40 protein-coding genes are annotated in these 40,687 nt (G+C 72.6%); 16 read left to right on the top strand and 24 right to left on the bottom strand.

What is annotated here, in order from left to right; all coding sequences use genetic code 11:
* The 4 genes from GA0115233_RS30525 to GA0115233_RS30510 form a co-directional block, all read right to left on the bottom strand.
* Positions 1 to 1,381: ATP-binding protein (locus tag GA0115233_RS30525; RefSeq protein ID WP_176711997.1), on the bottom strand; the 1,381-nt coding region annotated here is incomplete at its 3' end.
* A 38-nt stretch (positions 1,382 to 1,419) separates the two neighbouring features.
* Positions 1,420 to 1,770, bottom strand: coding sequence for a UBP-type zinc finger domain-containing protein (locus GA0115233_RS30520; RefSeq protein ID WP_093723550.1), 351 nt, complete (start codon positions 1,768 to 1,770; stop codon positions 1,420 to 1,422).
* The gene (locus GA0115233_RS30515; protein WP_176711998.1) at positions 1,767 to 3,209 is read right to left on the bottom strand and encodes an ATP-binding protein; all 1,443 of its coding nucleotides are present in this window, start codon (positions 3,207 to 3,209) and stop codon (positions 1,767 to 1,769) included. The genes GA0115233_RS30520 and GA0115233_RS30515 overlap by 4 nt, the downstream gene beginning before the upstream one ends.
* Positions 3,210 to 3,243: 34 nt before the next feature.
* Entirely contained in the window at positions 3,244 to 4,920 is a 1,677-nt protein-coding gene (locus GA0115233_RS30510; RefSeq protein WP_093723548.1) for an FAD-dependent oxidoreductase, read from the bottom strand.
* A gap of 238 nt (positions 4,921 to 5,158) precedes the next feature.
* On the opposite strand from GA0115233_RS30510, the gene GA0115233_RS30505 reads away from it, so the two are divergent.
* On the top strand, positions 5,159 to 5,896 hold the full coding sequence (locus GA0115233_RS30505) for an SDR family oxidoreductase (protein ID WP_093723547.1): 738 nt from the start codon (positions 5,159 to 5,161) through the stop codon (positions 5,894 to 5,896).
* 70 nt (positions 5,897 to 5,966) lie between these two features.
* Here the strand turns inward: GA0115233_RS30505 and GA0115233_RS30500 are convergent, their stop codons facing one another.
* Together GA0115233_RS30500 and GA0115233_RS30495 are read right to left on the bottom strand one after the other, a co-directional pair.
* Positions 5,967 to 6,848, bottom strand: a complete 882-nt coding sequence (locus GA0115233_RS30500; RefSeq protein ID WP_093723546.1) for a sigma-70 family RNA polymerase sigma factor — start codon at positions 6,846 to 6,848, stop codon at positions 5,967 to 5,969.
* Between the two features lies 1 nt (position 6,849).
* Entirely contained in the window at positions 6,850 to 7,203 is a 354-nt protein-coding gene (locus GA0115233_RS30495; RefSeq protein WP_093723545.1) for a VOC family protein, read from the bottom strand.
* A gap of 60 nt (positions 7,204 to 7,263) precedes the next feature.
* Between GA0115233_RS30495 and GA0115233_RS30490 the strand changes: the two genes are divergently transcribed.
* Positions 7,264 to 8,139, top strand: coding sequence for a universal stress protein (locus GA0115233_RS30490; RefSeq protein WP_093723544.1), 876 nt, complete (start codon positions 7,264 to 7,266; stop codon positions 8,137 to 8,139).
* Between the two features lie 2 nt (positions 8,140 to 8,141).
* On the opposite strand, the gene GA0115233_RS30485 is transcribed toward GA0115233_RS30490, so the two are convergent.
* Genes GA0115233_RS30485 through GA0115233_RS30475 form a run of 3 tightly spaced genes read right to left on the bottom strand, consistent with a single transcriptional unit; the run spans position 8,142 to position 10,841 of the window.
* Positions 8,142 to 9,383 (bottom strand): DUF4032 domain-containing protein, encoded by a 1,242-nt coding sequence (locus tag GA0115233_RS30485; protein WP_093723543.1) that lies wholly within the window; start codon positions 9,381 to 9,383, stop codon positions 8,142 to 8,144.
* A 47-nt stretch (positions 9,384 to 9,430) separates the two neighbouring features.
* The gene (locus tag GA0115233_RS30480; protein WP_093723542.1) at positions 9,431 to 10,177 is read right to left on the bottom strand and encodes an MBL fold metallo-hydrolase; all 747 of its coding nucleotides are present in this window, start codon (positions 10,175 to 10,177) and stop codon (positions 9,431 to 9,433) included.
* A gap of 37 nt (positions 10,178 to 10,214) precedes the next feature.
* The gene (locus GA0115233_RS30475; RefSeq protein ID WP_093723554.1) at positions 10,215 to 10,841 is read right to left on the bottom strand and encodes an alpha-ketoglutarate-dependent dioxygenase AlkB; all 627 of its coding nucleotides are present in this window, start codon (positions 10,839 to 10,841) and stop codon (positions 10,215 to 10,217) included.
* 115 nt (positions 10,842 to 10,956) lie between these two features.
* Between GA0115233_RS30475 and GA0115233_RS30470 the strand changes: the two genes are divergently transcribed.
* A complete protein-coding gene (locus GA0115233_RS30470; RefSeq protein ID WP_093723541.1) occupies positions 10,957 to 11,583 on the top strand; it encodes a TetR/AcrR family transcriptional regulator in 627 nt (208 codons plus the stop codon).
* A 17-nt stretch (positions 11,584 to 11,600) separates the two neighbouring features.
* The gene (locus GA0115233_RS30465) at positions 11,601 to 13,274 is read left to right on the top strand and encodes an FAD-binding dehydrogenase (protein WP_093723540.1); all 1,674 of its coding nucleotides are present in this window, start codon (positions 11,601 to 11,603) and stop codon (positions 13,272 to 13,274) included.
* An 82-nt stretch (positions 13,275 to 13,356) separates the two neighbouring features.
* On the opposite strand, the gene GA0115233_RS30460 is transcribed toward GA0115233_RS30465, so the two are convergent.
* Entirely contained in the window at positions 13,357 to 13,704 is a 348-nt protein-coding gene (locus tag GA0115233_RS30460) for a DUF488 domain-containing protein (protein WP_093723539.1), read from the bottom strand.
* 59 nt (positions 13,705 to 13,763) lie between these two features.
* Between GA0115233_RS30460 and GA0115233_RS30455 the strand changes: the two genes are divergently transcribed.
* Genes GA0115233_RS30455 through GA0115233_RS30445 form a run of 3 tightly spaced genes read left to right on the top strand, consistent with a single transcriptional unit; the run spans position 13,764 to position 17,052 of the window.
* A complete protein-coding gene (locus GA0115233_RS30455) occupies positions 13,764 to 14,519 on the top strand; it encodes a L,D-transpeptidase family protein (protein ID WP_093723538.1) in 756 nt (251 codons plus the stop codon).
* 17 nt (positions 14,520 to 14,536) lie between these two features.
* Positions 14,537 to 15,232, top strand: a complete 696-nt coding sequence (locus tag GA0115233_RS30450; RefSeq protein ID WP_093723537.1) for a response regulator transcription factor — start codon at positions 14,537 to 14,539, stop codon at positions 15,230 to 15,232.
* Positions 15,229 to 17,052 (top strand): sensor histidine kinase, encoded by a 1,824-nt coding sequence (locus GA0115233_RS30445; RefSeq protein WP_093723536.1) that lies wholly within the window; start codon positions 15,229 to 15,231, stop codon positions 17,050 to 17,052. The genes GA0115233_RS30450 and GA0115233_RS30445 overlap by 4 nt, the downstream gene beginning before the upstream one ends.
* On the opposite strand, the gene GA0115233_RS30440 is transcribed toward GA0115233_RS30445, so the two are convergent.
* Together GA0115233_RS30440 and GA0115233_RS30435 are read right to left on the bottom strand one after the other, a co-directional pair.
* Entirely contained in the window at positions 17,009 to 17,287 is a 279-nt protein-coding gene (locus GA0115233_RS30440; RefSeq protein ID WP_093723535.1) for a WhiB family transcriptional regulator, read from the bottom strand. The genes GA0115233_RS30445 and GA0115233_RS30440 overlap by 44 nt on opposite strands.
* Positions 17,288 to 17,421: 134 nt before the next feature.
* Complete coding sequence (locus GA0115233_RS30435) at positions 17,422 to 18,636, bottom strand: saccharopine dehydrogenase family protein (RefSeq protein ID WP_093723534.1); 1,215 nt, start codon at positions 18,634 to 18,636, stop codon at positions 17,422 to 17,424.
* A gap of 119 nt (positions 18,637 to 18,755) precedes the next feature.
* Between GA0115233_RS30435 and GA0115233_RS30430 the strand changes: the two genes are divergently transcribed.
* Both GA0115233_RS30430 and GA0115233_RS30425 read left to right on the top strand, forming a co-directional pair.
* Positions 18,756 to 19,463, top strand: coding sequence for a TetR/AcrR family transcriptional regulator (locus tag GA0115233_RS30430; protein ID WP_093723533.1), 708 nt, complete (start codon positions 18,756 to 18,758; stop codon positions 19,461 to 19,463).
* Between the two features lie 70 nt (positions 19,464 to 19,533).
* Positions 19,534 to 20,325 (top strand): N-acyl homoserine lactonase family protein, encoded by a 792-nt coding sequence (locus GA0115233_RS30425; RefSeq protein WP_176711996.1) that lies wholly within the window; start codon positions 19,534 to 19,536, stop codon positions 20,323 to 20,325.
* Positions 20,326 to 20,334: 9 nt separating this feature from the next.
* On the opposite strand, the gene GA0115233_RS30420 is transcribed toward GA0115233_RS30425, so the two are convergent.
* Positions 20,335 to 21,231: a LysR family transcriptional regulator ArgP gene (locus tag GA0115233_RS30420; protein WP_093723531.1), complete on the bottom strand. Its 897-nt coding sequence runs from the start codon at positions 21,229 to 21,231 to the stop codon at positions 20,335 to 20,337.
* Between the two features lie 69 nt (positions 21,232 to 21,300).
* Here GA0115233_RS30420 and GA0115233_RS30415 point away from each other — a divergent pair, with 69 nt between their 5' ends.
* Both GA0115233_RS30415 and GA0115233_RS30410 read left to right on the top strand, forming a co-directional pair.
* Positions 21,301 to 21,915, top strand: coding sequence for a LysE/ArgO family amino acid transporter (locus GA0115233_RS30415; protein ID WP_093723530.1), 615 nt, complete (start codon positions 21,301 to 21,303; stop codon positions 21,913 to 21,915).
* Positions 21,916 to 22,012: 97 nt separating this feature from the next.
* Positions 22,013 to 23,284: an MFS transporter gene (locus GA0115233_RS30410; protein WP_093723529.1), complete on the top strand. Its 1,272-nt coding sequence runs from the start codon at positions 22,013 to 22,015 to the stop codon at positions 23,282 to 23,284.
* Between the two features lie 10 nt (positions 23,285 to 23,294).
* On the opposite strand, the gene GA0115233_RS30405 is transcribed toward GA0115233_RS30410, so the two are convergent.
* The 3 genes from GA0115233_RS30405 to GA0115233_RS30395 all read right to left on the bottom strand — a co-directional run bounded on the left by GA0115233_RS30405 (position 23,295) and on the right by GA0115233_RS30395 (position 25,769).
* Entirely contained in the window at positions 23,295 to 23,747 is a 453-nt protein-coding gene (locus GA0115233_RS30405) for a cyclic nucleotide-binding domain-containing protein (RefSeq protein ID WP_093723528.1), read from the bottom strand.
* 266 nt (positions 23,748 to 24,013) lie between these two features.
* Positions 24,014 to 25,501, bottom strand: coding sequence for an aminotransferase class I/II-fold pyridoxal phosphate-dependent enzyme (locus GA0115233_RS30400; protein WP_093723527.1), 1,488 nt, complete (start codon positions 25,499 to 25,501; stop codon positions 24,014 to 24,016).
* A 46-nt stretch (positions 25,502 to 25,547) separates the two neighbouring features.
* Positions 25,548 to 25,769, bottom strand: coding sequence for a hypothetical protein (locus GA0115233_RS30395; RefSeq protein ID WP_093723526.1), 222 nt, complete (start codon positions 25,767 to 25,769; stop codon positions 25,548 to 25,550).
* A gap of 146 nt (positions 25,770 to 25,915) precedes the next feature.
* Between GA0115233_RS30395 and GA0115233_RS30390 the strand changes: the two genes are divergently transcribed.
* From GA0115233_RS30390 to GA0115233_RS30375, 4 genes are all read left to right on the top strand, one after another.
* Positions 25,916 to 26,317, top strand: coding sequence for an ATP-binding protein (locus GA0115233_RS30390; protein WP_093723553.1), 402 nt, complete (start codon positions 25,916 to 25,918; stop codon positions 26,315 to 26,317).
* Between the two features lie 67 nt (positions 26,318 to 26,384).
* Positions 26,385 to 27,221: an ANTAR domain-containing protein gene (locus tag GA0115233_RS30385; RefSeq protein WP_093723525.1), complete on the top strand. Its 837-nt coding sequence runs from the start codon at positions 26,385 to 26,387 to the stop codon at positions 27,219 to 27,221.
* Positions 27,222 to 27,308: 87 nt separating this feature from the next.
* Positions 27,309 to 28,127: a DUF1206 domain-containing protein gene (locus GA0115233_RS30380; protein ID WP_255310409.1), complete on the top strand. Its 819-nt coding sequence runs from the start codon at positions 27,309 to 27,311 to the stop codon at positions 28,125 to 28,127.
* A 28-nt stretch (positions 28,128 to 28,155) separates the two neighbouring features.
* Positions 28,156 to 28,587 (top strand): hypothetical protein, encoded by a 432-nt coding sequence (locus tag GA0115233_RS30375; protein ID WP_093723523.1) that lies wholly within the window; start codon positions 28,156 to 28,158, stop codon positions 28,585 to 28,587.
* A 42-nt stretch (positions 28,588 to 28,629) separates the two neighbouring features.
* Here the strand turns inward: GA0115233_RS30375 and GA0115233_RS30370 are convergent, their stop codons facing one another.
* The 4 genes from GA0115233_RS30370 to GA0115233_RS30355 form a co-directional block, all read right to left on the bottom strand.
* Positions 28,630 to 30,840: an FUSC family protein gene (locus GA0115233_RS30370; protein ID WP_093723552.1), complete on the bottom strand. Its 2,211-nt coding sequence runs from the start codon at positions 30,838 to 30,840 to the stop codon at positions 28,630 to 28,632.
* 39 nt (positions 30,841 to 30,879) lie between these two features.
* A complete protein-coding gene (locus GA0115233_RS30365; RefSeq protein WP_093723522.1) occupies positions 30,880 to 32,253 on the bottom strand; it encodes an NAD(P)/FAD-dependent oxidoreductase in 1,374 nt (457 codons plus the stop codon).
* 212 nt (positions 32,254 to 32,465) lie between these two features.
* A complete protein-coding gene (locus tag GA0115233_RS30360; RefSeq protein WP_255310408.1) occupies positions 32,466 to 32,897 on the bottom strand; it encodes an ATP-binding protein in 432 nt (143 codons plus the stop codon).
* 46 nt (positions 32,898 to 32,943) lie between these two features.
* Positions 32,944 to 34,854 carry an AMP-dependent synthetase/ligase gene (locus tag GA0115233_RS30355; protein ID WP_093723520.1) on the bottom strand — a complete coding sequence of 637 codons (1,911 nt, stop codon included), beginning with the start codon at positions 34,852 to 34,854 and terminating at the stop codon, positions 32,944 to 32,946.
* Positions 34,855 to 35,005: 151 nt separating this feature from the next.
* Here GA0115233_RS30355 and GA0115233_RS30350 point away from each other — a divergent pair, with 151 nt between their 5' ends.
* Complete coding sequence (locus GA0115233_RS30350) at positions 35,006 to 35,239, top strand: DUF6480 family protein (protein ID WP_093723551.1); 234 nt, start codon at positions 35,006 to 35,008, stop codon at positions 35,237 to 35,239.
* Positions 35,240 to 35,272: 33 nt separating this feature from the next.
* On the opposite strand, the gene GA0115233_RS30345 is transcribed toward GA0115233_RS30350, so the two are convergent.
* From GA0115233_RS30345 to GA0115233_RS30330, 4 genes are all read right to left on the bottom strand, one after another.
* Positions 35,273 to 36,364: a glutamate--cysteine ligase 2 gene (locus GA0115233_RS30345; RefSeq protein ID WP_093723519.1), complete on the bottom strand. Its 1,092-nt coding sequence runs from the start codon at positions 36,362 to 36,364 to the stop codon at positions 35,273 to 35,275.
* A gap of 106 nt (positions 36,365 to 36,470) precedes the next feature.
* Positions 36,471 to 38,681 carry a 1,4-alpha-glucan branching enzyme gene (glgB, locus tag GA0115233_RS30340; RefSeq protein ID WP_093723518.1) on the bottom strand — a complete coding sequence of 737 codons (2,211 nt, stop codon included), beginning with the start codon at positions 38,679 to 38,681 and terminating at the stop codon, positions 36,471 to 36,473.
* A gap of 6 nt (positions 38,682 to 38,687) precedes the next feature.
* A complete protein-coding gene (locus tag GA0115233_RS30335) occupies positions 38,688 to 40,055 on the bottom strand; it encodes a maltokinase N-terminal cap-like domain-containing protein (RefSeq protein WP_093723517.1) in 1,368 nt (455 codons plus the stop codon).
* 57 nt (positions 40,056 to 40,112) lie between these two features.
* On the bottom strand, positions 40,113 to 40,687 hold a 575-nt coding region (locus GA0115233_RS30330), incomplete at its 5' end, for an alpha-glucosidase C-terminal domain-containing protein (protein WP_176711995.1).

Here is a 40,687-nt window from a genome sequence, read left to right as displayed (position 1 = left end):
ACCGGGTCAGGGCGACCGCCCGGTGCGCCGCCCCGGCGTGCGCCGCCGCCGAGGAGGCGCGCAGGGTCAGCGCCACCCGGTCCACGCCCTCGCCCGACGGGCGTGCGGACGGATCCACCGACGGCCACAGGTCCAGGGCGGTCTCCAGGTGCCGCAGCTCCTCGGCGGGGGCGCCGACCCGGGCGGCGTGGTCGGCGGCCTCCAGGGAGGCGGCGAGCGCCTCGGCCGGGTCGTGGCTCTCGCGGTAGTGGTGGGCGCGCTCGGCGGCGGTCTCGGCGCGCCGGGGCCGGGCGGCGAGCAGCCGGGCGAACGCGCCGTGCAGCCGGGACCGTTCGCCGGGCAGCAGATCGGCGTAGACCGCCTCGCGGGCCAGGGCGTGCCGGAAGGCGTAGGTGTCTCCGTCGCCGGGGACCAGCAGTTGGCGGCCCACCGCCTCGCGCAGCGCCGACTCCAGCTCGTCCGCGGGGATGCCGACCGTCTCCCGCAGCAGGTCGTGCTCGACCCGGCGTCCGGCGACCGCGGCGGTGCGCAGCACCTGCTGGGCGGTGTCGGACAGTTGCTCGAAGCGGATCAGCAGGACGTCGGCGAGCCCGCTGGGCACCCCGCCGGCCTCGGCGTCGGTGGCGGCGAGGAGTTCCTCGGCGTAGAAGGCGTTGCCCTCGGCGCGCTCGACGATCCGCCGGACCGTGGTGTCCGGCAGCGGCCGTTCCTCCAGGGCCCGTACGAGCTGGGCGACCTCGGCGTCGGCCAGCGGCCGCAGCTCCAGGCGCTCCACGGCGGGCAGCCGGACCAGTTCCGCCAGCAGAGGGCGCAGGGGGTGGCGGCGGTGCAGGTCGTCGGCGCGGTAGGAGGCCAGGACCGCGACCCCGCCGGACGGCCGGTGCAGCACGCCCCGGCTGAGCAGGAACCGCAGCAGGTCCCGGGAGGACTGGTCGGCCCAGTGCAGGTCCTCCAGGACCAGCAGCAGCGGGGCCGCGTCCGCGAGGTCCGTCAGCAGCGCGGCCATGCCCTCGAACAGCCGCAGCCGGGAGTCGCGGGCGGTGTCCGCGGCGCCGCCCAGCATCCGCTCGACCACCGGATGTGCCGCCAGTACCGGCGCGAACCGCGGGTCACCGGCCAGCACCCCGAGCACCTCGGTGAACGGCAGGTACGGCAGACCGACGTCGCCCAGGTCGACACAGTGCCCGGTGAGCACGGTCATCCCGTCGCGTGCGGCCCGCGCGGAGACCTCGTCCAGCATCCGGGTCTTGCCGACACCGGCGTCCCCCGCGACCAGTACGGCCCGTGCCTCACCGGCCCTCGCCCGCTCCAGCACGCCCAGGAGCCGGTCGAGTTCCTGCGTGCGGCCGATGAGCGGGGCGGAGGTCACGTTCTGTGTCACTGGCCAATCCTGCCAGACGAGCCGGAGCGGTCACGCGGTCAGGCGCCCCGCAGCACCTGCGCCCAGTTGCCGGGCACCCGGCCCGCGGGCCCCGGGGAGGGCTGCTCGGCCGGATGGCTGGCCGGGGGCGTCAGTTCCGGTCCCGACTCGTAGAGGTCGGAGGCGCTGTAGTCCCAGAACCAGCCCTCGCCGGGCTCGAAGCTCTGCACGATCGGATGCCCGGTGGCCCGGAAGTGCGCGGTGGCGTGCTTGCCGGGCGAGGAGTCGCAGCAGCCGATGTGCCCGCACTGGGCGCACCGCCGCAGATGGAACCACCAGCCGCCGGCCTCGTCGCACTCCACGCAGCCGGTGCCGCTCGGCGGGACGCTCGGGTCGATGCCGTCGGTCATGGGCTCTCCTCGGGGTTCTCGTGGTCCGCGGCGGTGAGCGGGAGCAGCACCTGGAAGCGGGTGTCGCCCGGCTCGGACTCGACCTGGAGCGCGCCGTGGTGCTTGTTGACCACGATGCGCCAGGAGATGTCCAGACCGAGCCCGGTGCCCTCGCCCACCGGCTTGGTGGTGAAGAACGGGTCGAAGATCCGGCCGCGGATCTCCGGCGGGATACCGGTGCCCGTGTCCCGGAACTCCACCAGCAGCCGGTCGTGGTCGGCCGCCGTCCGCACGGTCAACGTCCCTTCCCCGCCCGCGCTGTTGACGGCGGCGACCGCGTTGTCGACGAGGTTCGTCCACACCTGGTTGAGCTCCGCCGGGTAGGCGGGGATCTCCGGGAGCGTACGGTCGTAGTCCTTGACGACCTTGATCCGCGGGCCGATCTTCCCGGCGAGCATCATCAGGGTGCTGTCGAGGAGTTCGTGGACGTCGACGGTGCGGAAGGGGGCGCGGTCGAGCTGGGAGTACTGCTTGGCCGCGTCGACCAGGTTCGACACCCGGGTGGTGGAGTCCTCGATCTCGCTCATCAACAGCTCGGTCTCCACCGTGTAGTTGAGCCAGCCGACGGCGCCCGGCAGGACCTCCTCGGGCACGGTCGCCGCGACCTGCTCCAGCCAGTCGATGTCGAGCCCGGCCTGCACGAAGGTCGGGGCGAGCCGCCAGCCGTCGGGGATGCCGTGGTCGTCCAGCCAGTCGGTGAGCGTGTCCTCCCGGTCGGACGCCTCCAGCGGGCTGAGCGCGGGTGCCTTGCCGACGAGTTCGGCGGTGCGCTCCTGGATCTCGATCAGCCCGGCCAGTTGCTCCCGCGGATACGGGGCGGAGGCGATCAACGCCAGCTTGTGCCGCATCTTCGCCACCCGTTCCCGCAGCGTGGCGGTCGCCCGGACGGCCGCGGCGGCGGGGTTGTTGAGCTCATGGGTGAGCCCCGCGGACAACGAGCCGAGCGCCAGCAGCCGTTCGCGCTGCCCGATGACCTGCTGGGTGTTCTTGGCACCGAAGAACAGGCCCTCCAGCAGATGCACGGCCATCGGGAACCACTCCTGCATGACGGCCGCGAAGGTGTCGGCGGGCAGCACGAAGAACCGGGTCGGTTCCGTCACCCGCATGGAGTTGTTGTAGACCTGGCGCGCCCGGTCGCCGAGGTAGGCCTGCATCGCCCCCGAGTACACCCCGCGCTGGGAGCTGCGGATCACCTCGACGTCGTCCCCGCCGACCCGGCGGGAGAGCACCACGGTGCCCTCGATCATGACGTAGAAGCAGGTCGCCGGAGCCCCCTCGGTGTAGACCGGGCCCGGCTCGAACCGCTCCACCCGTCCCTCGGCGCACAGTCTGCCGAGCTGCTCGGGGGAGAGCTTCTCGAACAGGAACAGCGAGCTGATCTCCGCCGGGCTGCACGGCATGGGCATTCCGCTCACGACTGCTCCTGACATCCGTTCACGACTGCTCCAGATAGCGGTGGACGAGCATCACGGCCATCGCCCCCTCGCCCACGGCGGAGGCGACGCGCTTGGCGGACTCGGCGCGCGCGTCACCGGCCACGAACACCCCGGGCACATTGGTCTCCAGGTGGTACGGCGGCCGGTCCAGCTCCCAGTCCGCGGGGGGCCGCCCGTCGGGGGTGAGGTCGGGCCCGGCGAGGATGAAGCCGTTCGCGTCGCGCAGCACGGTGCCGTCCAGCCAGTCGGTCAGCGGGGCCGCGCCGATGAACACGAACAGCCACTGGGCGTCGACGAGTTCGCTCTCCCCGGTGTCCACGTCGCGCAGGGTGAGCTGCTGGAGGTGGCCCTCGCCGTGGGCGGAGTCCACGACGGTGCGCGGGCGGACGGAGATGTTGGGCGCCTCGTTGATCTGCTGGATCAGGTAGTGCGACATGGACGCCGACAGATCGGCCCCGCGCACCAGCAGCGTCACCGACTTGGCGCCCTTGGACAGGTACATCGCCGCCTGCCCCGCGGAGTTGGCGCCGCCGACGATGTACACGTCGTGCCCCTGGCAGGAGGGCGCCTCGGTGAGCGCGGAGCCGTAGAAGACGCCGCAGCTGGTCAGTTCGGCGCAGCCGGGCGTCTGAAGGCGGCGGTAGGACACCCCGGTCGCCAGGATCACGCTGTGCGCGGCGATGGCCGAGCCGTCGGAGAAGCGGACGATCCGCGCGGCGCCGCTCACCTCCAGCGCCGTGACCTCGCGCGCGGTGAGCACCTCGGCGCCGAACTTGGCGGCCTGGCGGCGGGCCCGGTCGGTGAGCTGGGCTCCGGAGACCCCGTCGGGGAAGCCCAGGTAGTTCTCGATGCGGGAGCTCTGACCGGCCTGCCCACCGGTGGCCGACCGCTCCACCAGCACCGTCCGCAGCCCCTCGGACGCCCCGTACACCGCGGCCCCGAGCCCGGCCGGGCCGCCGCCGATCACCACCAGGTCGTAGAAGTCGGCGGCCGGCGTGGTCGCCAGGCCCACGTGCGCGGCCAGCTCCGGCACGTCCGGTTCGACCAGCGCGGTCCCCTCCGGCGTCACCACCAGCGGCAGCCGCCGCCCGTCCGCCCCGGCGGCGGCCAGCAGCCGCTGCCCCTCCGGCTCGTCGGAGGAGTACCAGCGGTAGGGGACCTGGTTGCGGGCGAGGAACTCCCGTACGTCCGAGGACCGGGCCGACCAGCGGTGCCCGACGACCTTGGTGGCGGGCACCGGCCGGTGGTCGCTGCACCGCCAGGCCTCCAGCAGGTCGTCCAGGACCGGGTAGAGCTTCTCCTCCGGCGGGTCCCACGGCTTGAGCAGATAGTGGTCGAGGTCGACGACGTTGATCGCGTCGATGGCCGCCCCGGTGTCGGCGTACGCGGTGAGCAGGACCCGGCGGGCGCCCGGGTGGATGTCCATGGCCCGTTCCAGGAACTCGATGCCGTTCATCTGCGGCATCCGGTAGTCGGCCAGGATCACGGCGACGAACTCGCCGCGCAGCTTCAGCTCCCGCAGCGCCTCCAGGGCGGAGTCGCCGGACTCCGCGCGCACGATCCGGTACTGCTCGCCGTAGCGTCTGCGCAGGTCGCGGGCGACGGCGCGGGAGACCCCCGGATCGTCGTCCACGGTCAGGATGACGGTCCGCGCCGAATCGGCGGCCTGTGCCATGCGTCTCCCACCCCGAGTGGTCGCGTGTCCCGGCCCGGCGACGAGCCGCCGCCGTGCCGACAGTGGCCATCGTATGTTCGATCGAGTCGCTTCGCTCAGATATGCCGGACGCCGCCGCGGGCCCGGCTGTCACAGATCCGGCAGCTGCCCTGTCCTTCTGGTGTGCGCGCCCGCGCACCGGGCTCCGGCGCAGGTCGCCGGGGCCGCGAGAAAGCGGAACGGCTTACGGAGACAGATGATGAAGATCGTCGTGATCGGCGGTACCGGGCTGATCGGCTCGCAGGTGATCGAGCTGGTGAGGGCCAACGGCCACGAGGCGGTGCCCGCCGCGCCGTCCACGGGCGTGGACACCCTCACCGGCGAGGGGCTGGAGCAGGTGCTCAAGGGCGCCGACGTGGTGGTGGACGTGTCGAACTCGCCGTCCTTCGAGGCGGATGCGGCGCTGGACTTCTTCACCCGCTCGGCGCGGAACCTGTTCGCCGCCGAGCGGGAGGCCGGGGTGCGCCACCACGTGGGGCTGTCCATAGTCGGCGTGGACCGGGTGCCGGACTACGGCTACTACCTGGCCAAGGTCGCCCAGGAGGACGCGGTGCGCACCAGCGGGGTGCCGTACAGCCTGGTGCGTGCCACGCAGTTCTTCGAGTTCGTCGGCCCGGTGATGGACATGTCCACGCAGGGCACCGAGGTGCGTCTGCCGTCCCTGCGGCTGCGTCCCATCGCCTCCTCCGAGGTGGCGGCCGCCGTCGCCGAGGCGGCCCAGGGCGAGCCGACGAACGGCATCCGCAATATCGCGGGACCCGAGATCCACGGCCTGGACCGGCTCGGCGAGCTGACCCTGGCGGCCAGGCCGGACGGCCGCACGGTCGTCACGGACGAGACCGCGAGCCTGTTCGCCGGCATGCCCGACGTGCTCACCGGCGACGGCGCGGTGGACGTGTCGGCCGTCCGCTACGAGGACTGGCTCAAGCAGCACTGACATGAGGTGAGGGAGGGGGCGCCGCCGGTGCGGTGCCCCCACTTGTCCAGGCCCCGAGCCGGGAGCGGTTCTAGGCCCCGAGCCGGGAGCGGTCATAGGCCCGCAGCTTCTCGGGCGCGATGACCCAGTACATGGCGTCGATGCCGTCCGGCCCCGTCGTGATGTCGACCAGGGCCACGGTCCGCCCGTCGACGTCGAGCCGCAGACAGGGCCGCCCGTTGGCCTCGGCCACCGAGTACTCCGCGTCGGGGAAGAACTTGTGCGCGAAGACCGTGACCCGGGCCGAGCGCTCGGCGCCCACGATCTCCACCTGCGCCACCCCGCGCAGCCCGTTGCCGTCCGCGTAGGTGACCACATCGGCGGACAGCACGCTCTCCAGCGCCGCCACGTCCCCGTCCCGCGCCGCGGCGACGAACGCGTCCAGCAGCCGCCGGTGCTGTGCGGTGTCGACCGGTTCCCGGCGCCCGTCGGCCAGCCGCTTGCGGGCCCGGCTGACGATCTGCCGGACATTGGCCTGGTTCAGCTCCAGGAACTGGGCGATCTCGCCGTACCCGTAGTCGAAGGCCTCCCGCAGCACGTACGCCGCCCGCTCCACCGGGTTCAGCTTCTCCATGACCAGCAGCACGGCCAGTTCCAGCGCCTCCCCGCGCTCCGCGCCGAGCTGCGGGTCGGTGCCGGTGTCCACCGGCTCCGGCAGCCAGGGCCCCACGTACGCCTCCCGGCGCACCCGCGCCGACTGGGCCACGTTGATGGCCAGCCGGGTGGTGGTCTTCGCCAGGAACGCGCCCGGGTCCAGGACCGGCTCCCGGTCGGCCCGTTGCCAGCGCAGCCACACCTCCTGCACCACGTCCTCGGCCTCCACCACCGAGCCCAGTACGCGGTAGGCGATGCCGAAGAGCCGGGGCCGCAGCCGCTGGAACGAATCGGCCGCAGCCGTCAGCGAGCCGTCCATGTCAGCGGCGCCGCGAGGACAGTACGCAGAACTCGTTGCCCTCGGGGTCCATGAGCACCGTCCAGGACTGCTCGCCCTGGCCCACGTCCGCGCGGCGGGCGCCGAGGGCCAGCAGCCGTTCGACCTCCGCCCCCTGGTCGTCGGGGCGGAAGTCGAGGTGGAGGCGGTTCTTGACGGTCTTGGCCTCCGGGACCGGGGCGAACAGCAGGCCCGGCAGCCGGTCCGGAGCGGGGCGGATCTCGAACTCTTCGGGGGAGTCGTTCACCACCACCCAGCCCAGGGCCTCGGCCCACCAGCTCCCCAGGGCCACCGGATCGGCCGCGTCGACGTTGAGTTGCTCCCACTCCAAGGTCATGAAGTCAGCGTAGTGAAGACTGGGGACCCGAACAGGAACGCGACCCAGGGAGGCAGCCGCATGACGCGCCCGATCACGGCAGGATTCGACGGAACCGAGGAGAGCCTCGCCGCACTGGGCTGGGCGGCCCGCGAAGCCGTGCGGCGGGGGCGGGCGCTGCGTGTGGTGCACGCCTGGCGGTTCCAGCCGTTGGAGGCCGTCGAGGGCGCCGACCCGGACACCCAGGCCCAGTGGGCGGGCGAGGCGGTCCAGCAGGTCGCCCGCGACCTCGCCGCCAGGCACCCCGGGCTCGATGTGACGGCCGACGCGCTGGAGGGCGGCCCGGTCGACACCCTGGTGGCCGCCGCCGTGGACGCCGAGATGCTGGTGCTGGGCTCGCGCGGGCACGGCGCCGTGATGGGCTTCCTGGTCGGCTCCGTCGGACAGCAGGTCATCGTGGAGGCCGAGCGGCCGGTCGTGCTGGTGCGCGCCGGGGACCAGCCCTCCCACGAGGTCGCCGGGCACGAGATCGTCGTCGGTCAGCAGGGCGAGCCCGAGGACAGCGCCGCCGCGCTGCGGTTCGCCTTCGAGACGGCCGCCGCGCGCGGCGCCACCGTGCGCGCGGTGCGCGCCTGGACGCTGCCCCCGCTGTTCTCCTACAGCCCGTCCTCCCTCAAGCTCCTGGACGATGCGGGCGGCCTGGAGCCGTACGAGAAGAAGGCGCTGGCTTCGGCGCTTGAGCCGTGGCGGGAGCGGTTCCCGGACGTGCACGTGGTGGAGCACGTGGAGATGGGCAGCGCGGGACAGGTGCTGCTGTCGGTGGCCGCACGCGCCCAGCTGATGGTGGTCGGTCGGCGCGCCCGGCGTACGGCCGTCGGCGCCCGGATCGGCTCGGTCGCGCACGGTGTGCTGCACCACGCGAACTGCCCGGTGGCCGTGGTGCCGCCCGCCTCCTGACCTCAGCCGGCCTCGGGCTCGGTCGGCTGGAGCGTCTCGCGCGCCTTGGGCAGGACGTTCTCGATGTAGTCGGCGACGGCCGTGTCGAGCCCGATGTCGTGCTGCGCCCGCTCCGACATGTACCAGCGGTGCTCCAGCAGTTCGTGGTAGATCTCCGCCGGGTCCATCGAGCCGCGCAGTTCGAGCGGGACCGCGCGGACCGTGGGCCGGAACACGTCCCGCACCCAGCGGTGGGCGAGGACCTCGGGGCGGGCGGCGAGCGGGTCGCCCGGGGCGTAGTCGTCCTGGGTGGCCATCCAGCTCTCCAGGTCGTTGAGCAGCCGTCGGGCCTGGTTCTCCTCGGTGTCCAGGCCCGTCAGGCGCAGCAGTTGGCGCTGGTGGTGGCCGGCGTCGACGACCTTGGGCACGAAGGTGACGGTGTCGCCGTTGGAGGAGTGCTCGATCTGCATCTCGGCCACGTCGAAACCGAGGTCGTTCAGGCGGCGTATGCGGCGCTCGATGTAGTGGTACTTCCCGGCCGGGTACACCGAGGTGCGGGTCAGTTCCTGCCACAGGCCCCGGTAGCGGGCGCATATCTCGGTGCCGAACTCGATGGGGTCGACCGAGGGGTGCAGCGCGCCGGACGCCTCCAGGTCCAGCAGCTCGCCGCTGATGTTGACGCGCGCCAGGTCGAGGTCGTAGTCGCGCTGGCCGTTGCTGAGCTGCGGGTGCAGGTCTCCGGTCTCGGCGTCGACGAGGTAGGCCGCGTAGGCGCCGGCGTCGCGCCGGAAGAGGGTGTTGGACAGCGAGCAGTCCCCCCAGGCGAACCCGGCCAGGTGCAGCCGCACCAGCAGCACCGCCAGGGCGTCCATCAGCCGGTGCATGGTCGCCGGGCGCATCGTCGTCTCGAACATCGAGCGGTACGGCAGGGACCCGCCCAGGTGCCGGGTGATCAGCACCGGTTCCAGGGGCGTGCCCTCGTCGTCCAGGCGTCCGGTGACCACGGCGAGGGGGTCCACGGCGGGGATGCCGATGCGGTCCAGGTCGCGCAGGAGTTCGTACTCGCGCAGCGCGGGCCGCTCGGCCAGCTCCTTCACGGCGATGACCTCGTCGCCCGCGCGGGCGTAGCGGACCACGTGCCGGGAGATACCGCGCGGCAGCGGCACCAGATACTCCTCCGGCCACTCCTCCAGCGGCAGATGCCAGGGCAGTTCCAGCAGGAGCGCGGGGTGCTCCGGGTTGGTCGCGCTGATCTGGAGGGCCATGGCCGGGGTGTCCTCGTCTCGCCGTGCGGGGTGATCGTCACCTCACCCTAGACGGCACGCTCCCGTGCCTGAAGTGCCGATTCACCCAGTGGACCGCGGTGCGCGGGACCGTGGCCGGGCAGGAACAGATCGCCGTCGAGGGCGCCGAGCACCTCAAGGGAGGCGAGGGCCCGGGCGCGCTCGCGGTGGAACATGTCCGGCAGCAGGTGCGGACCCTTGTGCGGGGACGTCGGATGGCCGCTGACCAGGGCGTCCCCGGAGATGAGCAGGCCCTGGTCCGGGAGGTGGAAGGCGCAGTGGCCGTCGGTGTGTCCGGGGGAGTGCACCGGCACCGGCCGCCCGGGGAGGTCCAGCGGGGCGCCGAGGGCGAAGGCCTCGGGCTCGGCGACCGGCACGTGCGCGGTGCCACCGGAGCGCAGGGCGTGCAGCGCCCACGGCAGCACGCCCGGCCGCCAGCTGTTGCGCAGCACCGTGCCGACGGACACCTGGTGCAGGAACTCCCGCCGCGCGTGCGGCACTTCGGCCTCGTGCAGCAGGATGCGCGTACCGTGCCGGGCGCGCAGGTACTCAGCCGACCCGAGGTGGTCGTTGTGGGCGTGTGTGATCAGCACCGCCGCGACCGCCTCCGGTGAACTCCCCACCTCCGCAAGGGAGGCGAGCAGCAGTTCCCGGTCGCCGGGGTACCCGGTGTCGACGAGGGTGACGGCGTCCCTCTCGGCCAGGATCACCCAGTTGGTGTGGGAGCCGTGCACGAGATAGGTGCCGTCGGTGACTTGCCGCATGTCCACGCGCATGCGGACAGCAAACCAGAACCGTCGGCGGGCCGGGTGTTCAGCGCACGCCCCGCGGCCGGAACTGGATGCTGATCCGGGGCCCGGTCGCACGGGAGGTCTTCGGAATCGCGTGCTCCCAGGTGCGCTGGCAGGAGCCGCCCATGACGATGAGGTCCCCGTGCCCCAGCGGCCGGCGAACGCTCTCGCCGCCGCCCACCGGGCGCAGCAGCAGGTCCCTGGGTTCGCCCACGGAGACGATGGCGACCAGGGTGTCCTCCCGCGCGCCCCGGCCGATCCGGTCGCCGTGCCAGGCCACGCTGTCCCTGCCGTCGCGGTAGTAGCACAGGCCCGCCGTGGTGAACGGCTCGCCCAGCTCCCGCGCGTAGTGCGCGGTGAGGGCGTCCCGTGCCTCGGTCAGCACCGGATGCGGCAGCGGGTCCTCGGCGCCGTAGAAGGCGAGCAGCCGGGGTACGTCGACGACCTGGTCGTACATCTTCCGGCGCTCCGCGCGCCAGGGGACCTCGGCGGCGAGCCGTTCGAACAGCGCGTCCGCGCCGCCGAGCCAGCCGGGCAGTACGTCGATCCAGGCGCCGCGGCCCAGGCCGGTCCGCGTGACGCCGTCCAGCGGGCCGAGGCGCAGTTCGTCCGTCTGGTCGAAGAGGGAGCCCTGGAGGTGCGTGCTCATGCGCTCCAGCGTACTCCGCATTCGAAAATCTGTTCCAATCAGGCCGGGTGGTGCACGGCTCTTTCGATGCATTGGTGTATCGGATACATTCCCGTATCGAACGAAGGAGCGGTCCATGGTGGCGGAGCGGGCGGGACGGCGTGTGACCAGACGCCGGGTACGCACCCGCGCCAATCTGCTCGACGCCGCGTTCCAGGTGTTCGCCGCCAAGGGGTTCGGGCGGGTGTCGATCGAGGAGGTCTGCGACGCCGCCGGCTACAGCCGCGGCGCCTTCTACTCCAACTTCGCCAGCCTGGACGAGCTGTTCTTCGCCCTCTACCAGCAGCGCGCCGACCTGATCGCCGAGCAGGTCGCGGGCGCGCTGGCGCAGGACGGGCCGCGCCTGGACGTACCGCAGTCCGTGGACCGGGTCACCGAGGTACTGCTGCTCGACGTGGACTGGCTGCTGGTCAAGACGGACTTCCTGGTGCACGCCGCCCGGGAACCGGCCGTCGCCCAAAGCCTGCTGGAACACCGCGAGCGGCTGCGCGCCGCCATCGCCGACCGGCTCGCCCGCGCCACCGGGCACACCGAGCTGCCCGCCGTGCTCGGCGGCATCGACGGCGCCGCCCGCGCGGTCGTCGCCGCCTACGACGGGGTCACCACCCAACTGCTGCTGGACAAGGACGTCGACAGCGCCCGCGCCTGGCTCAAGCAACTGCTCACCGCCCTGCTGACCGACGGCAGCGGCACCCCCGATTAGAGGAAGGGAACGGTCGCATGGACGCTGACGTCATCGTCGTCGGAGCGGGCCTCGCGGGCCTGGTCGCCGCGCACGAACTCACCAGCCGGGGCCGCCGGGTGGCCCTGGTCGACCAGGAGAACGCCCGCAACCTGGGCGGCCAGGCGTTCTGGTCCTTCGGCGGGCTCTTCCTCGTGGACTCCCCCGAGCAGCGGCGGCTGAAGATCAAGGACTCCTTCGAGCTGGCCTGGAGCGACTGGCAGGGCAGCGCCGGGTTCGACCGCCTCGACGACGAGGACTCCTGGGCGGTGCGCTGGGCGCGCGCCTACGTCCAGTGGGCGGCGGGGGAGAAGCGGTCCTGGCTGGAGGGGCACGGCATCAAGTTCCTGCCCACCGTCGGCTGGGCCGAACGCGGCGACCTCAGGGCCCACGGGCACGGCAACTCCGTGCCCCGGTTCCACATCGCCTGGGGCACCGGCACCGGCGTGGTCGAGCCCTTCGTCGAGTACGCCAAGCAGGCGGCGCGCGACGGGCTGCTGACCTTCCACCACCGGCACCGGGTCGACGAACTCGTCGTCGAGGACGGACATGCCCGGGGCGTGCGCGGCACCCTGCTCGCCGAGGACGACTCGGCCCGGGGAGTCGCCTCCAACCGCGACCGCGTCGGCGACTTCGAACTCACCGCACAGGCCGTCGTCCTCACCACCGGCGGCATCGGCGGCGACCACGACATCGTCCGCCGCTACTGGCCCGAGCGGCTCGGCACCCCGCCCGAGCGGATGGTCACCGGCGTCCCCGCCTACGTCGACGGCCGGATGCTCGACATCAGCGCGGCCGCCGGCGCACGGCTGGTCAACCGCGACCGCATGTGGCACTACACCGAGGGCCTGCAGAACTGGGACCCCATCTGGCCGGGCCACGGCATCCGCATCCTGCCCGGACCCACCTCCATGTGGTTCGACGCCCTCGGCCGCCGCCTGCCCGAACCCTGCCTGCCGGGCTACGACACCCTCGGCACCCTCAAGTACCTGCGCACCACCGAGGACATCGCCGGGTACGACCACTCCTGGTTCATCCTCACCCAGAAGATCATCGAGAAGGAGTTCGCGCTCTCCGGCTCCGAGCAGAACCCGGACATCACCGCCAAGGACCGGGCGGGGTTCCTCAAGGAGCGCATCCTCGGCAAGGGCGCGCCGGGACCGGTGGACGCGTTCCTGCGCAAGGGCGCGGACTTCGTCACTGCGTCCACGCTGGAGGAACTCGTCGAGAAGATGAACGGACTCACCGACAAGCCCCTCCTCGACGCGGCCGAGGTGCGCCGCCAGATCGAGGCCCGCGACCTCCAGCTCGGCAACACCTACAGCAAGGACGCCCAGGTCCAGGGCATCCGCAACGCCCGCCGCTACATCGGTGACCGTCTCGGCCGCGTCGCCACCCCGCACCGCATCCTCGACCCCGCCGCGGGCCCGCTGATCGGCGTCAAGCTCCACATCCTCACCCGCAAGACCCTCGGCGGCATCCAGACCGACCTCGACTCCCGCGCCCTCGGCACCGACGGCCAACCGCTGGAGGGCCTCTACGCGGCGGGCGAGGTGGCCGGGTTCGGCGGTGGCGGCGTCCACGGCTACAACGCCCTGGAGGGCACCTTCCTCGGCGGCTGCCTGTTCTCGGGACGGGCGGCGGGCAGGGCGGCGGCACAGCAGGTCGGCTGAGCCTGCCACGCCGGGGCGTCAGCCCAGCAGCCGCGCCAGGACGGCGGCACAGCAGGTCGGCTGAGCATGCCACGCCGGGGCGTCAGCCCAGCAGCCGCGCCAGGACGGCCGCGTGACTCTCCTGAGGGGTCTTCGCGGCCGTCAGCAGCGTCACCGGCCCCTTCGCCGCCCACGCCCGCACCTGCTCCAGGAGTTCGGCGGCCTCGGGAGCCGCCAGTTCCGCCTCGTAGCGGCCCGCGAACTCCTCGTACGAGCCCTCGCCCGCGTGGTACCAGCGGCGCAGTTCGGTCGACGGGGTGAGGGCCTTGGGCCACTCGTCCACGTGGGCCGCCTCCTTGGACAGGCCGCGGGGCCAGAGACGGTCGACCAGGACGCGCGTGCCGTCGTCCGGCTCGGGGGGTTCGTAGACGCGGCGGATGCGGATGCTCACGATCGGTCCTCCTGCGCGACTCTGACGGGTTCCAAACAAGTGTCCGTCAAGGTCGAGGCATGATCACGCCGAACCCCCGGGCCAGTACCTTCCTGATTGCCGCGTTCCTGCTCGCCGGATGCGGGGCCGAGACGGTCCGGCCCGCCGCCGAGGCGCCCGCGCGGCAGCAGCAGGAACGGCCGCAGCCGCAGTCGCCGGCCCCCGCCCTCACCCTCGACGTGGCCCCGCAGCAACTGCCCGGACTCGGGCCGAAGACCTGGGCGCAGGTGCCGTCCGGGACCCGCCAGGCACTGGTCGTGACCGGGCGCGGCAAGGACTTTTCGACCTCCCGGGCCGTCCTCTACCGGCGCACCGACGCCGGCTGGGAGGCCGTCGGTGAGAGCTGGCCCGCGCACAACGCGCTGCGCGGCTGGACCGACCACCACACGGCCGGGGACCTGCGCTCGCCGATCGGCGTGTTCTCCCTCACGGACGCCGGCGGACGGCTCCCCGACCCCGGCACCCGGCTGCCCTACGACCACGGCCCCGCCTTCACCCTCAGCGGCACCGGCTTCGAGGGCGAACCCCTGGCGGGCTCCTTCGACTACGTCGTCGCCGTCAACTACAACCGCAAGCAGGGCACATCGCCGCTGGACTGGACCCGCCCGCTGGGCGAGAAGCGGGGCGGCGGCATCTGGATCCACGTCGACCACGGCGGCCCCACGCAGGGCTGCGTGAGCCTGCCGAAGGAGCACATGAGAGCGCTGCTCCGGGCCCTCGACCCCGATCTGAACCCCGTCGTCGTCATGGGCGACCGGGCCTCCCTGTCCCGCTGACGCTTAGGATCCGCCGGGTGTGTGCACATGTGCTGGTCGCCGAGGACGACGAGATGCAGGCCGAACTGATACGGCGCTCCCTGCTGGCGGAGGGCCACACCGCCACCGTCGTCCACGACGGCCCCGCGGCGCTGGACGCCGCCCGCAGACTCAGCCCCGACCTGGTCGTCCTGGACCTGATGCTGCCCGGCATCGACGGCTTCGGCGTCTGCCGGGTGCTGCGCCGGGACGACGACATCCCGGTGCTGATGCTCACCGCCCGCTCCGCCGAGGACGACGTCCTGCTCGGTCTGGAACTGGGCGCCGACGACTACATGACCAAGCCGTACAGCCCGCGTGAGCTGATGGCCCGCATCCGCACGGTGCTGCGGCGCAGCGGACGCGGCGCGGAACGGCGCGAGGACCCCGTGGTACGGGCCGCGGGCCTGGCCGTCGACCCCGTACGGCACGAGGTGCGCTGCGATGGGGAGCCGGTGGAGACCACACCCGCCGAGTTCCAGATCCTGCTCGCCATGGCCGCCGAGCCGGAGCGGGTGTTCTCCCGGCGCCAGCTGCTGGAGTGCACCCGGGGCACGGACCGGGCCTCCACCGAACGGGCCGTGGACGTGCACATCATGAACCTGCGCCGGAAGATCGAGGCCGATCCGCGGCGCCCGGCCCGGCTGCTGACGGTGTTCGGCGTCGGCTACAAGCTGAGCGGCGGCCGCGCATGAGGTCCGGCATACCGCTGCGCAAGCGGCTCCTGGTCCGGCTGCTGATCACCTCCGTGCTGATCGCGGTGTGCTCGGTGGCGGCCACGGCCTGGCTGGCGGTGGAGACCACCACCCGCGCCCTGCGCGAGGAACAGGGCCAGGTCCTCGCTGACGACATGGACGTCCTGAACGAGCTGAGCGGCTACGCGGCCACCCACCCCGGATGGAAGGGCGTCGAGGGCACCCTGCGCGAGCTGTCCGCCCGGATCGGCCGACGCATCGCCCTGACCGGCGGCCCCGGCCGCGAGGTGATCGCCGACTCGGCGGCCCCCGGCACCCCGCTGCCGCCGCGCGCCGCCGCCACCGTCGACCCGCTCAACGTCGACACCCACACCGACCGCGGCGCCCAGCGCGACGGTATCGATCCCCGGGTCGTCGGCCCGTACCGGCTGCCGAAGGCCGAACGCGATCGACTCGACGTGCTCGCCGACAAACGACGTCTCTGCTTCGACCGCTACGGCGTCCAGGCGACCGTCGCACGTACCCCGAGCGGCCGGCCGGTGCTCACCGACGACGACGGCAGCACCCTCGACTACGTGCCCGTGGAGTGCGCCGACGGACTGCTCAACAACCCCACACCCACCGAGAAGAAGGCACTGGACGACCTCACCGAGCGCGCCCGGGAGTGCCTGGACGGGCGCGAACTCGACGTCCCCGGCCCGCTGGCCTACTTCGTGGACGACCGGGGGCCCGCCGTGGACAGCCGGTACGTGCTGGGCAAGCTCCCGACGGGGGCGAGCGACCGGCGCCAGGCGCAGGAGTGCACCGACCAGGCCCTGCGCGCCCAGCTCGACCCCTACGTCGCCCCGCCCGCCGACCTGTACCTCGGCATCGGGGACCGCCCCGCCGTGCGCTTCGACCTGTCCCCGGCCAACTGGTCCAAGGTCGCCCTCGCCACCGGCCTGGTCCTCGCCGTCACGGTCGCGGTGACCGCGGTCGTCGCCACCCGCCTGGTACGGCCGCTGCGCGCGCTCACCGAGGCCGCCCAGCAGCCGCCGGACCGGCACGTCCGGGTGCCCGTCACCACCCGCGACGAGACCGGCATCCTCGCCGCCGCCTTCAACGAACTCACCGACCGCCGCGCCAAACTGGAGGACCAGCGCAAGGCCATGGTCAGCGACATCGCGCACGAACTGCGCAGCCCGCTGACCAACATCCGCGGCTGGCTGGAGGTCACCCGCGACGGCGTGGTGGCACCCGAACCAGCCCTGCTCGCCTCCCTGCACGAGGAGGCGGTCGTCCTCCAGCGCGTCATCGACGACCTTCAGGACCTCGCCGACGCCGACGCCGGCACCCTGCGGCTGCACCGCGAGCCGGTCCGCGCCGACGAACTCCTCGACCAGGTCGCCGCCGCCCACCGCGTCGCCGCCGACGCGGCCGGTGTCACCCTGCGCACCGCCGCCGACGGCACGCCCTGGCTGGACGCCGACCCGGTCCGGATGCGGCAGGCGCTCGGCAACCTGGTCTCCAACGCCCTGCGCCACACCCCGCCTGGCGGCACTGTCACCCTGGCCGCCCGCCGTGAGGACGACGAGGTCGTCCTGGACGTCACCGACACCGGCACCGGGATCGCCGCCGACGAACTGCCGCACGTCTTCGACCGGTTCTGGCGCTCGGAGAAGTCCCGCAGCCGCCGCACCGGAGGCAGTGGCCTCGGGCTGCCCATCGTCCGGCACCTGCTGGCCGCGCACGGCGGCACGGCCGAGGCGAGCAGCGAACCCGGCAGCGGCTCGGTGTTCACGCTCCGGCTGCCGGCCGGGGAGGCACCCCAGGAGGACTGAAGGCCGGCGCCCGGCGCCGCAGCGCCAGCCGTTCGACCTCGCTCGTGCCGCCCCACACCCCCACGGCCTGCCCGGTCTCCAGTGCCCAGCGCAGACACCGCTCGCGCACCGGGCACCGTCCGCAGACCGCCTTCGCCCGCGCCGTCTGGATCAGGGCCGGGCCGGAGGTGCCGATCGGGAAGAAGAGATCGGGATCCTCACGGCGGCATGCGGCACGGTCGCGCCAGTCGTCCATCGAAGTCACCTGCGATCGAAGTCGTACGTGCCCTTTCGGATGCTTTACTCCCTTTCGGGGCACCTGTCGATACGCGACTTCGGGTCATCTGCCGGTGCGGGAGTGAAACCGCTGGTGCCGGACCGCCCCTCGGGTCACTGCTCGCGCAGGCCCCAGGGAGTGCCGTACTCGGTCAGCAGGTCCAGGAACGGGTGGGCCGGGAACGCCTCGGGGCCGAGCACCCCGGAGCCCGACCAGGCGCCGGTGGCGAGGAGTTCGAGCGCGACGACCGGGTTCACGGCCGTCTGCCACACCACGGCCTGGCTGCCGTACTCGGCCATCGACCACTCGTTGTCGACGACGTGGTACAGGTACACCTCGCGCGGCGCCCCGTCCTTCGTTCCCCGCACCCAGGTGCCCGCGCAGGTCTTGCCGCGCATCCGGTCGCCCAGGGTCGCCGGGTCGGGCAGACAGGCGGCCACCACGTCCCGGGGCGAGACCTTCACGGGCCCGTCGGGACCCGGCACGGTCACCGGCTCGGTGCGGTCCAGGCCCAGCAGGTGCAGGGTCTTGAGCGTGTTGACGAACTCCTCGCCCAGGCCGTACTTGAAGGTGACGCGGCGCGCGTCGACCCAGCGAGGCACCAGCAGCACCTCCTCGTGCTCGACGTTCACGCACTCCACCGGGCCGATGCCCTCGGGGAAGTCGAACACCTCGGGCTCGCTGAAGGGCTCGGTGGTGAACCAGCCCCGGTCGGCCTCGTAGACGACCGGCGGGTTCAGGCACTCCTCGATGGTGGTCCAGATGCTGAAGGAGGGCGCGAAGTCGTAGCCGTCCACGGTGAGATTCGCGCCGTCGCGGACACCAATCTCCTCGATCTCGTCGAAGAGTTCGTCGGCCGCGTACCGGGCGAAGACGTCCGACAGGCCCGGCTCCACACCGATGCCGACCAGGGCGAGCAGGCCGTCCTTCGCCCAGTCGTCGGCCTCGGCGAACTGCTCGTCGCCGAGCTTGACCCCGCACTGCGCGTACGGGCGCTCGGGGTGCGGGCGCGACAGCGACATCGCCATGTCGAGATAGCCGGCCCCGGCCGCCCTTGCCGCCCGGAACAGCGGCATCACGAAGCGCGGGTCGGTGGCGTTGAGCAGCACGTCGCAGGAGTGGCGGCGCAGCAGCTCGGTCACCGCTTCCTGGTCGCCGGCGTCGATGCGCTCGGCGGTGAAGCGGGGGTCGCCGACGTGGGCGACGGCCGCCTCGGCCCGCTTCGGGTCGTAGTCGGCGACCACCATCGCCTCGAAGAACGGGCGGCGGGCGGCGATACGGGTGACGGCGGTGCCGACACCGCCGGCGCCCACGAGCAGTACACGCATGATCGAGAACTCCCTGCTGGAGGTGGCGGAACGAGGGGCCCCTGGGAGAGATACAACGCCCGCCCCTCGGTTAAGGTCAATGGCGTTGGCATAAGCCGAACGGGTGAGAGGGAGCGGGCATGCCCAAACCGGTGGTCCCCGAGGAGAAGCGGCGTCGGCGCCGCCCGACCAAGAGCGGCACCGTGCTGTCCGAGGCGCTGATCGTGGAGACCGCGCTGCGGCTGCTGCGTGAGCACGGCAGCGCCGGGCTCACCGCCCGCCGCCTGGGCCTGGCCCTGGACGCCGACCCGAGCACCCTGTACCGCTACTTCCGCGGCATGGACGACCTCACCCTCGCCATAGGCGACGCGCTGATCGGCCAGGCCCTCAAGGGCTGGCGGCGCACGGGAGAGTGGCGCGCCGACCTCAAGGAGGTGGGCCTGCGCATCCACGCCGCCTACGTCTCCCACCCGCAGGCCGCCCTGCTCACCACCAACCGTGTCACCGGCCGCGCCAACGAGCTGGCCGCCGACGAGGCCGTCCTGGACGTCCTGCGCACCGCCGGATTCCCACTGCCGGAGACGGTGCGGATCTACCACGCCTTCATCGACCAGACGCTGGCCTTCGCCGCCCTGGACGCCGCCTCCCTGGCCCTGCCCAGCGCCTCGCAGCGCGCCGACGAGGAGATGTGGCGCTCGACGTACGCCCGGCTGCCCCGCACCAGCCACCCCCGGATCGCCGAGGCCGCGCCCCTGCTGGCGACCCGCATGGTGACCAGCGCCTACCCGACGGCCCTGGAGATGCTGCTGGACAGCGCCGAGGCCCGGCTGGAGGCCGTCACCGACTGACTGCGGGAGGCGAACCCACCCCGCGCGTGGTGCCATGGGCTTAGGTAGCGGTACGGGGACGGTGGTGCTCGTGGCTGCGAAACTGAGAGTGACGGCCGTGGACGCGGGACCCTTCACCATGTCGAAGGGCGACCTCATGTACGGGGCGAGCGGCACCGTCACCATCCCGTCGACGGTGGCCGTCATCGAGCACGCCGACCACGGGCTGATCCTCTTCGACACCGGCATCAACCACCTGGTGGCCGACCCCGAGACCGCCGAAACCCACTGGGGCCCCGGCCTGCGCGAGGCGTACGGTGCCCAGGGCTTCACCCGGGAACACGCCGTCGACGCCCAGCTCGGGCGCCTCGGCCACCGCACCTCCGACATCGCCTACGTGATCTACTCCCACCTCCACCTCGACCACGCGGGCGGCATGGGCTACTTCCCCGACGCCGTGCACGTGGTCCAGCACGACGAACTGCGCCACGCCTGGTGGCCCGACCGCTGGACGGCACGCGGGTACGCGTACAACGACATCAGGGACACCCGCGGCTTCGACTTCCTCGAACTCGACGGTGACACCGACCTGTTCCTCGACGGCTCCGTGCGCGTGTTCCGCACGACCGGCCACACCCCCGGCCACCAGGGGATCGTGCTGGACCTGGACAACCAGGGCCGGATCGCCTTCCTCGGCGACGCCGCGCACCTCCAGGAGGCGCTGGAGGGGAACGTCCCCATGACCAGCGACTGGAACATCGAGCAGAAACTGCTCACCTACGGCCGCATCCGAGCCCTGGCACGGGCGGGCGTGCGCATCTTCCTGTCCCACGACCCCGACCACTTCGCCGCCCTCCCGCACGACGGCGCCGTCTGGGACTGACCCACCGCTTCAAGGGCGCAGCGCCCGCTCCGCCGTCCGCGCCGCCGCGTCCGCGACCGCGGCCAGTGCGGGGGAGTCCAGCTTCCACTGCTGCCAGTACAGCGGAACGTCCAGCGGCCGGTCCGGCGCGAGCGGGACCAGCCGCCCGGTGCGCAGCAGCTCCCCCGCCTGGATCTCCGGCACCATCCCCCAGCCGAGCCCGGCCCGCACGGCCGCCAGGAACCCCTCCGAGGTGGGGATCTGGTGCCGCACCGCCGCGCCCGCCTCCGGCCGCAGCCGTCGCAGGAACCGGTCCTGGAGTTCGTCACTGCGGTCGAAGGTCACCACCGGCGCACGCGGCAGCGTCCGCGACAGCGGCCCGTGAAGGAACCGCTCGGCGAAGTCCGGGCTCGCGGCGGCCAGGTACCGCATCTTCCCCAGCGGCCGCACCGAGCACCCGGCCACCGCCTCGGACGCCGAGGTCACCGCCGCCATCACCAGCCCCTCCCTGAGCAGCGCCGCCGTATGCGCCTCGTCCTCCCGGCGCAGCTCGAAGCAGAGCCGGGGCTCGGCCGGTACGGCGGTGAGGGCGTCGAGGAACCAGGTCGCCAGCGAGTCGGCGTTCACCGCGACCGACACCCGCGTCGCCTCCTCCTCGGCGCCGCCCATGCCCAGCTCGGCGCGCGCGTCCCGCTCCAGCCGGGCGAGCTGCCGGGCGAACCGGACCACGACCGCGCCGGACTCGGTGGGCCGCACCGGCTTGGAGCGCACCAGCAGCACGCGCCCGGTGCGCTGTTCGAGGGCCTTGACCCGCTGGCTGACCGCCGACGGCGTCACGTGCAGGGCGGCCGCCGCCGCGTCGAACGTCCCCTCGTCCACCACCGCGAGCAGGGTCCGCACCTGGTCCAGGGGAAGCTCCGAAACCATCACGAGTGCTAATGGTACGTAAGAATCTTTAGCTGCACACATGATCCAGGCGTCCCTAACGTCGACACCATGTCCACCGCACTCGCCACGGCCGCCGCCGGATTCGGCACCGGTCTCTCGCTCATCGTCGCCATCGGCGCCCAGAACGCCTTCGTCCTGCGCCAGGGGATCCGCCGCGACGCGGTCCTCGCCGTCGTCGGCATCTGCGCCCTGTCCGACGTCGTCCTGATCGCGCTCGGGGTCGGCGGCGTCGGGGCGGTGGTCGTGGCCTGGCCCGCGGTGCTGACCGTGGTCGGCTGGGTCGGCGGCGCGTTCCTGATCGCCTACGGGCTGCTCGCCGCCCGGCGCGTGTTCCGCCCCGAGGGCGCGCTGAAGGCGGACGGGGAGGCGGCGGGCTCACTGCGCCGGGCGGTGCTCACCTGCCTCGCCCTGACCTGGCTCAACCCGCACGTCTACCTCGACACCGTCTTCCTGCTCGGCTCCATCGCCGCCGACCGGGGCGAGCTGCGCTGGACCTTCGGGCTCGGTGCCGCCGTCGCCAGCCTCTGCTGGTTCGCCGCGCTCGGCTTCGGCGCCCGGCTGCTGAGCCCCTACCTGGCCCGCCCCGTCGCCTGGCGGATCCTGGACGGCCTGGTCGCCGCCACCATGCTCGTGCTCGGGGTGACGCTGATCGCCGGCAGCTGAGCCGACCCCCAACGCCCGGCGGGCGGTGCCATGGTGAATCCTGGTCCGGAAAAGTTGTACTGGGCAACCAGCCTTGCGCCGAGCCACCAGGACCCCCGTGGACACCGAAGAACAGCAGACACCGCCCGCCCGGCCCCGGCGCGGCCCGCGCCGCTGGACCATGGACACCCGCCCGCTGCGCCGCCCCGCCTACCGGCGGCTGTGGTCCTCGACGATCGTCACGGCGATCGGCAGCCAGCTCACCGCCGTCGCCGTGCCCAAGCAGATCTACGACATCACCGGCTCCTCCGCCTGGGTGGGCTACGCGAGCCTCGCCGGACTGCTGCCGCTGGTGGTGTTCGCCCTGTGGGGCGGGGCGGTCGCCGACAGCATGGACCGGCGCAGACTGCTGCTGATCACCAACTCCGGCATCGCCGTCACCTCGGTGCTGTTCTGGCTCCAGGCGGTCTCGGGCCTGGACTCGGTGCCGGTCCTGATGCTCCTGCTCGCCGCCCAGCAGGCGTTCTTCGGCCTGAACTCCCCGGCCCGCAACGCCTCCATCGCCCGGCTCGTCCCGGCCGACGAACTCGCCGCCGCGAACGCCCTCGGCTCGACCGTCATGCAGACCGGCCTGGTCGCCGGGCCCCTGCTGGCCGGTGCCCTCATCCCCGTGATCGGCCTGCCGGAGCTGTACCTCCTCGACGCGCTCGCGCTGTGCGTCACCGTGTGGGCGGTGCACCGGCTGCCCGCGCTGCCGCCGCTGGGGGAGACCAAGCGCCGGGCCGGGGTGCGGGAGATCGGCGCCGGGTTCCGCTACATCGCCCTGCACAAGGTGCTGCTGCTGTCTTTCCTCGCCGATGTCATCGCCATGGTGCTCGGCATGCCCCGCGCCCTGTTCCCGCAGCTCGCCGCCGAGACCTACGGCTCCTACGGCGAGGGCCTCGCGCTCGGCCTGCTGTTCGCGGCGATCCCGGTCGGGGCGGTGCTGGGCGGGCTGTTCTCCGGCACCTTCTCCCGGGCCCGGCGGCACGGCTGGATGGTGATCGGCGCCGTCGTCGCCTGGGGCCTGGCCATTGCCGGGTTCGGGCTGAGCCGCAGCCTCTGGGTCGCGGTGGCGTTCCTGATCGCGGCCGGGGTGGCCGACATGGTGTCCATGGTGTTCCGCGGCGCCATCCTGCTGTCCGCCGCCACCGACGAGATGCGCGGCCGGATGCAGGGCGTGTTCACGGTCGTCGTCGCGGGCGGCCCCCGGCTCGCGGACGTGCTGCACGGCACCGCCGGTTCCGCCTTCGGCGCCCGGCAGGCGGTCGCGGGCGGCGGTCTGCTGGTCGTGGCGGCGATGCTCGTGCTCGCCCTCACGGTCCCCGCGTTGCGCCGCTACCGCGTCTGACCTCCGGTGCCTACAGCGCGCTGTGCCGGTGCCGGTACTGCTCCAGCAGCTTGCCGCGGGTGGCCTCCAGGCGGTACGCGAGGATCTCGGCGACCTGGCGCAGCAGGATCATCCCCAGGTGCTGGTCCTCGTCGCACAGCCGCCGTACGGCCGCCGCGTCGAACTCGTAGGCCCGCACCGGGCTGAACGCCTCCGCGCCGAAGTCCCACTCGTACGGCGGGAACAGCCAGGACCACCCGAGCAGGTCGCCGGCGCCGAGCGTGGCCACGGTGACCCGTTGCAGGGAGGTGACCTGCTGGTCGAGGGAGACGGCGCCGGAGCGGATCACCCAGAAACGGTCGGCGATTCCGCCCGCCTCGAAGATCCGGGCGTCCTCCGGGAAGGAGACCTCCCTCGCCAGCGCCATCAGCCGCTCTCGCTGCGGCGGTGGAAGGGCGGGCAGCAGTTTCGTCGCTTTGGTCATGACACGGGGCTCCTCGCCGGCGTCGGGGTTCCGGGGCTTTCCCTACGCCCATTTCAGCCGTTGTCGGCGGGTAGGGCACCTCGGCGGACTACAGAACCGGTGGAGATTTCCCTGGGCATGTAAAAGCCCTGGCTGGACGGGGGAAGCCAGCCAGGGCCGTATGCGGGGTACGGGGGACGGTTGCGTCAACCCCGCGACCACGTTGTATGAACCGTAAACCATTTTTGGTGCTGGTGAGAAATCGCCACCGGGTCAAGTGACCTGATTCACTCCGCGGGGTCCGCCTCGGCCGCCGTCACCCGGATCGTGGCCAGATGCGGATCGCTCGGGTCCGGAAGATTCATGCCCGCGTCCCGGCCGCTGAGCAGATACCGCAGTACCGGCTCGGTGAGCCGTTCCCCGGGCAGGACGACCGGGATGCCCGGCGGATACGGCGTGATCATCTCCGCCGCGATCCTCCCGGCCGCCTCCTCGGCCGGTACGTCCTCGGCGGGGCCGAAGAACGCGTCCCGCGGCATCCGCACCTGTTCCAGCCGGAGTTGGCCGGGTCCGGGCACCTCCACCCCGGGAACCGGGCGCAGCCCGGACGCGGCCCCCGCCAGGTCGGTCAGCGCGGCGAGCAGTTCGCCCGTGGTCTCCTCGTCGTCCCCGTGCGTGATCTGCACCCCGAGCCGCCGGTGGTCGCTGAGGTGCACGTCGATCTCCCGGTACTGCCGCAGCCAGTCCGCCGCCCGGTACCCGGAGATGCCGAGCCCGTCCACGTCGATCATCACGATCAGCGGGTCGAGATCGTGGGCGAGTCCGGGACCGCAGAAGTCGTCCCGGCCGTTCACGTGCATGCCGTCCAGCGCCTCGACGGACTCCCGCACCCGGGCCGCCCGTTCCAGCGCCCCGCCCATCACCTCCTTGCCGCGCAGCGCCATCTGCCGCCGCCAGCCGTCCAGACCGGCGTAGATCAGCACCGAGGGACTGGTGCTGCCGAGCAGGTCCGCGCGCGTCTTCAGCACCTGCGGCGGCACCAGATCGCCCTGGAGGTGGAAGACGGAACCCTGTTCGAGCCCGCTGCCCATCTTGTGCACGCTGGTCACGCAGATGTCGGCGCCCGCGTCCATCGCCCACGTGGGCAGATCGGGGTGGAACGGCAGGTGCGCGCCCCACGCCTCGTCCACCACCAGCGGCCGCCCCCGCCGGTGGCAGACCTCGGCCAGGGCCCGCAGATCCGCGCAGGTGCCGTACGGCGTCGGGCTGGTGACCAGGGCGCCCTTGGCGCCGGGATGCGCGTCGAAGGCCCGCTCGAAGTCGTCCGGGGACGGCGGATGCGCCAGCTGCCGCTCGGTGTCCCAGCTCGGCTCCACCCACACCGGCTCGATCCCGGCCAGGATCAGCCCCGACACCACCGACTTGTGGGCGTCCCGCCCGATCAGCAACGGCTCGTGCGGTCCGGCCACCGACAGCATCGCGGCCTTGACGGACAGGGAGGAGCCACAGGTGGTGAAGAAGGTGTGGTCGGCGTGGACCACGTCCGCCATCAGCTCCTCGGCCCGCTGGAGCACCTGGCCCCGGGTGAGCCGGTCGTCAAGACCGCCCGACGCCAGCACGTCCCCGAGGAACACCGCGTCGCCGAGCACCTCCCGTACGGCCGGGTCGGCCCCGCGCGCCTGTTTGTGGCCGGGCGGCGAGAACGCCGTCCGTCCCTTGCGGTGGTACTCCGTCAACGCCTCCAGCACCGGCGCCCGCGCATGGTCGTCCTTCATGCCACGCCGGGTTCCCGGCTTGAGGACGTCGAATCCGGCCTTCCGCTCAGGGCTCCTCCGTATGCGTCCCCGGCGTCAGAATCTCGTCCAGCACCCCGAGCACGACCTCGTACGCGAGCATCCGTACGGCGGCCTCGCGGGCGCCGTCCGGGTCGCTGGAGCGCAGGCCGAAACTCCGGGTCCGCCAGGTCCGCTCCTCCTGCCGGGCCCAGGCGCGGGCGCGCTGCATGCGGCGGAGCAGTTCGTCCGAGTCCACGACTTCGGTCATGGGTCCCGCGTACCCAGGTACGGCCGGTTCGCGCAGGCTCGGCGGCGCCGGGAGGTTTGACCGGCCGTTCGAGGGCGACCAGACAGAAGAGAGGCCCGTGGCGCCCGGAACGTCGCGAACGATCCACCCCTACACGGAGTCCCATGATGCGCGGGGAGCACCTGACACCACCTGTACGCGCGCCCGCCGAGGCACGCAGGGCCGTCGCCTGCGCGGTCGCCGAGCACTGCAGGGCCACCGGCACGCCCTGCGACGCCGGGGCCGTCCAGGACGCGCTGCTCGTCGCCTCGGAACTCACCACCAACGCGATCCTGCACGGCGGCGGGATCACCGACTTCCGCGTGGACCTGGTCGAACCCGGGGTCCGCGTCTCGGTCAGCGACCGCAGCGAACGGCTGCCGAGGACCACCGCACCCGACGACCACCGCGTGCACCACCGCTTCGGCGGCCACGGCTGGCCCATCGTGTGCCGCCTCGCCACCGACGTCGAGGTGGCGGTGCTGCCCGCGGGCGGCAAGCGGATCAGCGCGCTCGTCCCCCTCGACTGACCTGCCCCGGGTGTGAACCGCGCCGACGGGGGTACCCGGCGCAGTTCACGTCCGACCGAGGAGTCCGATGACAGAACCCGATCCAGATTCCGAGCGCACCGAACTGGCACGGCTGCGGGCCGAGGTGCGCGATCTGCGCGCCCGCGCGGTGACCCACCCGCTGATCGCCCACGCCCAGGGCATCGTCCAGGAGCGTTACGCCCTGCCCGACTCGGACAGCGCCTTCGCGCTCATCCGCCGGGCCTCCCAGCAGCGCAATGTCCGTATGCACACCCTCGCCGAGGCCCTGGTGACCCTGCCCCGGCCCGACGAGCGCGCGGGCCTGTGGTTCCCGCGCCGCACCCGCACCACCGAACCGCCCCTGACCTTCCCCGCCGCCCGCGCCACCGGTACCGGCACCCGCAGCGCGGTTCTGTCGGCCGTACTGAGCCAGACGCTCTCGGTGCTCCAGACCCCGATGGGCAATGTGCAGATCGCCGACCGCGCCCGGGGCGGGCTGCGCCTGGAGAGGCACACCGGGCTCAGCGACGAGTTCGTGGACTTCTTCGCGCACGTCGGTGCCGTGGGCACCTCCTGCGGGCAGGCCGCCGTGAACGTTGCCCAGATCACCGTCCCGGATGTGGCGACCGATCCGCTCTTCACCGACCGGGCCCGGGAGATGGTCCTCGCCGAGGGCAGTGTCTCCTGCCACAGCGTGCCGCTGACCACCGCGGGCGGCCTGTGCGTCGGGATGGTCTCCGGCCACCTCGACCACCGGATCGCGCCCCTGACGGCGGCCGAGACCAAGGCCCTGGACGTGGTCGGCGCCGAGGCGGGCCGCTGGCTCGCCTGGCACCAGCGCACCGTGGTCGTGGACGCCCTGGAGCACCTGCACGCCCTGGGGCGGAGCAACGGGCGCCGCTGAACCGCGCCTCTGCCGCCGATCCGGCAGGTGAGTCCGGCCCGAACCTGGGCATTCGGTGTCCGGGAGGTCGAGATGAACCTGAGCATCATGGCGGGGCCGGGCCGCACACCGGCCCAGCCGAAGGCGGCGGCGCCGGCCACCGAGGCCGCCGCACGGGCCGGACTGGCCGCACAAGGAGTGATCTACCTGCTGGTGGGTCTGCTGGCCCTCCAGGTCGCCTTCGGGCGGCGGGAGGCCCAGGCGGACCAGCAGGGCGCCCTGGCCACGCTCTCGGACCAGCCGTTCGGCGCCGTCCTGCTGTGGGCCCTCGGGATCGGCCTCGTCGGCATGGCCCTGTGGCGGCTCTCCGAGGCCGTCTTCGGCGGCGCCGGCCCGGACGGACGCAAGCCCCACATGCGGCTGCTCGCCCTCGGCAGGTGCCTGTTCTACTCCTTCGTGGCGTACTCCGTACTGCGCTTCACGGTGAGCGGCGACGGCGGCGGCTCCGGCGACGAGAAGTCCCGGGACGCCACCGCCACCGCCCTCGACCTGCCCGCCGGACGCTGGCTCGTCGCCGTGGGCGGCGCGGTGATCGTCGTCGCGGGCGTGTGGATCGGCGTCCAGGCGGTGCGGCGGACGTACCGCGAGACACTCAAGACGGGCGAGATGTCCCCGGCCGGACGCCGGCTGGCCGACGTGACCGGCATCGGCGGGGGAGTGACCCGCGGACTGCTCTTCGCCGCGATCGGCACCTTCGCCGTCCAGGCGGCCGTCAAGCACCGGTCCGACGAGGCGAAGGGCCTCGACGACACCCTGCGCACCTTCGCCGACACCGCGCTCGGCCCCTGGCTGCTGGCCGTGGTCGCCCTCGGCCTGGTGCTGTTCGGCGTGTTCTCCTTCGTCCTGGCTGCCCGGCGGCGTGTCTGAGACTCCGCGTACGGGGAACGCGGGGACCATGAGCGACTACGAGCTTCCGCCCGACGGCCGGCCCGTGGACATCTATCTCGGCCTGCTGCGTTCGCGGATGGACACCGAGGAATTCCTGCGCCTGCTCGACGTGGTCGAGCCGGTCCTGCGCGCCATCGAGGAACGACGCCTCCCGCCCTCCGAGATCGCCCTGGAGGGCGAGGGCGCCGAGGCACTGCCCCTGGAGATACGCGACGAGGCCGCCCTGGTCATCGCCGCCGCCGTCACCGGCCGCCTCGACAACGAGGTCGTCGAGATCGACCTCGGCGAAACCGGCTCGGTGCGCCTGGTCACCGATGCCGCCACCGCCGCGGACCCGGTCCGGCTGGGCGAGATCGCGACCTACATCCAGGAACGCCGTCACGACGACGAGGAACTGCGCGGCATCGCGGCGGTCAGCGGCCTGCCGACGGACTTCTGACCGTCTGCCGACGGCCTGCTGAGCCATGGCGCGCCGCCCCGGCTACCCGGCCCGCGCCTTCTCCTCCTTCCCCACCGGCACCTCCAACGGCCGCGCCAGCCCCATCACCGACTCGTCCAGCCGCTGCAGATGCCGCAGCACCCGGTCCGTCACCCTGCCGTAGCGGGGGCTGCCCGGGAGCTGGGGTTCCAGGAGCGAGGCGATGCTCGGGCCGGTCTGGACGCGGGCCTTGGCCCGGTCGTCGGCGAGGTGCGCGGCGATGGCCTCGATGTTCGTGGCGATCCGGCGCCCGGCGCCGCGCAGGCGGGGGTCCGCGGCGATCGAGGGGTGGGTGGGCAGCAGTTCGGCGGTCGCCGCCAGCGAGCGGGCGTGGTAGGCCGACGTCTCCAGCAGGGCCACCACATAGCGGGCCGTGTCGCGGCGGGCGCGCAGCGGGGTGACCGGGTGGGTCAGGGGCTTCGTGGCCGACCGCAGATCCGCCAGCGCCTGGTCCAGCTCGCGGGCCTGGTCCAGCAGTTCCACCGGCGGGCCGCCGCTGAGCTGGTCCACCGCCGTGGTCGTGACCTCCCGCAGCCGGTCCAGCACGTCCACCAGCAGGTCGTTGGTCCGCCGGTCCGTCGCCACCGGCAGCACCACCGCCGCCGCGAACACCCCGCACGCCGCCCCCAGAGCGGTCTCCCCGATCCGCAGCACCAGCACCGACAGGCTGTAGGTGTGCAGCAGCGTGTACAGCAGCCCCAGCGCGGCCGTGACGAAGAACGACATCAGCGTGTACGACAGGGGCGCCACGTAGAACATCAGGAACACGAACAGCAGCACCAGCGCGAACGCCGTCCAGGTGTGGTGCCCGACCGCACCCGCCAGCACGATGCCCGCGACCACCCCGAGCACCGTGCCGAGCAGCCGCCGGTAGCCCTTGACCAGGATCTCGCCGGTGGAGGAGGTGTTCACGAACACGATCCAGCACGTCAGCACCGCCCAGTACCAGCGGTGACTGGACAGCAGCTCCCCGCCCACGATGGCCATCGACGAGCCCACCGCCACCTGTACGGCGGCCCGTGTGGTCGGCCGCCGCAGCCCCGTCGGCTCCTCCACCGGGGTCTCCTCCGCGGCGTCGATGGCCGCGTCCTCGGCGTCCAGCTCCTCCCGGGAGCGGGCCGTGGACGGCGTGTCGTCCGACTCGTCCTGCGGCCCGTCGAGCGCGATCCGCAGCCCCAGCACCGCCCGCGCGGCCTCCCCGACCCCGCGGAAGACGTCCTGCACGGGCGGCGCGGCAGCGGGCAGGTTCTCCTCCTCGCGGTACGACAGCAGCCGGTTGCGCACCTGGGCCAGCCCCGCCCCGCCCGGGCGCCGTACGAGCACACGCAGCGCCCGCAGATCCCGCCGCAGCGCCTCCACGCCCCGGTCCCGCACCGGTAGCCGCCCGGCCTCCGGCACGGGCGCGCCGGGCAGATGCAGCGTCAGCGTGTCCGTCCGCTCGGCGCTGCGCGCGGTCAGCAGGAGCAGCCCGAGCCGTTCGGCGGCGATCTCCGCGTCCGCCACCCGTCGCTGCAGCAGCCGCGCCGTGTGCTCGTCGCCGGTGCCCTCCTCCAGCCGCCCCTGGATCAGCAGCGCCGTCTCGTGCAGCCGCGCATTGCCCTCCCGTACGTTCGCCAGCGCCCGGTCCGCGTCCGCCGGCCCCGCGTCCAGCAGCTCCAGCTGTGCCGCCACCAGCTGGGCGAACCGGGCCCGGAACGCCTCCCGCAGCCGCTCCAGCACCCCCGTCGGGGCCTGCGGCACCAGCGCGAACCGCACCACGGCACTGCACACCACGGCCGTGGTGACGACCGCGCACAGCACCCCCAGCTCCTCGACCGTGACGCCGACGAACAGCGACACGAAGTACAGCTGGAACCCGAACAGCCCGAGTGCCGTGCCGCGGTCCCCGAACCGGCGCCCGTAGACGGCGAGGAAGATCAGCGCGACGAAGAACAGGTCACCGGCGACCACACGGTCGTGCAGCAGCGCGGCCAGACACACACAGGCGAGCGCCACCGGCAGCCCCAGCGCCAGCGTGACGGCCTGGGCGCGCCGCTCCCGCTCCCGTACGGCGAAGTTGGAGACCATCGACGCCATGGCGCCCGCGACCAGATGCGGCACCGACGCCCCGAACAGGACGAGCACCACCAGGGTGAGCACGATGGAGGCCACCGTGCGCAGGCCCGAGGCCAGCCGCAGCAGCCCCGGATCCGATGCCGCGATCCGGTCGCGCAGCCGCGCCCACCGCGAACCCGCGCCCACCCGGACCCGTGCCTATCCCCGGCCCTCCGCGCCCGTGACGTGCTCGCGAAGCTGCTCGGGGGTGAGATACGCGTCGGTGTACTCGAAGTCCTTCAGCTTGGCGGGCCTGCGCGCCTGGAAGCCGGTGCGCACGAAGTCGTCGCCCGCGATCGCGTTGAGCATCCAGTTCGTCAGCACCCGCGTCTTGGCGACATTGGTGCGCAGCGCCGACCAGTGGTAGCCGCGCGCCACGAGCTGGGCGGGCAGCCCGTGCAGTTCCACCCCGAGCGGCTTGGACACCGCGTCCGCGCCGCCGAGGTCCACGACGAGCCCGAGGTCCCTGTGCTCGTACGGCTGCACCGGCCCGCCCCGCAGCGAGGCGATGACGTTGTCGGCGGCCACCTTCGCCTGCCGCATCGCGTGCTGCGCGGTGGGCGGGCAGACGGCGTCCTCGCCGGGCTTGGCCAGGTCCGGCACGGCCGCCGCGTCGCCGAGCGCGAACACCCCGTCCCGCCCCGGCAGGGCCAGCTGCGGGGTCACCGCGAGCCGTCCGCGGATCGTCTCCTCGCCGAGCGTGGCGATGAGCGGGCTGGCGACCACCCCGGCCGTCCAGATCAGGGTGCGGGTGGGCACCACCCGGCCGTCGGTGAAGGTGACCTCCTCCGCGCCGGCCTTCGCGATGGACACCCCGAGCGAGATCTCGATACCGCGCCGGCGCAGGATCTCCTGGGCCTCCCGGCCGAGCTTGTCGCCGAGCTCCGGCATCAGCTTCGGCGCGATGTCGATGAGATGCCACTTGATCAGCGCCGGGTCCAGCCGCGGGTACCGCTTGACCGCGTTGTGGGTGAGCTGCTGCAGACAGGCCGCGGTCTCGGTGCCCGCGTAGCCGCCGCCGACCACCACGAACTGCAGCCGCGCCGCCCGCTCGTCCGGGTCGTGGCTGGCGTCGGCCAGGTCGAGCTGGGCGATGACGTGGTCACGGATGTAGGCGGCCTCGGCGAGCGTCTTCATGCCGTACGCGTGGTCCGTCAGGCCCGGGATGTCGAAGGTGCGGGTGATGCTGCCGGGGGCCAGCACGATGTAGTCGTAGCGCTCGTTGACGATCTCGTCGGTGATCGTGCGGATCACGCACACCTTGGCGTCCAGGTCGACGCCGATCGCGCCGCCCGGAATGATCCGGGTGCGGTACCGCTTGCTGCGGCGCAGGGACAGCGCGATCGACTGGGGCGTCAGCACGCCGGAGGCGACCTGGGGCAGCAGCGGGAGGTAGAGCTGGTAGGCGAACGGTGTCACCAGGGTGACGTCGGCCTCGTGGGCGGCGAGCCTGCGCTCCAGGCGGCGCACGCACCCCACGCCGGCGAAGCCTGCGCCGACCACCAGGATCCTGGGTCGTGTCACGGTGTTCATCCCTTCTGCGGCTCCGGGCGGTCTGCTTCGGCGTCGCTCGCCTGCCCCGGGTCACTGCCTCGCACCCCTTCGATCCCACCGCGCCCCCGGCCGCTCCGCCAGTCGGGTGCGGCAGGCAGATGAACGACGACTTCGAGCCAACTCGCCTGTTCCGGCCACCTTGCCCCACAAGAACCACACCCACACCCGGTTCGCCGAAGTCGGCCACCGGCTCACCAGGGCAGGAACGCGTGCACGTCCTTGCCGCGCTCGTGCGTGATGACCCCGACCTGATTGCTGAGGGACTGCACCAGGTACCAGCCGATGCCCCGCCCGCCGCGCCCGGGATCGAACGACCGCGCCACCGGCGCCTCCTGGCTGGTGTCCCGCAGGATCACATGCACCCCGTCGAAGGCACGGCGCAGCCGCAGTTCGAACGGGCCGGGCGCGTACTCCACGCTGTTCGCCGCCAGTTCCGTGACCACCAGCAGGATGTCGTCGTAGTGGTCCGGTGAGGTGGGGGGCAGGACCCGTGTGAGGTCCCGCAGAAACGCCTCGGCCGCCAACCGTGCCTCGGTCACGTCCCCGAGCGCGCCGGTGAAGCGGACGAGACGGTCCGCGATCTCCTGTGCACCCAATGCGTCGTCGTCCGTCTCTCCCCCCAACCTCTGACGATGTCCGGCTTCCCCGCTCGCCGAGGTCTACGCACGTTCACCTGAAGACGTTGTCGGAGTCGTCCCACACCGCGGGCTCGTCCGGCGCCGGATCCCGCCTGGTTCTCGCCCGCGCCTGGTACATGGCGTCGATCTCCAGCGCGTAGCGCTCCACGATCGCGTCCCGGCGCAGCTTCATGGACGGCGTCAGCAGCCCGTTGGCGACGTCGAAGGGCTCCGGCAGCACCCGGAACACCCGGATCGACTCCGACCGCGACACGGTGCTGTTGGCGGCGGCCACGGCCCGGGCGACCTCCTCGCGCAGCGCGTTCTCCTCGCGGGCGTCCCGCGCGTCCCGGCCGCGCGGATCGGGGCGCGGCTCCAGCGTGCCGCGCCAGTACGCCAGGAAGTCCGGGTCCAGGGTGATCAGCGCCCCCACACAGGGACGGCCGTCGCCCACGACCACCGCCTGGTGGATCAGCGGATGCATCCTCAGGCGCTGTTCCAGCGCGGCCGGGGCGACGGACTTGCCGTTGCTGGTGATGATCACGTCCTTCTTCCGGCCCGTGATCGTCAGATAGCCGTCGGAGTCCAGCACCCCGAGGTCACCGGTGGCCAGCCAGCCGCCGCGCAGCGCGTTGCGGGTCGCCGCGTCGTCGTTGACGTAGCCCTGGAACACCGACGGCCCGCGCACCAGGATCTCCCCGTCGTCGGCCACCCGCAGATCCATGCCGGGCAGCACCTTGCCCACCGTCCCCGACTTCTCCCGGCCCGGCGGCTGCGCGGTGACCCCGCCGGCCGTCTCGGTGAGCCCGTACCCGTCGTTGAGGTAGATCCCGATGCCCTCGAAGAACAGGGCTATCTCCCGGTGCAGCGGCGTGCCCCCGGACGAGGCACGGCGCACCCGGCCGCCGAGCGCCCCCCGCAGCCCGCGGTACACCGTGCGCTCGTACAGGGCGTGCTGGAGCCGCAGATCGAAGCCGGGCCCCGGCCCCTCGCCGAGCCGGTGCCGCTCCGAGGCCAGCGCGAAGTCCCGCGCCGTGCCCGCCGCCCGCTCGAACAGCGCGCCGCGCCCCGACTCCCGGGCGGCGCGCATGAAGCCCTTGTAGATCCGCTCGTAGACCGACGGGACCGCGCAGAAGTACGTCGGCCGGAACGTCCGCAGCGCCTCTCCGAGCGCCTCTCCGCCCGGGTCGCCGTGGTGGCCCATCAGGATCCCGCCGCGGACGCACAGCCCCTGCACCATCAGCCCGTACACATGGGAGAACGGCAGGAAGGCGAGGACGGACGCCTGTTCGCCCGGCGGTACCACCTGGTGCCCCCAGCCCGCCAGCAGCGTGTCGCACGGGGCGGCCAGGTTCCGGTGGCTCAGCGCACAGCCGAGCGGGCGGCCGGTGGAGCCGGAGGTGTAGGAGATCACGGCCGTGGAGTCAGGCAGCACGATCCGGCGCAGGGAGTCGACGGTGGTGGCCGGCACCACCTCGCCGCGCGCCACCAGATTGTCCAGCGCGCCCGCGTCCAGCTGCCACACGTGCCGCAGCATCGGCAGCGAGGCGCACACCGAGCCGACGGTCATCACCGCCTGTTCGTCCTCCACCACCACGCCCACACAGGCGGCGTCCCGCAGGATCCACTCCACCTGGTCGCGGGAGGCCGTCGGGTACACCGGGACGATTTCGGCGCCCACCGCCCACAGGGCGTAGCTGAGCACCGTCCACTCGTAGCGGGTACGGGCCATGAGGGCCACCCGATGGCCCGGCGAGATCCCGGAGGCGACCAGGCCCTTGGCCAGGTCCACCACCGTGTCCCGCAGCTCCACCGCGCTGATCTCCGTCCACTCGGCGGAGCCCGGCACACGGCGTGCGAGGACCGGCAGTGTCGGTTCGAGCCTGGCGCGCTCGAAGACACTGTCGGCGAGGCCGCCGACCGGCGGCGCGGCGATGGAGGGAGCCAGGGCGAAGTCGCGCATGCGCAGCTCCTGATGTGTACGGGGTGTGACGCCACCGACGAGCAGGGTTATCGGCGGTGCTCGAATCTAGCCGAGGTACGAGCGAACCGTGCCCGAATCCGACAAGCCGAAGACCCTGATGATCTCTTGGGTTTCGGGGGACCCGGAAGACATGAGCCATGTGAACCCTGATCCGGAACCCGAACGCACCACCGGCCTGGAGCCCGGCGGGTCGGTACCGCCGGGCGAAACCCCGCCGGCCGAGAGCAGCCTGCCGGAGGCGGGCCCCCGGGAGACCCACAATCCGCCCACGGGCTGGGCCAGGACCCCGCTCCTGCTGATCCTGGCCCTCGCCGTCCTGATCGCGGCCTTCTTCCTGGTCTACGCGATCGTCCTCGCCGTATGAGCGGCGCCCGCACCCGGCGCCCGCTCGGCGTCCTCACTCCTGGGTGCGTCGCACGCACTCGGTGACGACCTCCCGCAGGCTGCCGGTGCGCCGCAGCAGTTCGCGCTGCGTGCGGGCGCCGTTGCCGCGGGCCAGCAGATGCGCGACCCTGGCCCGCGCGGTCTCCAGGTCGCCGGTCTCCTCCAGCGCGTCCGCGACATGGTCCAGCAGCGCCCGTACGACGACCGGCGCCGGTGTGCTGCGCATGGTCACCGGGTGCAGCAGGGTGTCGTCGAGACCGGCGCGCGCGGCCTGCCAGGCGGCCAGCCGCAGCACGCTCACCCCGTGCGCCGCCGGGGGCACCCCGGCCCGCCACTCGCGCGCCGCCGTCTCCACCAGACCGCGCGCCAGAGTGGCGATCAGCACGGGCGTGTCGGCGTGCAGACAGATGTCCGAGACCCGGATCTCCACCGTCGGGTAGTTCCGTGACAGCCGGGCGTCGAAGTAGACCATCCCCTCGTCCAGGATCACCCCGGTGTCGACCATGCTCGCCACCACCTCGCGGTACCGCTCCGGCGACCCGAACACCTCGGTCGGGCCCGCCGAGGGCCAGCGCTGCCAGACCCGGCTGCGGTAGCTGGCGTACCCGGTGTCCGTGCCCTGCCAGAACGGCGAGTTGCAGCTCAGCGCCGAGATCACCGACAGCCACGGCCGCATCCGGTCGATGACCGCCACGCCCTCCTCGTCGGAGTCGACGGCCACATGCACATGGCAGCCGAGGACGAGCTGTTCCCGGGTGGCGATGCCGTACTGCTCGTCCATCCACTGGTAGCGCTGATGCGCGCCCACGCTCGGCCGGACCGGCAGCGGGGAGGTGGCCAGCGCCGCGACCGCGCAGCCGATCTCACCCGCGTGCCGTGCCGCCTCCTTGCGGCAGCGGACGATCTCCCTGCCCAGAGCGTCCATGTCCGACTGCGGAGCGGTCGCGTACTCCAGCATCTGCTCGTGCAGTTCCTTCTCGAACACATCCCGCCCGTCCGCGTTGTCCAGCGCGGCGCGGGCGACGATCGCGGCGGACAGCGGCCGCGGATCACCCGTCTCCGGGTCGACCAGGAGGATTTCCTCCTCCACTCCGACGGTGCGCACCTGAGGCACCCCTTCTGTGGCCCGATGCGAGGACGACGAGGGATTCGCCGTACGCCCCGACTGCCCCTTTCAGGGCATTCGGACACCTCGCACCGGGCCGCTGGACTCAGCAGGGGTACGGCGTCAGCCAGACCGTGGCCAGTGGGGGCAGAGTGATCCGGATGCCGTCCTCCTCCGGCTTGATCGGCCCGGGGTTGGTGATATCACCGCCGCCGTAGCGGGCCGCGTCCGTGTTGAGGGTCTCCTCCCACACCGGCCCGTCCTCGGGTACCCAGATCCGGTAGTCGTCCCGCACGACGGGGGAGAAGTTCGACACCGCGAGCAGGGGCGTGCCGTCGACCGCGTACCTGAGGAAACCGAAGACGTTGTCGTCCGCCGCGTCCCCGATCACCCAGCGGAAGCCGCCCGGGTCGGTGTCCCGCTGCCACAGCGCCGGGGTCGCCCGGTAGGCGGAGTTGAGATCACGCACCAGATCCCGCACACCCCGGTGGTCGGCCTCCGCGCCGTACTGCGGATCCAGCAGCCACCAGTGCGGGCCCTCCGGCTCGGACCACTCGGCCCCTTGCGCGAACTCCTGCCCCATGAAGAGCAGTTGTTTGCCGGGGTGGGCCCACATGAAGCCCAGATAGGCGCGGTGATTGGCGCGTTGCTGCCACCAGTCGCCGGGCATCTTCGACACCAGCGCCTGCTTGCCGTGGACGACTTCGTCATGGGAGATCGGAAGAACGTAGTTCTCGCTGTAGGCGTACACCATCGAGAAGGTCATCTCGTTGTGGTGGTACTTGCGGTGCACCGGCTCGTGCGAGATGTACCCCAGCGAGTCGTGCATCCAGCCCATGTTCCACTTCAGGCCGAAGCCGAGCCCGCCGCTGTCGGTCGGCCGGGTCACCCCCTCCCATGCGGTGGACTCCTCCGCGATCGTCACCACGCCCGGCGCCCGCCGGTACACGGTGGCGTTCATCTCCCGCAGGAAGGCCACCGCGTCCAGATCCTCGCGCCCGCCGTACACGTTCGGGGCCCACTGGCCGGAGTCACGGGAGTAGTCCAGGTAGAGCATCGAGGCGACCGCGTCCACCCGCAGCCCGTCGATGTGGAACTCCTCGCACCAGTACACGGCGTTGGCGACGAGGAAGTTGCGCACCTCCACCCGCCCGAAGTCGAACTCGTACGTCCCCCAGTCCGGGTGCTCCGCGCGCCGCGCGTCCCCGGGCTCGTACAGCGGCTCCCCGTCGAAGCGGGCCAGCGCCCAGTCGTCCTTCGGGAAGTGCGCCGGCACCCAGTCCATGATCACGCCGATCCCGGCGCGGTGCAGCGAGTCGATCAGGAACTTGAAGTCGTCCGGTGTGCCCAGCTTCGCCATCGGCGCGTAGAACCCGGTGATCTGGTAGCCCCAGGAGCCGGAGAAGGGGTGATGGGCGACCGGCATGAACTCCACATGCGTGAAACCGAGATCCCGCACATACGCCGGCAGCACCTCGGCCAGCTCGCGGTAGGAGAGTCCGGGCCGCCAGGACGGCAGATGCACCTCGTACACCGAGAACGGCGCCACATGCACCGGCACGTCCCCGCGGTGCGCCATCCACTCCGCGTCGCCCCACTCGTAGCGCGAGGAGTGCACGATCGACGCGGTGTCCGGCGGCACCTCCGCGTACCGCGCCATCGGGTCGGCCTTGAGGAAGCGGTGCCCGTGCCGGGAGTGGATCTCGAACTTGTACTTCGTCCCCTCCGCGACCCCGGGCAGGAACAGCTCCCACACACCCGACGCGCCGAGGGAGCGCATCGGGAACGCGGTGCCGTCCCAGTACGTGAAGTCCGCCGCAACCCGCACGCCCTGCGCGTTCGGCGCCCACACCGTGAACCGGGTACCGGCCACACCCTGATGGACCATCGGCTCGGCACCGAGCGCCCGCCACAACTGCTCGTGCCGCCCCTCCCGGATCAGATGCAGGTCCAGCTCACCGAGCGCGGGCAGGAAGCGGTACGGGTCCTCGACCTCGTGCTCCCCGTCCTCGTACGCCACCAGCAGCTTGTACGCCGGGATCTTCCGCCGCCGGGGCAGTACGCCGGAGAAGAGGCCGTCGCCCTCGGAGACCAGCGGGATCCGCTTGCCGTCGACCACCACGCTCACCGCCCGCGCGAACGGGCGCAACGCCCGGACCGCGACCCCGCCCGGGACCACATGGGCCCCGAGCAGCGCGTGCGGATCATGATGCGCGCCGGCCAGCAGCCGACCGCGGTCGGCAGGGTCCAGCGGCGGCGCCGTCCCGCGCCGGGCGGCGCTGGTCGGCTGGGGCAGCGTGGTGTCACGCAGGGCCATGGGGGGTCAGCCTCCTCGTACGGCGAGTCGTTCGATCGCCGCCATCGGCACGGGCAGCCAGTCCGGGCGGTGTCTGGCTTCGTACAGCACTTCGTAAACGGCACGGTCGGTCTCGTAGGCGCGCAACAGACCGTGTTTCTTGCGGGGGTCCCACCCCGCGGCGGACGCGTAGCCCGCGCAGAAGGACTCCCGGCAGCGGCGGGCCCACTCGGGCCGCCACGGGCGGCGCTGACGCGCCGCGTAGTCGAAGGAGCGCAGCATTCCGGCGATGTCCCGCACCGGGGAGTGCGGGCTGCGCCGCTCGGCCAGCGGACGCGACGGCTCGCCCTCGAAGTCGATGACGAACCACTCGCGTCCGGCGCGCAGCACCTGGCCCAGGTGCAGATCGCCGTGGATGCGCTGGGCGGGCGGGCCGGAGTCGCAGGTGGTGAGCGTCCCGAACGCGGTCCGCAGGCCCGCGACAAACGGCCGCAGCGCGGGCACACAGTGCGCCGCGGCGTCCAGCCGCTCGGTCATGGCCGCCGCCGTACGGTCGTTCTCGTGTGCCGCCTCGCAGGGGAACGCCGAGGCCAGCGCGAGGTGGACCTCGGCGGTGGCCCGGCCCAGCTGGTGTGCCTCGGCGGTGAAGTCGTCACCGGAGGCGAGCGCCTGGAGCGCCAGTGCCCAGCCGTCGGTGGCGTTCGGCAGGAACGGCTGGAGCACCCCGAGGGTGGCCTCCCACGGGCGGGTGGTGCGGAACCAGGACACGGGCGCGGGCACCCGCGCACAGCCCTGCCGGGCCAGCGCCCCCGGCACCTCCAGATCCGGGTTGACGCCCGGCTGGATGCGCCGGAACACCTTCAGCACGAAGGCGTCGCCGTACACCAGCGAGGAGTTGGACTGCTCGGCGTCCATCAGCCGCGGTGTGAGCCCCGGCGGGACCGGTACGGAGAAGCAGGACTCGAAGCGCAGCGGACCGGCCGACCCGGGGTGCCGGAGCCGGTCGAACAGCATCTGCGCGGAGCGGAGGTCCTGGAGTGCGTCGTAGACCGTCAGCCCGGCCAGCGGGCCCTCCTCGGCCCGTCCGATGAGACTGCGGCCCAGGCGCGGGGAGGGGTGCTCCCGCACGCCCAGCAGGAGTTGGTAGCAGTCGCCGGCCGGTGGCGCGGTGGTGCCGCCGGGCGCGGGCACGGGGACGTGGCCGGCGTGGATCAGCAGATGCATACAGCCGGGGAACAGCTCGGTCATGGACAGCAGGGCCAGGTCCGTGACGGGCCGGTCCTTGCCCGCGAACCACCGCTGCCGCGGCAGCCACTGACGCAGCAGACCGCCTAGCGAGACCATGATGTCGGCGACGGCCGGGGGGCTCGGCCTGAGTGGTGCGGTCTTCGTCATGGTGACGCGTCCTTTCGTCGGCACACGCTCAAGGGCACACGTGCAAGGGGCAGACGCTCAGTGACGGCGGCCGATCCGGGAGGCGACTCGGGAGAGCCGGAACCAGTAGAAGCCGTGACCGCCCAGGGTGAGCAGGTACGGCAGTTCGCCGATGGCCGGGAAGCGGACCCCGCCGAACAGTTCGACCGGGTGCCGCCCGTCGAATTCGCGCAGGTCGAGCTCGGTGGGCTGGGCAAAACGGGAGAAATTGTTCACGCACAGAACAAGATCGTCCTCGTACTCGCGCAGGAACGCCAGGACCGCCGGGTTGGAGGACGGGAGTTCGGTGAAGGAGCCGAGTCCGAAGGCGGGGTTCTGCTTGCGGATCTCGATCATCCGGCGGGTCCAGTGCAGCAGCGAGGACGGCGAGGCCATGGACGCCTCGACGTTCGTCACCTGGTGGCCGTAGACCGGGTCCATGATCGTGGGGAGGTAGAGCCGCCCCGGGTCGGCCGTGGAGAAGCCGGCGTTGCGGTCGGGGGTCCACTGCATGGGGGTGCGGACGGCGTCGCGGTCGCCGAGCCAGATGTTGTCGCCCATGCCGATCTCGTCGCCGTAGTAGAGGATCGGCGAGCCGGGCAGGGAGAGGAGCA

Origin of the sequence: Streptomyces sp. DI166, assembly GCF_900091315.1 — a bacterium.
Lineage (GTDB): Bacteria > Actinomycetota > Actinomycetes > Streptomycetales > Streptomycetaceae > Streptomyces > Streptomyces fuscus.
Note: the sequence above shows the minus strand (reverse complement) of the source record. Positions and strands in the feature narration are given on the sequence as shown.

Excerpts from the sequence above, each read along its gene's own strand:
- GA0115233_RS30520 (WP_093723550.1), bottom strand. The coding sequence starts at position 1,770 with ATGACCGACGGCATCGACCCGAGCGTCCCGCCGAGCGGCACCGGCTGC.
- GA0115233_RS30515 (WP_176711998.1), bottom strand. The coding sequence starts at position 3,209 with ATGCCGTGCAGCCCGGCGGAGATCAGCTCGCTGTTCCTGTTCGAGAAG.
- GA0115233_RS30510 (WP_093723548.1), bottom strand. The coding sequence starts at position 4,920 with ATGGCACAGGCCGCCGATTCGGCGCGGACCGTCATCCTGACCGTGGAC.
- GA0115233_RS30505 (WP_093723547.1), top strand. The coding sequence starts at position 5,159 with ATGAAGATCGTCGTGATCGGCGGTACCGGGCTGATCGGCTCGCAGGTG.
- GA0115233_RS30500 (WP_093723546.1), bottom strand. The coding sequence starts at position 6,848 with ATGGACGGCTCGCTGACGGCTGCGGCCGATTCGTTCCAGCGGCTGCGG.
- GA0115233_RS30495 (WP_093723545.1), bottom strand. The coding sequence starts at position 7,203 with ATGACCTTGGAGTGGGAGCAACTCAACGTCGACGCGGCCGATCCGGTG.
- GA0115233_RS30490 (WP_093723544.1), top strand. The coding sequence starts at position 7,264 with ATGACGCGCCCGATCACGGCAGGATTCGACGGAACCGAGGAGAGCCTC.
- GA0115233_RS30485 (WP_093723543.1), bottom strand. The coding sequence starts at position 9,383 with ATGGCCCTCCAGATCAGCGCGACCAACCCGGAGCACCCCGCGCTCCTG.
- GA0115233_RS30480 (WP_093723542.1), bottom strand. The coding sequence starts at position 10,177 with ATGCGCGTGGACATGCGGCAAGTCACCGACGGCACCTATCTCGTGCAC.
- GA0115233_RS30475 (WP_093723554.1), bottom strand. The coding sequence starts at position 10,841 with ATGAGCACGCACCTCCAGGGCTCCCTCTTCGACCAGACGGACGAACTG.
- GA0115233_RS30470 (WP_093723541.1), top strand. The coding sequence starts at position 10,957 with ATGGTGGCGGAGCGGGCGGGACGGCGTGTGACCAGACGCCGGGTACGC.
- GA0115233_RS30465 (WP_093723540.1), top strand. The coding sequence starts at position 11,601 with ATGGACGCTGACGTCATCGTCGTCGGAGCGGGCCTCGCGGGCCTGGTC.
- GA0115233_RS30455 (WP_093723538.1), top strand. The coding sequence starts at position 13,764 with ATGATCACGCCGAACCCCCGGGCCAGTACCTTCCTGATTGCCGCGTTC.
- GA0115233_RS30445 (WP_093723536.1), top strand. The coding sequence starts at position 15,229 with ATGAGGTCCGGCATACCGCTGCGCAAGCGGCTCCTGGTCCGGCTGCTG.
- GA0115233_RS30440 (WP_093723535.1), bottom strand. The coding sequence starts at position 17,287 with ATGGACGACTGGCGCGACCGTGCCGCATGCCGCCGTGAGGATCCCGAT.
- GA0115233_RS30435 (WP_093723534.1), bottom strand. The coding sequence starts at position 18,636 with ATGCGTGTACTGCTCGTGGGCGCCGGCGGTGTCGGCACCGCCGTCACC.
- GA0115233_RS30430 (WP_093723533.1), top strand. The coding sequence starts at position 18,756 with ATGCCCAAACCGGTGGTCCCCGAGGAGAAGCGGCGTCGGCGCCGCCCG.
- GA0115233_RS30420 (WP_093723531.1), bottom strand. The coding sequence starts at position 21,231 with ATGGTTTCGGAGCTTCCCCTGGACCAGGTGCGGACCCTGCTCGCGGTG.
- GA0115233_RS30415 (WP_093723530.1), top strand. The coding sequence starts at position 21,301 with ATGTCCACCGCACTCGCCACGGCCGCCGCCGGATTCGGCACCGGTCTC.
- GA0115233_RS30405 (WP_093723528.1), bottom strand. The coding sequence starts at position 23,747 with ATGACCAAAGCGACGAAACTGCTGCCCGCCCTTCCACCGCCGCAGCGA.
- GA0115233_RS30400 (WP_093723527.1), bottom strand. The coding sequence starts at position 25,501 with ATGAAGGACGACCATGCGCGGGCGCCGGTGCTGGAGGCGTTGACGGAG.
- GA0115233_RS30395 (WP_093723526.1), bottom strand. The coding sequence starts at position 25,769 with ATGACCGAAGTCGTGGACTCGGACGAACTGCTCCGCCGCATGCAGCGC.
- GA0115233_RS30390 (WP_093723553.1), top strand. The coding sequence starts at position 25,916 with ATGCGCGGGGAGCACCTGACACCACCTGTACGCGCGCCCGCCGAGGCA.
- GA0115233_RS30385 (WP_093723525.1), top strand. The coding sequence starts at position 26,385 with ATGACAGAACCCGATCCAGATTCCGAGCGCACCGAACTGGCACGGCTG.
- GA0115233_RS30380 (WP_255310409.1), top strand. The coding sequence starts at position 27,309 with ATGGCGGGGCCGGGCCGCACACCGGCCCAGCCGAAGGCGGCGGCGCCG.
- GA0115233_RS30375 (WP_093723523.1), top strand. The coding sequence starts at position 28,156 with ATGAGCGACTACGAGCTTCCGCCCGACGGCCGGCCCGTGGACATCTAT.
- GA0115233_RS30365 (WP_093723522.1), bottom strand. The coding sequence starts at position 32,253 with ATGAACACCGTGACACGACCCAGGATCCTGGTGGTCGGCGCAGGCTTC.
- GA0115233_RS30355 (WP_093723520.1), bottom strand. The coding sequence starts at position 34,854 with ATGCGCGACTTCGCCCTGGCTCCCTCCATCGCCGCGCCGCCGGTCGGC.
- GA0115233_RS30350 (WP_093723551.1), top strand. The coding sequence starts at position 35,006 with ATGAGCCATGTGAACCCTGATCCGGAACCCGAACGCACCACCGGCCTG.
- glgB (WP_093723518.1), bottom strand. The coding sequence starts at position 38,681 with ATGGCCCTGCGTGACACCACGCTGCCCCAGCCGACCAGCGCCGCCCGG.
- GA0115233_RS30335 (WP_093723517.1), bottom strand. The coding sequence starts at position 40,055 with ATGACGAAGACCGCACCACTCAGGCCGAGCCCCCCGGCCGTCGCCGAC.